The sequence below is a fragment of the Sphingobacterium spiritivorum genome, assembly GCF_016724845.1.
Classification (GTDB): Bacteria; Bacteroidota; Bacteroidia; order Sphingobacteriales; family Sphingobacteriaceae; genus Sphingobacterium; species Sphingobacterium spiritivorum_A.
In genome coordinates this window covers 2,132,638-2,190,308 of record NZ_CP068082.1, presented here as the reverse complement: position 1 = coordinate 2,190,308, position 57,671 = coordinate 2,132,638, and the positions used below count along the sequence as shown (strand labels likewise).

Below are 57,671 nucleotides of genomic sequence, written 5' to 3'. Positions count from 1 at the left end.
TACTGTGAGCAGACTGCCCAGTGAAATTCCCAGTGAACAGAGAAAATGTTTGATCATAAAAAATAATAGGTTACGATTTGCGGCATACAGGGAGATAATCTGATTACTTTTTGACTATAGACACAATAAAAAATTATCCATATCCGTATTTGTGTGCTGCTATATTGGAGTTGAAAGTAGCTAATAGTCTACATTCTGACAACATAAAATGTAAAAACCATGTAATTTATCGTTCAAAAAAGCCTCCAAAAGAAAATTTAACGATTATTTCACATATCACGGCACCGGTTTCGCTTTGAGGAGATTAAACTTTTGCTATTTTTGGCCTTTGAAAATGAGAGCTGTATTTTTCATATTGAATATTTGTTTTCTCCTGATATGGGGACATCACCATGCCTATGCACATACTGCACAGCAGGTGTACGGTATTCAGGGAAATCAAATGCAGCAAACGAAACAGACCTGTCATATACACCATGACGCTCTCGTCATGAAAAACAGTCTGCTGGATGAAGAAGAAAAAAGTATTTTCAGTGTAGAAAATGAAGATACTGATTTTGTTTTCGGACGAAAAGACATGCAGCTATCCAAACAGATCATTGATCTGTCATACGGGTTGCTTTTACCTTTTATACAATACAGACATAAGGACCGTCTTCCTTTTTATTTTCATCTGTATACCCCTTCTTACAAATATATCCTCCAGCGGGTATTAAGAATCTGATAACCTTTCCATACATCATATTTACAGTCGCCGATACGCTTATCGATGGCTAATGGCATATTATTGAATTTTTACTGCTGTTAGACTGCCTGTATCCGGCTATTCCGTGATGTCACAATAGTCCCTGAAGAAATCATCGGTTTCCCAATTTCCATTTGTCCTATATTAATTCATATCATGAAGAGAATTATCATGTTCATGAGCTTGTTTGCATTATTATACCAAACAAGCTGTACTGCTAAAAAAGAGAAAAAAGAAGAAGTAGCAGAGTACACCGTTACCAGTCCGTTAAGAGTAGACACCTCTTTCACGAAGGAATATGTTTCACAGATCCGATCTGTACAAAACATCGAAATCCGAGCTCAAGAGAAGGGTTTTTTAGAAAAAATCTTTGTAGATGAAGGTCAGTATGTCAGTGCCGGCCAGACACTATTCCGTATCATGCCTCAGCTGTATCAGGCAGAATTGCTGAAAGCAAAAGCTGAAGTAGAACAGGCAACAATCGAGTTGGAAAATGCCAGTACACTGGCTTCCAATAACATTGTTTCTAAAAATGAAAAAGCTATGGCTAAGGCTAAGCTGGATGCAGCCAATGCCGAAATGAAGCTGGCCCAGATCCACTTATCCTTTACAGATATCAAAGCTCCGTTTTCGGGTATAATCAACCGTATTCCGCTGAAACAGGGGAGTCTGGTCGATGAAGGTGATCTGATGACATCCCTGTCCAATAACACGGAAATGTACAGTTATTTCAACGTGTCGGAGCCTGAATATCTAAATTACCAGACACATATCAATGACAGAGGCAGTAAGGAAGTGACGCTGATTATGGCTAACGGGGAAGCTTTTCCTAAAAAAGGGCAAATACAGACTATAGAAGGTGAGTTTGATAATGAAACGGGAAATATTGCTTTCCGCGCCAAATTTGCAAACCCCGATAAACTGTTGCGAAACGGAGAAACCGGAAAAATACAAATGGTATTGCCATTGAAAAATGCAATGATCATCCCGCAGAAAGCAACCTACGAGATTCAGGATCAAAAATATGTCTTTGTAATTGATAAAAATGGAATAGCCAAATCCAGAAACATCAAGATCGCCTATGAAATTCCGGATCTCTATGTGATCAGTTCGGGTCTTGCAGACGGTGACCGCTTCTTACTGGAAGGTGTACAGAAAGTAAAAGATGATCAAAAAGTACAAACGAAGTTTCAGGAGCCGGAAAAAGTGATGCAATCGTTGAAATTAAAAGCAGAGTAAGGCTGGCTTAAAATGAAATATTATGTTTAAGAAATTTATTCGCAGACCCGTTCTGTCTATTGTAATCTCACTGATTATATTATTCTTAGGAATACTGTCACTTGCAAAACTTCCGGTGACACAGTTTCCGTCTATCTCTCCGCCCAAAGTAAATATTACGGCCTCGTATCCCGGAGCGAACAACGAACTATTGATCAAATCTGTAGTCATTCCCTTAGAAAGAGGTCTGAACGGCGTACCGGGCATGAAATATATGACTTCGGATGCCGGTAATGACGGCGAAGCATCTATACAGGTTGTATTCGATCTGGGGACAGATCCGAATGTAGCAGCCGTGAATGTACAGAACCGTGTATCTTCTGTAGTCAACAAACTGCCACCCCTAGTTGTCCGTGAAGGAGTAAAAATCACACGTGAAGAGCCCAACATGCTGATGTACATCAACTTGTACAGCGACGACCCTAAAGCTGATCAGAAGTTCCTGTTCAACTATGCGGATATCAACGTAATGTCCGAACTGAGACGGGTAAGTGGTGTGGGCTTTGCAGATATACTGGGTACACGTGAATACGCTATGCGTATCTGGCTGAAGCCGGACAGGCTGACGGCCTATAACATCTCTTCCGATGAGGTGATGGAAGCCTTAAATCAGCAGAGTCTGGAAGCTTCTCCCGGAAAAACTGGAGAGAGTTCAGGCAAGCGTTCCCAATCCTTTGAGTACATTCTGAAATATCCGGGCCGCTTCAATAATGAAACGGACTATGGAAACATTATCCTAAAGGCCAAGTCCGGAGGTGAGTTTGTACGTCTTAAAGATGTAGCTGATGTAGAGTTTGGTTCGTCCATGTACGATATTTACTCTACCCTGAACGGTAAGCCTTCGGCTGCGATCACGGTAAAACAATCCTACGGATCCAATGCCAGTGACGTTATCAAAAATGTAAAAGAACTGATGACGGATCTTCAAAAGAACAACTTCCCCAAAGGTATGCACTATGATATCAGTTATGATGTATCCCGGTTTTTGGATGCCTCTATTGAGAAAGTGGTTCACACCCTGTTTGAGGCATTCATACTGGTAGCGATTGTGGTGTTTCTGTTTCTTGGGGACTGGCGTTCTACGTTGATTCCGGCACTTGCTGTTCCGGTTTCACTGGTAGGTACATTTGCCATCATGTCGGCATTCGGCATTACCTTAAATATGATTTCGCTTTTTGCATTGGTGATGGCCATAGGTGTGGTGGTCGATGATGCCATCGTAGTCATCGAGGCCGTCCACGCCAAGATGGAGGAGAAGAACCTATCTCCGCTGAAGGCTACAGAAGAAGCCATGCACGAGATCAGCGGTGCCATTATAGCCATTACACTGGTCATGGCCTCTGTATTTATTCCGGTAGCCTTTATGTCTGGTCCTGTCGGCGTATTCTACCGACAGTTTTCCATCACAATGGTATCTTCCATTATGCTTTCAGGAGTTGCGGCGCTGACATTAACTCCGGCTTTATGTGCGCTCATACTGAAAAATAATCATGGAAAAGCGAAAAAGAAAACATGGATCAGCAAATTTCTGGACAGCTTCAACAACATGTTTACCAAAGGTGCCGGAAGATATGAGAAGCTGTTGAATAAAACGGTTACTAAGAAAGCTTTTACTCTTCCTTTGTTACTGGCCTTCTGTATATGTACCTTCTTTTTAAGCAATTCTCTCCCTTCCGGATTTATTCCGGGAGAAGATCAGGGAATGATCTATGCCATTATTCAGACGCCTCCGGGATCAACACTGGAAAGAACGAACCAGATTGCAAAAGAACTGTTAAGAGAATCTGAAGATATCGATGGGGTACAATCCGTATCATCACTCGCCGGATATGAGATCCTGACAGAGGGTACGGGATCCAACTCCGGAACCTGTCTGATCAATCTCAAAAGTTGGGAAGAGCGTAAGGAATCTGCCGCAGAAATTATTGAAAAACTGGAAGAAAAAGCCAAAAATATCCCGGGTGCAAACATAGAGTTCTTCCAGCCTCCTTCCATTCCGGGCTACGGAGCTGCCGGAGGTTTTGAACTTCGCCTGCTGGATAAAGCCGGAAGCGGGGACTATCAGAAAATGGAACAGGTAAGTAATGATTTTGTCAAGGAACTGAAAAAACGTCCTGAACTTGGTTCTGCATTTACATTCTACTCCGCAAGTTTTCCGCAATATATGCTGAAAATAGATAATGATCTCGCAGAGCAAAAAGGTGTAACCATAGAAAAAGCTATGGACAACCTGTCTACACTGATCGGATCCAACTATGAAACCAGTTTCATCCGGTTTGACCGACCTTATAAAGTGATCGTACAGGCTGGCCCGCAATACAGGGCTTTACCAACAGATTTATTGAAACTGTATGTAAAAAATGATAAGGACCAGATGGTTCCCTATTCAGATTTTATGCATCTGGAAAAAGTATATGGTCTGTCTGAGATCACAAGACATAATATGTATAACTCTGCAGAGGTGAGCGGGTCTCCGGCTCCAGGCTACAGTAGCGGGCAGGCCATTAAAGCCATTCAGGAGGTTGCAAACAGCAAGCTTCCAAGAGGATTTGGTATCGATTGGGCAGGTATCTCCAAAGATGAGGTAAGCCGTGGAAATGAAGCCATTTATATTTTCCTTATCTGTCTGGGATTTGTGTACCTGATTCTGTCGGCACAATATGAAAGCTTTATCCTTCCCCTTCCGGTCATCCTCTCTTTACCGACAGGTATATTCGGAGCCTTTTTATGCTTAAAATTATTAGGCCTCGAAAATAATATCTATGCACAGGTAGCCATGGTCATGCTGATCGGTCTGCTGGGCAAGAATGCGGTATTGATTGTTGAATTTGCCGTACAGAAAAAGGCTGAAGAAGGAATATCGGTCGTAAAAGCAGCTATCGAAGGCGCTACGATCCGATTCCGTCCGATCCTGATGACCTCATTTGCATTTATTGCAGGTCTGATTCCTTTAGTGATGGCCACAGGCCCGGGTGCTTTAGGAAACCGTACCATCGGTACTGCAGCTGCAGGAGGGATGTTTATCGGAACGATCTTCGGACTGCTTATTATTCCGGGATTATACTACATCTTCGGAACAATAGCGGAAAGATCACGACTGGCAAGATATGAAGAAGAAAATCCATTAACAGAAAAAACTGAACCTTATGAACATGATGGAAAATTCGAAGACTAAGAGCATTATCACAGCGATTGCTTTCGCTCTGATGCTGGCAGGATGTAAAGCCCCGAAGGCGACCATTGTAAAAGATGAGGTAAAAGAAAATATCCCTCTGAATTTTCAAAGTGGCGAACAGCAGGATACAGTACAGAACAGTGGCACAACTCCGTGGAGACAATTTTTCACGGACCCGAACCTGGTCGCACTTATTGAGACTGCTTTAAAAAATAATCAGGAGCTGCTGATTACTCTTCAGGAAATCGAGATAGCAAAAAGTGGTGTACTTTACAAAAACGGTAAATTAAGTCCGACTGTTGCTGCAAAACTCGGCGCAGGAGTAAGTAAAGCCGGCCGCTATACCAGTGAAGGAGCCGGAGATGCCACTACAGAGATAGAACCCGGAAAAGAAATGCCGGATCCACTCGGAAATTTTGAAGGTGGCTTAGTCGCCAACTGGGAAGTGGATATATGGAAAAAGCTACGCACAGAAAAACAGGCGGCTATTGCTCACTATCTGGCCACGGTAGAAGGTAAAAACTTTGTGCTCTCCAACCTGATTGAAGAAGTCGCGGACAATTACTATGAATTGCTGGCGCTGGACAATCAGCTGGATATTGTACAACAATATATCAAATTGCAGGAAAGAGCTTTGGAGATCTCCAAAATTCAGAAAGAAGCTGCGGCAACAACAGAATTAGCAGTTAAAAAATTTGAAGCAGAACTCTCCAAGTCCAAAGCTACGGCCTATACGATTCATCAGGAAATAACCGAAAAGGAGAATCAGATCAACGCTTTACTTGGACGTTATCCGCAGCCTGTTGTCCGGACAAAAGAAAGTTTTATGTCTACAATCGCACAACCGGTGTATACGGGTATTCCTTCACAGTTGCTGGCCAACCGTCCGGATATTAAAGAGGCAGAATTGGAACTAAAAGCGGCAAAACTGGATGTAGAAGCGGCCCGCAAAGAATTCTATCCGTCACTGGAAATTTCTGCTGCGCTGGGACTGGAAGCATTTAAACCTTCTTATCTGGTGAAAATGCCGGAATCAATAGCCTTTGGTCTGGCAGGTGAACTGGCAGGTCCGCTGATCAATAAAAGTGCCATCAAGGCTAATTTCCAGACTGCAGATGCAAGACAGCTGCAGGCACTATACGAATACGACAAAACGATACTGAATGCCTATCTGGATATTGCAAACCTGATGTCTAAAGTGAAAAACATAGATCAGTACTATAAAATGAAGTCCCAGGAAACGCAGGCTTTGGATGAATCTATTGAGATCGCCAATCAGTTGTTCAAAAATTCAAGAGCGGACTATCTGGAGGTTCTCCTGAATCAACGGGATGCTCTGGATGCTAAACTGGAACTTATAGAAGCAAAGCAAAAACAACTAAGTACAGTTGTCGATATCTATAAAGGCCTTGGCGGAGGGTGGAAATAAGAACCTTCAAAGCAAAAAACCCGGTCTCGTTGGGACCGGGTTTTTATTCCTCGAAAAACTTGTTCTGTACAATCGAAGAAGGCAAAGGTTTAATTGCATTTCCTTTATGATCTCATACAAAATGAGAACTTTTGTTCATACAGTTTACTTGCAAGACCAGGAGCAATACCCAAGATGCAACTATTGAGATTCATATAGACAGTATAAGTGTTCAGTTATTAGGTATAGTAAATGTTGCAGTGTATCAAGAAGAAACTGCCAATACCATACATACTGCTGCTCAAAAGGTAACGGGTATTCATAATATCTATCTGGTTGTCAGATCGAAAAAAGATCACGATAAAAGCAAGGACTTATTAAATCTGGAATGGTTTGAAGTTGGTCGTTAGCTCAGTCCTTTTACACTAGGCTTACATTTTTGGCAGATACTTTTGCTGTTTTAGATCAATGAAATATGTTTTATTTCCTTCTTTCACTTCAAAAAGTATGCGTACATTTTTTCGTTCTTCGGCAGATTTATCGTTTACAGAAATACTGCTGGTGTAAGCAATGTTAATAATTTCGTATTTAGATTGAGGTTTGATTACCCAGGTTAAGTTATTAAGGTCCAAAATTCCCGTTTTACTGTAGTCTAGGTTACTGTTAAGGTTGTAATTAAACGCATGATTGTAAAGACTTCCAACCAGTTCGTCTTTTAATTTTACATGTCCGTTAAAACTGATGAGCGAGCCTTTGAAATTTCTGATTGGGGTAGAAAACCAAATATCATCTTCGTTAGACAGGAAGTCGATTTTATCAATTCTGTGATGCTTAAAATTAAACTGAGCTAAAGTATTGCCTGCCGTATCTATAATTCCGTCATAATATTCATCTGGACCAGTTTTTTTTGTAACTATGGCGTAATACTGTCCTTTGTGCAAAAATGGCTGAACATTAAAAAAATGGTGAGACTGAACATGGTATAAATCTGAATAAGCAATTAGCTTCCCGTTTTTATCAACTCTAAACCCTTTGTATCCTGTTTTAGCACTTATCAGTTCAATTTTATCACGGTCTGGCACTTCCATTGCCAGCATATTTTCAAGAGGTATTACATGTTCTATCCTAACGTTGCCGTTTTGGCTAACCGAAAATTTGAATTCACTTCCATACTTTCCAGTCATAATCGGATTAAAAAGCGAAACTTCAGAAATCTTATCGGTTGGTTTAAGAATTACTTTTTTAGTTTTTGCATCAATAAAACCGGTTTTTCCATCAATAATATAAGGAATTACGTTGCTAAGATTTTTCTTATCGGCTTTAGCTAAAAAAACACGAATATGTTTTTCAACTGTTGCGCTATCTTCTGCTTGAGCTAAAATAACTTGCGTAGCAATTAACAGCAACACGGCAAGTGCAATTTTGTTAATCATTTTTAAAAATAATTTAAGACAAAGATAAAAATAATTTACTGGTTATGTCATAAGTATTCCTCCTTAGTTTCTAAGCTACAAAGGGTTTAGAAATTGACAATATTAAAGTATTCTATCAGCTATGACGGAAATAATATTTGTAGTAGTTTCGGTCCATAGTTTCAATAATCTTTTTAGATCATAAAAAACACTTTAAACATTAATCCCCAACTTTTTAATCTGACCCACGTTTTCCTGTTCAGGTTAACCAAATTATTTGCTTAGTCCACAACCTTTGTAGGTGATCCAAAACGTATCGAACCACCCGAATGAATGTAATCGCAAACTATATCTTTCAGCTAAACAGCGGATTAGCTCTAAAAAAGAACAGGACAAACGAAAATATATTTCATTTGTCCTGTTTAGTAGCCCCAAGCAGAATCGAACTGCTATCTAAAGTTTAGGAAACTTCTATTCTATCCGTTGAACTACAGGGCCATTTGTTCTTGAGCGTAGCAAATGTAATATTTCTCTTCTTTCTAAACAATGTCTACGCATAATTTATAACCAAATAAGAATAGCAAAAATCTATACAACCACAATTAAGATATAGATTTCAACAATCGCTTATTGACAATTGTAATACCTTCATGATGGAATAAGTCGTATCTTTGTAGCATAGAAAAAATTAAAAAACAATATATAATCATGAGCTTTACAGGTAAAAATTTCCCAAGTATTGCAGTAGATGCAATCGATTCATTAGGTGACAATTTAAGTATCAACATTTTTGAAAAAGCAACTCAGGAAGGTAAAAAAGTATTATTGTTCTGGTATCCGAAAGATTTCACTTTCGTATGTCCTACTGAACTTCATGCTTTTCAGGATGCTTTACCAGAATTTGAAAAACGCAACACTATCGTAATCGGTGCTTCATGTGATTCTAACGAAGTACATTTTGCTTGGTTAAATACAGCAAAAGATAATGGTGGTATCGAAGGCGTTACTTACCCTATCCTGGCTGATACAAACCGTAACTTATCCAGCATTCTGGGTATTCTGGAAATCAAAGAAGTAGAGCACCCTGAATACGGTACTCTTGCTGAAGGATCTGCAGTATCTTACCGTGCTACTTACCTGATTGATGAAACAGGTAAAGTATTCCACGAGTCAGTAAACGATATGCCTTTAGGTCGTAACGTTAAAGAATATATCCGTCTGATCGATGCGTACACACACGTACAACAACATGGTGAAGTATGCCCGGCAAACTGGGAAGAAGGTAAAGAAGCTATGCACGCAACTCGTACAGGTGTAGCTGAATACTTGTCAAACCTTAACTAAGTCTGGCTAGCTTTAGCGAAGACTAAAAACAAAAAACAGGGGAAGTATCTGTATTTCTCCTGTTCTTAACCGCTTAAATAAAAAAATCATGTTACAGGAATTAGAAAACGATACGCTACAAGAAATTGTGGACAATAATGATATTGTAATGGTACAATACTCAGCTTCATGGTGTGGAAACTGCCGTATCATGAAACCAAAGTTCAAAAAGTTAGCCGGTGAGAATGAAAATGTTTCATTTATCATTGTTGACGCAGAGAAGTTTCCGGAGTCAAGAAAATTAGCAAACGTTAACAATCTTCCGACTTTTGCTGCATTCAAAAACGGCAAACTGATCAATCAGGTTCAAACTAATAAATTCGAAGGATTAATAGACTTATTCAATGAAACTACCAGTAATTAAGCATTTAACGGAATTTATCGAGCAAAATGATGTGGACTACGTACTGGAGACCATAGAGACACTGGAAGCACTGACAGAAGTTCCTTCCTTAAAAGATGAAGAACTGGATGTTATCGGAGAATTAATCTCTAATATGTACGGAGCTGTTGAAGTCGACAAATTGATAAAAGAAGGAACTCCTAAAAAAGAAGCACTAAATGTGTTTATGAAAAGAGTCCTTGGTTCTATAGATAAATAATCTGCTAAGCATTGATCTAAAAGTAAGTAGATGATAATGGAGAAGCCCTTTTGCAACAACATATGTGCATAACTTCTTTTTTGTGGAAAATTTATTTTTACAGGTGTTCTGTCAATAGAAATAAAAAACACTACATTTACTATAATAAAGGTTACAATACTTAAAGTTGCAAACAACGGAAACCTGTTTAAAACTCAATTATTCGTCGCTAATTGGAGCTTTAGGTCAAAAAAAGATTTTTTAATTGTTGTTAAAAGGGATCTGTAAATTTTACAGATCCCTTTTACTTTTCTGCTATACGGCGTTACAAAATTATTTATCTTTAGTCCTATGATTATAAGGAATATCACTATTGCTCTTTGCATGATCGCAAACACTCATCTATTATACGCTCAACCTGCACTACCGACACCTTCATCCGAAATCAAGCTCAAACTGGAGAAACTAAGCTCACTGGGATCTGTACTCTATTTTGCCGCACATCCGGACGATGAAAATACAAGACTTATTGCCTGGCTTGCGCAGGAAAAAAAATACAGAACGGCTTATCTGTCCCTTACACGTGGTGATGGCGGACAGAATCTGATCGGGACAGAAATTGGCAAAGAACTGGGACTGATCCGTACCCAAGAACTTTTAAAAGCCAGGTCTATTGACAAAGGAGAACAGTTTTTCAGCACGGCATATGATTTTGGTTTTTCCAAGACCTACGCAGAGACCTTTGATTTTTGGGAGAAAGATGAAGTACTGAAAGAAGCGGTGTGGATTATCCGTAAGTTTCAGCCGGATGTTATCATTACCCGTTTCCCACCGGATGAAAGGGGAGGACACGGTCACCATCAGGCATCAGCTATACTGGCTATAGAAGCTTTTAAAATTGCCGGTGACCCTAAAGTATACCCCGAACAGCTGAAATATGTAAAACCCTGGGCAGCCAAAAGATTACTGTGGAACACCTTTAATTTTGGAGATATAAAGACTACAGCCGACAATCAGTTTAATCTCGAGATTGGAGATTATAATCCACTCATAGGGAAATCATATGGGGAGATCGCATCAGAGAGTCGCTCTTCACACAAAAGCCAGGGCTTTGGTGCTTCCAGACAAAGAGGAAATACCAGAGAATACTTTGAACTTCTGGGAGGGGAAGCTCCTGAAACAGACTTAATGGATGGTGTAGAAACATCATGGAAAAGAGTAACAAATAACCCTGCTATACAACAAAAGATTACGCAGCTTAATCAGAACTTTAATATCAGTCATCCTGAAGCTTCTGTAACCGGATTGACCGAGCTCTTGCAACTGGTGCAAAAAGTAGATGATGCTCACTGGAAAACGCAAAAGACCAAAGAAATAAAAGAACTGATACTGGACTGTGCCGGGATATGGATAGAAAGTTATACCGATCAGCCGAAATTTGTCTTAGGCACAACAATTTCTGTTGCTAACGATGCTATTGTCAGAAGACCAGACGTTAAAGTCGAACTCTCGGCAATAAACAATACCGCTGTTAATAAGTCGCTTAGCTATAACAGCATCTTAACTGAAAAAAACAACCAAACAGCGACACCTGTTTCACAACCTTACTGGCTTGATAAAGAAGGTACACTGGGAAAATTCAATGTGGATGATTTAACACTTGTCGGCAATCCTGAAAATCCCGATGCCCTGCATAATACTTTTACCCTCAAAATAAACGGGGTGCCCGTCACATTTGATCGTCCGGTATTATTCAAATACACGCACCCCGTAAGAGGAGAGGTATATGAGCCGTTGATCATTAGCCCTGCTGTAACGGCTAATATACTGAGCAGTGCTGTTGTCGCACGCCTCGGCGAACCGAAAACCGTAGAAATCTTATTTCAGGCACATACAGATCAACCTCAGACAACTGAAGTGTCATTCGATGTACCAAAGAACTGGACTGTATCTCCGCAAAAACTATCCTTAGATTTTAAAAATAAGGAGACAGAAATCTCCCAAAAGATAATATTGACACCTTTATCAAAAGATGTCCGTTTAGATTCTTTACAGATCAGTATAGACAATAAGGCAGCCCTTTCTTATCATTCCATAGCATACGATCATATTCCCAAGATCACCTGGTTTCCGCCGGCAAAAGTCCGTCTTACCGGACTGGATATTAATATTCCTCAGAAAAAAGTCGGCTATATTGAAGGTGCCGGAGACCTGGTAGCTTCCAGCCTAAAAGATATCGGTATCTCGGTTACTCCACTTCGGGAGTCCGAGATCGTAAATGACCAGTTGCAGGACTATGATGCGATAATAGTCGGTATAAGGGCTTTCAACGTGAATAACAGAATGTCTGCGCTGATGCCACATCTTTTAAAATATGTAAGATCAGGAGGAACGCTGGTGGAGCAATATAATGTGAATAATGGCCTGAAATCCAAAACCTTTGGCCCTTACCCGTTTCAGATCACGCGGGATCGTGTGACTGATGAAAATGCAACGGTACAGTTTGACAAAGAAAGTCCGGTATTACAGACTCCAAATAAGATCACAGCCGCAGACTTCGACGGATGGATTCAGGAACGGGGATTATACTTTGCGTCACAGATAGATAGCAAATATGCGACTCCACTGGTGATGAATGATAAAAATGAATCCCCGAATAACGGATCTCTTTTGGTTGTTAATGAAGGAAAAGGTAAATTTGTGTATACATCCTTGTCTTTTTTTAGACAATTGCCTGCCGGAGTACCGGGAGCTTACAGATTATTTGTAAATTTGCTATCAAAACAATCACAATAAATTAAAAATGGAAAACCACATCGAAAATACAGAAGAAACTGCCTTGAATGTTCCTGGATTGATTATTCTAATTGGGGTAATTTTTGGCGCACTGACTGTTCTAGCCTGGAATCTATCCATTCTTGGTGCGATCGGTGGAGCAATCGGAGGCTTTATTTTTGCAGTCATTTTTATCAGTTTTCTTCTAAAAGGAAAACCACATGACAGATAGGGGTTTACCCCCTTTTGTGCGTAGCTGGAGGCAGTTTTATATTTTAGTTGTTCTCTGGCTAGCGCTTTTTATTCTGTTTCTTTACGGATTTACACTGTATTTCTCATGAGTGCGATCGACTGGACCGTACTCTTTCTAACCCTTCTGCTTATTATCTGCTACGGCATATACAAAAGCAGAGGCATACGCAATATAGACGGCTACCTGCTGGGAAACCGCTCTATGCCATGGTATAACGTGGGGCTATCTGTAATGGCGACTCAAGCCAGCGCGATCACTTTCCTTTCAGCTCCGGGCTTAGCTTACTCCTCCGGAATGAGCTTTGTACAGTTCTACTTTGGGTTACCACTCGCAATGATTGTGCTCTGTATTACATTTGTCCCGATCTTTCATCGTTTACGTGTATTTACAGCATACGAATTTCTGGAGAAAAGATTTGACATCAAGACACGTGCCCTTACAGCCATTCTATTTTTGATACAACGTGGTATATCTACGGGTATTACCATCTTTGCGCCTTCTATTATATTATCGACTATCCTTCATGTAGATGTTACCTATACTACACTGTTTATCGGTAGTCTGGTCGTACTTTATACAGTATATGGCGGAACCAAAGCTGTCTCATATACGCAGGCACTGCAAATGAGTATCATATTTGGCGGACTTCTGGTAGCCGGTTTTATGGTTGTGCATTTATTACCTGAAGATATCGGCTTTAGTAAAGCGCTTCACATTGCCGGAAAATCCGGAAAAACAAATGCCATTGATTTTACATTTGACCCCAACAATCAATATACAGTATGGACAGGGCTGATCGGTGGTTTTTTTCTTCAGTTGTCTTATTTCGGGACAGATCAAAGTCAGGTGGGGCGTTATCTCACCAGCTCATCTATCCGGGATAGCCGGTTGGGACTTTTGATGAACGGATTACTGAAAGTTCCGATGCAGTTTGCCATTCTATTGATCGGCGTACTTGTATTTGCCTACTATCAATATCATACTCCTCCGGTATTTTTCAATCAGCAAGAAATTCAGAAGTTACAGAGCAGTACATATAAAGATGAATACAATGCTCTTGAACAACAACACGTACAACTGTACACGGAGAAACAGGCGGTCATCAATGAGTTGACAACAGCACTGGACAAAAATAATGATAAAGCAATAGAAGATGCCCGCCTGAAGCTTGAACAATCAAATAAACAGGTACAGGGCGTCAGGGATAATGTGATTGCGCTGATCAAAAAGAATGACGGTAAAGCGGAAGTGAATGATAACAACTATGTGTTTTTATCCTTTATAACTACCACATTCCCTAAAGGTCTTATCGGATTGCTGGTGGCGATTATATTCCTAGCGTCTATGGGCGCAACAGCCAGTGCGATTAACTCTCTGGCATCTACGACTATCGTGGATATCTATAAGCGATTTATGAACAAAGACGCCTCTGATCAGGGTTATCTCAATGCATCCAGACTGATCACATTTGCCTGGGGCATATTTACCATACTCATCGCGCTCTACGCCAGTCAGCTTGGCAATTTACTGGAAGCAGTCAATATACTCGGATCCCTGTTCTATGGAACAATATTAGGTATTTTTATAGTGGCTTTCTACGTAAAAAGGATAGGAGGAAGGGCGGTCTTCTGGGCAGCAGTGATATCGGAAATCATTATTGTAGCGATATGGAAAATGGATGTTGTCGCTTTCCTTTGGCTCAATCTTATCGGCTGCGCACTTGTGGTCATCATAGGACTTATCCTGCAGCAAATATTACCCCGAAAAACGGAGAATTTAGCCGGCGGAAAACTGTAATAGGGTTACTCAACGATCTGTAAAGTCTCCAACAATAAGAAAATCCTGTAAATCTACAGCCGAATTATAAATCTATTACACATCGGCCTTCTGAAGAGGATGATGCTTTCGACCTGGCTTAATATTTAAGGTATAGATTATACAACACACTCTTGTCATACAGGGTAAGCTCCGGTCTGAGGTCATTCACAATAAACTTTCGTTTGAATGCTACGATAGCTGCAGATAAATTACGGGTATCGTATCCGATTATTTTAAGCGCATCTACAGGGTTGAAATATTCAGGAGGGGTCATGAGTGTGCGTTCATCATACCAGAGTCCAAATCCCCGCTCAGCAAGCTTCTTCCACGGAAAAAATATACTTGGATCATTTTTGCGGGTAGGAGCAATATCTCCATGACCGATAAAGTTGGCGGTAGGTATATCGTAATTTGTCTTTAGTGTATCCAGTAAGGTTAGCAAGGCATTGATCTGTACATCGGAAAATGGTTCTCTGCCATTATTATCCAGTTCGATTCCCAGAGAAACCGAATTCATATCAGTAACTGATCCCCATTTGCTTGCTCCTGCATGCCATCCTCTTAGATAATCATTGAGCAACTGGTAAACCTCACCTTTCTTTCCGATCAGATAATGTGCACTCACTTTCGTATGCTCGAGTGTAAATGTGCGGAGCGTCTGTTTGAGGCTGTCCTGAGCAGTATGATGGATAATTACATAATTGGGTTTACGGATGTCAAAATGAATTGCTCCTACCCAATCCAGATCCTTACGCATTCCTTTTTGCTGCAGATCGGCCACTTTATCCACAGCTTTTACTTCGGGAATAGCGCTGTCTGCCGTTTCTTTTGCGCCGCTTGGTTGCGGAAGCTCAGCAGTCAGTGTAGAGGCAATCTCTTTTACCTGATTATGATACTGCTTATTCGTCCTGGCATATTGATTCGTTTTACAAGCTGAAAACCCTATCACCACTACTAAAACTCCAAATACGGCCTGTATGCCTGCTTTCATTACCTCGGCAAATTAAATGTAAGACCTAAAGCCAGAGATTCGGAGAACTGCAATTTCGCTTTCGGATTTTCAGGAGTAACATCATCGCTGTCATACAGCATTATCCCGTTTAAATTAACATTCACTAATCGTGTGATCTTAGCTGTCAGCCATACATCTAAACGATGACTGGGATCACCTATTTTTTCATAATTCGCAAACAGGTTGTAACGACTCTTCAGATTAAGATTCTTCGACAGATTCTTATCCAGGTTCGCTGTTACCTGAAAGGCGAGATCATTTTTAAAGGTTTTTCCGGCCTTAACACCATATTTCTCCTGATCCTTAGTGATTGTTTGTCCGGGATACTTAATGGCGTATTGTTCTATTGTCAGCGGTTTGATACGATCGTCCAAAACAAAAGTCTGACGGGCAGTACCTGTACCAAATCGTACGGAAAATGTATTGTCAGGCTTATACTCCAAACCGAAAGATTCGGTAACATAACCCGGAGCCATAAATGCTGAAACGGTTTCTTTTATCCGCTCTACTCCATCTTTGGTTTCATACGTATAACCGACGTCAAATTGTGATTCAAAAGTTAAGGAAGTAAAGAGTGACCAGCTTTTCGATAATTTATAAGACAGTTTGTTATCCCAGAAAATACGGTCATTATTCTTTTTGGCCATTTGATCCTTATTCTTCACTTTACCATACCGCAGATCTACCTCCGTAATAAAGTTAAAATCATCCTTATTAAATTCGGATTTATGCCAGGCGTTTAGCCCCAGAGCTAATGAATTGACCCCCCCGCCTTTCCAGCTATCACTGAATGAAGCCTGATTCGCGTTAACCCCAAACCGGCTCCAATGTTTCCAATAATCTACTTCCAGTGCTAGTTTAGGAATAGGAACATTGATTGGTTTTATATTCAACTTTTGCTTATCCTGATTATTTGTAATAGAGTCCGGTTTTGCCCGAAGATCTTTTAAATCAACCTGAGCATGGGCTGTTTTGAAAAGCAGGCCCATCAATAGAAGAAAAGCGTAGTTTTTTATTTTCATAATAGCTGTTTTGTTAAACAATTATTTATAGGGTTTTATATCTAATGTTATGTCCGGCAGCAAAGGTAAGCGTTTTAATGCAGGATTGCTTATATACTGTTCATAACTTGACTGAATATAGGTTGTCATCTGATATTCTGTTGCCGAAATTACAAAAAAATATGATGGCCGGTACTGTATCATAAAATCCTTCAACCGTTCATCCTTAAGACCTGTAACCTTTACAACCAATGCTTCTGTAAATTTGTAATCGATCATATTCTCTTTATAATCGTTTTCAATGAGGCGTGTCAACCGCTTTGCATTCTTTACTTCTCTGCTGAAAAGGCTGTAAATCGCATTGATACTTACACCCGCTCCGGTAGGTCCTACTGAAAATACACTGCCCGGATCAGCCAGGCGATACGCCTTATTATAATTTTCCCGCTCCTGTTGCAGAATCTCTTCAGGTGTCTTCCTGCCTTTGACAGTGACCTCCTGCAGATAAATTGTGGCCCGCTTCAGATAGAACAGGATTACCGGACTGTCTTCTACTTTTACAGTATCTCCGTGAAACCCTTTAGAGGACGCTATAAGTACATCTCCCTTTTTGGCTTTGATCTGAAACTCTCCTTTGGAATTATTAAAAACCTCGCCACCGCTGGATACATTCCTGATATTCACCTTCGCAATCCTTTGCTTGGTGTCCATATCAAAAACTATTCCTTCTATTTGTTTTTGCGCAAAAAGAGGGTTGATTTTCCCGAGAAATAAAATAAAAAAAAGAATATAAAGGCGCGTTCTCACATGGTAAAACTACATTATCGAACGCTAATTGTGAAATATTTAACAACTTTTCACTGTTTGTGAATTATTTTGAAATCACAAGCAATTGTCCTATAGAAACATCATCTGCAGTCAATCCATTGAGTTGTTTTATCTGTTCTATAGAAACATTATACATTTTACTGAGTGCATATAATGTCTCCTTGGCTTTGACTTCATGAATGCGCATAGCCACCGGACTTTTTATCTGTTCAGGTACCACAGCAGCGGGCTCCTGTACAATACGTTGTTCTATTACTTTGTCTACCACTTCCTCCCGTTTTTCTTTTTCTACATAAGTTTCCGAACGGTCGTAGCGATACAGTTCATACCTTTCGATCATATCGATCAGGAGTTCGGCATAACGAGGATTGGTGGCATAACCGGCAGATTTCAGCCCTCTTGCCCAACCTTTATAGTCGTCCTTATCGAGCAGGAAAAGTTTCTCGTAGCGTTTTCTTAATAAAAATTGAGAGTGGTCTTTAAAAGACTGATCCGGATTGTCATATACACGGAAACAGTCATTTTCGTTATCATCCGGACGGTTGACACTTCTTCCGTTCCATACGCCGCCACACTTGATACCGAAATGGTTATTCGCTTCTCTGGCAAGATAGCTGTTGCCGCTTCCGGATTCGAGTAATGCCTGCGCCAATTTTATACTGGCCGGAATGCCGTATTTATTCATTTCAGAAATAGCGACACTTTTATAACGTTCAATATAGCTCAATCCGGACATACTGGTGGCTCCTTTGCCGGAGGAAGTCTGGCTGCCCTGATTTCCTTTTGAAACAGAGGTTCCATTTTTGCCCTGTAAAACGGTGTGCCTTTTACTTGAACACGATGATGCGACCAGCATAACCATGATGGACAAATAGAAAATCTTTTTCATTGAATACTATAGAGTTTTACCTTGTTATAAAATGCAATAATACTGAAAAAAAAGCTTATCTCAATTTTGAGGATGTTCCTTGTGAAACATCAGCATCTAATCTGTTGGCAATACGGGATTTATTATCTGAAACCGGAGTGTCCAGTTCGTCCAATCCATATCTTTTGATCATACCCAATACCTGAGATTTCCAGCTTTTACTATGTGAATATCCTGATCTTGCGATTCCGTTTATCCATTGCTGATAATCGTCTGAGTCGTATTTGTCAAAAAGTTTTTGAGTGGAAGTCCTTCGTTTCAATAAGGCAACGAAGTCATGATATGAATCTAAAATTGAAGAATAGCCTTTGTAGGATGACCGGATGGTCTTGCTATTGTTCTTGCCTTTAATTCCGAAATGGTTATTCAGGTTTTTGGCCACTTTGCTATTTCCATTTGCACTTTCATGCATAGCAATAGCTAAAATAACGGAGGCGGGAACACCCTGTTCGCGGCTCAGACGTTGTGCGATCTGCTTGTGCTCTTCGACATAAGATGTCGGAGAAAATTTCTGTGCAAAAGTAGTTATACTTAAAAAACACAAAAACAACACAAGAAGAACCTTCTTAAAGTTTTTTTCTTGCATAATAAATCATTTAGTCCACAAATCACTTTTTGCGTAACACAAAAAGCCCATCCCGAATAGGTAGAATTAATTTGTCTACCCGTTGATCCTTTGCTAACTGCTCGTTCAACCCGAGAATTTGTTTCGTTTGATTGTCCGGATCCTCCTGCAACACTTTTCCCTTCCATAAAACATTGTCGATCATAATAAGTCCTCCGGACGGAACCCGATCAACCAGTAATTCATAATACTGAAGATTTCTCTTTTTGTCAGCATCTATAAATATCAGGTCAAAATCTCCTGATATCTCTTTTATCACTTCCAGTGCATCCCCGATATGATACCGGATCTGCTCCTTATATGATGATTCATCAAAATATCCCTGCACACGTTCTTCCTGCTCTGCATTGATATCAATCGTATGGATTTCACCATCTTTGCCAAGCCCTTCGGCCAGACAGAGAGTCGCATACCCTGTAAATGTACCAATCTCCAAAATGCGTCCCGGTCTTGCCATTTTACTCAAAAAAGAGAGTACTCTTCCCTGATAATGACCGGACAACATATGAGGCATAGTCTCCCGTAAATAGGTCTCTCTGTTGATCCTTTTTAGTAACGCTGATTCAGCGTCACAAGTATGTTCTAAGTACGTATTTAACAGTTCTTCTGACTGATACATGGATGCAAATGTAAATAAGGCTTTTGTAAATACAAAAACAAAAAATCATATTTCGCTAAAAGTCAAGACATTACATTATTTTGTTCGTCACAAAGTAAAGTAATGTCCGGATTTAGGAATTCTTAATAAAAGCGGGGATTTCTTAGATTAAACCAGACTGGCGGTAATTAATCTCAAAAATTCGGACCGTGTCACATCGTTTTGAAATGCACCGGTAAATGCAGATGTCGTGGTAACAGAATTTTGTTTCTGTACACCGCGCATCGCCATACACATATGTTTACATTCCATCACTACTGCCACACCTTGTGCACCAAGTGTCTCCTGTATACAATCCCGGATTTCGTTGGTAAGACGTTCCTGTACCTGCAGGCGTCTTGCAAAGATATCCACTACTCTCGGTATTTTACTCAGACCCACTATGTGTCCGTTAGGGATATATGCCACATGTGCCTTTCCAAAGAAAGGAAGCATATGATGCTCACAAAGGGAGTATACCTCTATATCCTTTACTACAACCATCTGACTGTAGTCTTCTTCAAACATAGCACCTTTCAATACAGCTGCCGGATCCAGATCATATCCGTGAGTGAGGTACTTCAATGCTTTTGCAACACGCTCTGGTGTCTTTAACAGTCCCTCGCGTGCAGGGTCTTCGCCTAAAGCCTGCAGGATATCGGTATAATGAGTAGCTATTCTGTCAACATGCAATGGATTATACTTGTCGATTTTAACATAGCCATCCATCTCTTCATGATCTAAACTTGAAGGGTTGCTCATGATCAAATTTTATTTTAAGATTTAATTGCCGAAATATTCGACATAATTGTTTTCTGTTTCTACTAATTTCACACTATGCAGGATCACATTATGCTCCTCAAAAAGAGGATTCAATACATTAAAGATCTCAATAGCCATGTACTCCGTGGAAGCCAGTTTGCCTTTCATAAAGTCTACATCAAGGTTCACATTGCGATGATCCAGTTTTTCGATAATATGGTGCAATATGATTTCCTTCATTTTTTTTAAATCAATCAGAAAACCGGTCTCCGGATTTACCTCTCCCTTGACCGTCACAAACAATTCATAGTTGTGCCCGTGCCAGTTGGGATTGCTGCATTTTCCAAAGACATTTTCATTCTGCTCTGATGACCAGTCCTCTCGGTAAAGTTTGTGCGCAGCACTGAAACGCTCGCGTCGAGTAATAAAAATCATAATGCTGCAAAGATACTGCTTTACGGTTAGATTTGAGTAAATATTAGTATTATTGTAGGACAACGCTCGCTCGTATGAAGACACTTATTGTTGCCGCTACATCCTTTGAAATTCAACCCTTTCTGGAAAAAAAGCTGGATTATACTTCCTGTGAAACCCTAATCACAGGGGTAGGCATGACCAATACGGCCTATCAACTCGGCAAACACCTGGCTAACAATCACTACAACCTGATTATTAATGTCGGAATAGCAGGATCTTTTGACAAAAATCTGATGATAGGAGAGGTGTTGGAGATCACAGAAGATCGTTTTGCAGAGTTAGGCGCTGAAGACGGAGAGACATTTCTTCCCATAGAAGTGCTTGGCTTTGGCCAATCTGTTTATTTTTCTACCACACCTCCCGACTGGAAGCCCCGGCTTGAACCCTATAAAAAATGTACCGCTATTACAGTCAACAAGGTACACGGTCATGAACAGTCGATTGAAAATATCAGGAGGCGGCTCCCTTCAGTCTCATTAGAATCTATGGAAGGTGCGGCTGTATTCATGGCTGCCGCGGAAGAAAACATTCCTGTGATTCAGCTTCGCAGCATTTCAAACTATGTGGAAAGACGCGACAGAGAGAACTGGAATATACCGTTGGCAATCAAAAATTTGAACTTCCAACTTTTAGATCTTTTATCCAGATAGGTTTTATTTCCTGCTAATATTGCCATATCAGTCTCCTTTTTTTATCAAAAATGAGGCAAAGTCATATAATTTTGACAGCCGGAACCTTCAAAATATCAATAAATAATAGTAGTTTTGCGTATTAGAATTTGACACTATTTACAACTGATGAGAGAAATACAATTCAGAGAAGCACTTCGCGAAGCCTTAAGCGAAGAAATGCGTAAAGACGAAAAAATATTTTTAATGGGCGAGGAAGTTGCAGAATACAACGGAGCCTATAAAGTAAGTCAAGGTATGCTTGACGAATTCGGACCAAAACGCGTTATAGATACTCCAATCGCAGAGCTTGGTTTTGCCGGAATCGGTGTTGGAGCAGCAATGAACGGTCTTAAGCCTATTGTTGAATTTATGACATTCAACTTTTCACTGGTAGCAATTGACCAGGTGATCAACGCTGCAGCCAAAATTCGCTCAATGAGTGGTGGCCAGTTTTCCATTCCTATTGTATTCCGTGGCCCGACAGGTAATGCCGGTCAGTTAGGTGCACAGCACTCTCAGAACTTTGAGAACTGGTATGCTAATACACCAGGATTGAAAGTTGTCGTTCCATCTAACCCTTATGATGCAAAAGGTCTTTTGAAATCTGCTATCATTGATCCGGATCCTGTTATTTTCATGGAATCTGAGGTAATGTACGGCGATAAAGGTCCTGTTCCTGAGGAAGAATACTATCTGGAAATCGGCAAAGCGAATGTCGTAAAAGAAGGTACTGATGTAACTGTTGTATCATTCGGTAAAATGATTCCTCGTGTTGTTCTTCCGGCTATCGAAGAATTGACAAAAGAAGGTGTAAATGTCGAATTGATCGACTTACGTTCGGTACGTCCTATTGACTATGCAACCATCGTTGAATCTGTTAAGAAAACAAACCGTTTGGTTATTGTTGAAGAAGCATGGCCTCTGGCATCTATCTCTTCAGAGATAACATACAAAGTACAACGTGATGCTTTCGATTACTTAGACGCTCCTGTAACTCGTGTTACAGCGGCAGATGTACCTCTTCCATATGCGCCTACATTAGTAGAAGCAGCTTTACCAAGTGTAGCTAAAGTGGTAAAAGCAGTAAAGGAAGTAGCTTACTTAAAGAAATAAGTTATCTTATTATAAATTCAGGAAAGCCTCTCAGTGATGAGGGGCTTTCTTTTTGACCACTTACTTAAATTCCTTTTATGAAAAAACACGCATTAAGCCTCCTTATCTTATTAGGCCTGGCATTGACCACTCAGGCACAACAAGCCGTTACTTTAAAAATCAAACCATCCCTTAATAAACCATCAGTGGTCAAAATGGAAGTCAAGACAGATGTGGACGGACCACAAAGTGTATTAATGAATATGTCCATGAAAATGGAAATGACCCCTAAGAGTATAGAAGGGGAGAAGATTACTATCGAAACACTTACCAAATCCATAAAAGCTGAAATCAATGCAGATATGATGACGCTTAATTATGATTCTGAAAAAGAATCTACAGACGAAATGGGAAAAATGCTGAGTGAACAGTTTGCACCTATACTTGGCAAAACAATCACGACAGTAATGACAAATTCAGGAAAAGTCCTGGATGTATCTTTTCCGACAGAACTGGGACAAGGAATAGATAAAAACTCTTTTAATAATATGGCAACAGCTTTGCCGGATCATCCTGTAAAGCCCGGAGATACATGGGATAGTGAAATAGAAAAAGGAGAGCTCGTTCCGAAGATCACGACGAAATCCACATTCAAAGAAATATCGGATAGCGGCTACGTTATCGATATCGCAGGAAATGTATTCGGAGATGATGACTCGCAGATTGGAACGATTACCGGGAACTATATCTTAGATAAAACAACTAATCTGACCAAAAGCTATGTCCTGACAACAAGACTTGAAGTTCAGGGAACAAAAGTGACTACGGAAGTCACGATGAATACCTTATAAAAAACAGAGGGCTCACCGCATGGTGAGCCCTCTGTTTTTTATAAGCAAATGCCTTACGCATTGATTTCTTCTTTATATTGATCTGCAGACAATAACGCATCTACATCAGCAGGATTGCTCAATTTGACACGAATAATCCAACCTTCACCATATGCATCTGAGTTAACCAATTCAGGAGAAGCATCAATCGCTTCATTTACTGCTAACACAGTTGCAGTAACAGGCATAAACAAATCTGAAACTGTTTTTACAGCCTCTACTGTACCGAAAACTTCATTTGCAGGTACTTCCTCGCCTACTGTGTTGATATCTACAAATACGATATCGCCTAATTCGCGTTGTGCAAAGTCTGTAATACCAATTACGGCTTCATCTCCTTCAACACGAACCCATTCGTGATCTTTCGTGTATTTTAATTCTGCTGGAAAATTCATAATCTTAATTTTTTCTCAAAAATAGAATTATAACATGACATTACAAAATATTAAAGATGCCCTTTAATATATGATTAAAGTTGTATTTTTAGAATATGAATGCACAGATTGCAAAGTTATATGATCTTGCTCAAAAGCAGGAACGGATGATTATAGGCTTAATGTCGGGAACATCACTGGACGGATTGGATATCGCGCTATGTAAGATCTCCGGATCAGGGAACAATACGCGTCTGGAACTTGTAGCTTTTGAGACTATGGATTATGAACCTCAATTCCGGACGTATGTAAGGGAAGTGTTTTCAAAGCGTACAATTGATCTGCAAACCTTATCTGGTGTGAATGCATATGTCGGTATCGTGCACGCCAAGCTTATCAATCAGGCCCTGCAGCAATGGCAGATAGATGCCTCTCAGGTGGATATTATTGCCAGTCACGGGCAAACCGTATATCACGCGCCACAAAGTCTGACTCATGACACGCACCTTCCGAATAGCACACTGCAGGTAGGCGACGGGGATCATATTGCTGTAATAACCGGTATTATTACACTTTCTGATTTCAGACAAAAGCATATTGCAGCAGGGGGAGAAGGTGCTCCTTTGGCTGCCTACGGAGATTTCCTGCTGTTCACAGATAAGATTGAAAACAGAATATTACTTAACATCGGAGGCATTTCGAATTTCACCTTTCTACCTCATACAGACAGTCCGTATGAAGCGTATGCTACGGATCTGGGGCCGGGAAATACCATGATGAATCAATATATGAAGGAACACTTTGATGAAGAAATGGATAGAGATGCACATGTTGCCCGCTCCGGAAAACCTGATCAGAAGTTATTGGCAGAATTAAGTAAAGAACCTTTTCTCCTGCTGGATTTCCCCAAAACAACAGGACCGGAACTTTTTAATCTTCAGTACTTACAACATTTGCAGGAATTTTCCGGCACTTCAGCCCTCTCTCACGAGGATGTGATGGCGACGCTATGTCATTTTTCTGCCGACACGATTGTCGCAGCGATTCTAAAACAGTGCAAGGATCTTCAGAATGTTGCAGTATATATCAGCGGGGGCGGGCTGCATAACCCCTTACTCGTAGAATTGATAAAAGCCGGATTGCCCGGTTATAAAATAACATCTTTTGAAGAGCTGGGTCTTAATCCGGATGCAAAAGAAGCGTGTCTGTTTGCGTTGCTGGCAAACGAGACACTTGTTGGAAAACCTGATCATGTCAATCAGATCAAAGATTCACCAGCTGTTTGCATGGGTAAAATAAGCCTTCCGGCTTAATCGTTGTCTATGGCCTGATGTATATAGGCTTTAAAAGCAAACATGCTGTGTGCGGCTTCAATTACCTTGTCCAGCGCATCCGAAGCCATCAGCTCTTTATCTGTAAACTTACGATAGAGAATAAAGCTCTTTAATTTAAGGATTTCTATCTCCGGATGCGAAGCATCATATCCCGCAGGAGGTCTTACCAGCTTATCTTCTGCGGACAGATCTGATGCCTTCCACTGATGATCTTGCAGTGCTTTATAGAACCCTTCCGCATTATAATCGATTTCCTGACGGATAGCATCCAGATGTTCTTTATTTGGTCTCCAGTACCCCACTCCCAAAAAAGACTTACCCGGCTCTATATGTAAATAATATTCCGGGCCGTCCAGTTTACGTCCGTCAACAGATATGCCGGCACTGAACCAGGTCTTGTAAGGTGTCTTATCATTCGAAAAACGGGTGTCCCGATAGATTCTGAATAAACATTTGCTCTCTGAAATATCGGTGTGAATATGAGGATCAAAAGCAGATAATGCATCAATAATACCACGGATAAAAGCTTTTACATTAGCCAGAGAAGCCTCATACAGCCCTCTGTTCTCCTGAAACCATTCCCGGTTATTATTTGGTCGAAGTGCTTCCAAAAAAGAAAAGGTTTGTTTTTCAATCTTAGTCATAACGAAAATAGAATTTATACTAATAACAAAAATATATAGACTAACGGCGCTGCGATAAGCACACCGTCAAACCGATCCAGAAAACCACCATGTCCGGGCATGATCTTACCCGAATCTTTTACGTCCAGACTTCTCTTAAGCATAGATTCTACCAGATCTCCCAATGTGCCGAAAACACCAATTGTCAACGCCACAACGACCCATTGCCATTTATCAATGGACCCGAAATACTGTTCCAGATTGAGCGCAACCACTACCGCCAGAAGAACTCCTCCGATAAATCCTTCCCAGGTCTTGTTCGGAGAAATCCGTTCGAAAAGTTTTCGCTTTCCAAAACTTCTTCCCGCCAAATAAGCTCCGGTATCATTAGACCATTGAAGAATCAGATATCCTAAGGGGATGTAAAAGTTGAATTTCCCGTGTACAAAAGCCAGACCTATCAATGTCAGAAACGGAACAACCGTGTATACAATTCCGGTGATAGTATAGGATATATCATGAAACGGAAATTTGCGGTTTTGATATAAAGCCGCAATATAGATCCATAACAGAAAGGGAACCACCAACAGAATAAACCGGAAGGACCAAAATTCCAGATAAGCACCTCCGCCTGTAACCATCAGAACCAGCCCCGTCAGCAATCCGACAGTCTTATCAGGTCTGATATCATCAGAAGTTACCAGCTTATAAAATTCATGAAGGCTTGCTACACCCAGTAATGCAAAGAAAGCCACAAATACCTCTTTACCTAACAGATGAGAACCTACAAGGATAATAATAAAGAAAACACCTGTAATAGCTCTTGTCTTCATGATTAGTTTTCTTCCGGATTAAGTTCATCGATCAATGCATTTGCCTTCTCTACATCATTCGCATTGACATAAAGCTCTATCTTACCAAACAGATAAGAAGAGTCCTGCTTATTGAGTACAACAGCATTAACCTCATTTTCTAAAAGCATCTGCTTTACAATTTCACTCTGGATCGCATTTGTATACGTCTTGATCTTTACCCAGTCTTTTTCCATCGTTAACCTTTCTTGAATAGTTGTAAAATATAAATAACAATACCATTGTTGCCGCTATACTCCCGATATATATATACCATGGATAAGTTTCAGCAGTACTCATCTCCTCAAAAGTTTTCCCTTCTCTGGAATAGTAAAAGCCAAAAATGGTAGCCGTAGCATTGTTGATAAAATGTCCGAATATTGGAATCCAGATATTTTTACTCCAGATCAGGAGATATCCGAAAAATGCTCCCAAAAGCATTCTTGGAAAAAATCCGTAAAACTGAACGTGTATGGCGCTAAAAATTATGGCCGTTACCCAGATCGCAAGATGCTGATTTTTGAAAAGACGAAAAAAACTCGTTTGGATTACCCCCCTGAAAAACAACTCTTCACAGATTCCCGGCAATACCGCCAGAATGATAAGATTGATAATCAATCCCCACCACGATGTTTTCATAACGATGCCGGACATCATGGAGGCCGCACTATCTTCCTGTTCGCGCATCCAGGATTCGATGCCTTTCAGACTGTCCGGCAGCACCATCTTTGCATTCCATTCTGCAATTTGACCCATCAAAGGGATAAAAGCAATCATCGTGAACAATACCAGCAAAAAGTAGGTCGGCTGTCCGGGCTTTTGCACAGGAAAATAGTTTATCTGCCGTTGTTCGGCTTGTAAAAGAAGATAAGCCGGTAATCCGAATGTAGCAATACTGCTTACAGCTAATAACAAATTGCTAAAAACCGGATTGCTCATGATGGACGAGCCTGATTTAAGTACGTCAAAACTTCCGGAATAAACAGCAAATATAAACATGACTATTCCCTGCAGTGTCAGACTGCAAGCCAGGCTAATAATAATCAATAATAGCATAGATACGACCGGCGTATGAATAGGCTTTGTAAATAGCATTTGTTATTGTAAAAATAATAATGATACTGTATTCTCTTAATCTCAAAAATTTGTTAAAGATAGGCAATATCAGTAGTTTGCACGTTCAATTTTACAAATACTGCGGATTTTTCCCGCAAACACCTAATTCTTATGGAAAATAGAAGAGATTTTATTAAAAAGGCCGCATTATTAACGGGTTCCTTTGGTCTTTTCAATAGCCTGCCGGGATCTATTCAGGCAGCACTAGCTATTGAGCCGGCCCCCGGATCAACATTCTATGACGCTGAGCATATTGTACTACTGATGCAGGAAAACAGATCTTTTGATCACAGCTTTGGCACATTAAAAGGTGTGCGTGGATTTAATGATCCAAGAGCAATCCAATTACCCAATAAAAACCTGGTCTGGTTACAGCAAAACAAAGAAGGTAAAACTTATGCTCCGTTTAGGTTAGATCTGCAAAATTCGAATGCTGCCTGGACAAGAGATCTTCCACATTCCTGGGAAAACCAATCTGCAGCTCGTAATAAAGGAAAACACGATAACTGGCTGGAGGCCAAACGCTCGGGAATAAAGGAACAAAGGGATATTCCTCTGACGCTGGGATACTATTCCAGAGCAGATATTCCGTTTTACTATGCCTTTGCAGATGCATTTACGATTTGCGATCAGCATTTCTGTTCTTCTATAACCGGAACGACTACTAACCGCCACTTCTTCTGGACCGGAAAATGTGTGCCTGAAAAGGGAAAAAAGCCTCTTGTACGTAATTCAGACATCTATTTTAATCAACTTGCACACTGGAAAACTTTTCCTGAACGACTGGAGGAAAATAATATCAGCTGGAGAGTCTATCAAAATGAGGTCAGTATACAAAATGCCCTTGAAGGAGAACGCGAACCCTGGTTAGGTAATTTTACAGACAATAATCTGGAGTGGTTCGCGCAGTACAATATCCGGTTCAAGAAAAGCCATACCGATTTTTTAAAAGTGCGTGTAACACAGTTACCTGCAGAAATTGCGGATTTGGAAACTCAGATAAAAAACACAAAACCTGCTGATAGCCAAAAATTGCAGAAAAACTTAAAGAACAAAATTCAACAACTGGAAAGCTATCAGTCTGCATTAAAAACATACAGTGCCGAAAACTTCGCTGCGTTAAGCAATTTTGATAAAGCACTTGTAACCAAAGCCTTCCAGACAAACGAAGGAGATCCGAACTATCATGAAATCGAAACGGTCTCTATGGATGACCAGGGAACATCAAAGGATATTACGGTTCCCAAAGGTGATGTGTTATATCAGTTTAGAGAAGATGTCAAATCCGGAAAGCTGCCGACTGTTTCCTGGCTGGTTGCCCCACAAAACTTTTCAGATCATCCGAGCGCACCGATGTACGGTGCATGGTATGTTTCAGAAGTGCTGAATATATTGACTCAAAATCCTGAAATCTGGAAAAAAACTATTTTTATCCTTAATTACGATGAAAATGATGGATATTTTGACCATATCCCTCCATTTGTTGCTCCTAATCCAAATGATCCGGCCTCAGGTCGAACCTCTCCTGATCTGGACTACAGTGATGAATATGTAACACGCGCACAGGAGATTGCAGCAGGTGTATCCGAGCAGAGTGCAACAGAAGGGCCTGTAGGGTTGGGGTATCGTGTTCCGCTTGTCATTGCTTCACCATGGTCTAAGGGAGGCTGGGTAAATTCCGAAGTATGCGATATCACCTCTACCATTCAGTTTATGGAAACATTCCTGAATAAAAAGTACAATAAGCAAATCTTCGAAAGTAATATAAGCTCCTGGAGAAGAGGGATTACCGGTGATCTGACCTCCGCCTTCCGTCCTCAAACTAACAAGATTACGTCTTCACCGGATTTCCTTGACCGTAATGAACAAATACTGAGAATAGATAAAAGTAAATCGCTGGACTATCCGAAAAACCACCATGAACTGTCTTCTTCCGAAATAGAAACTGCAAACAGCTCTCCGGCTACAAGTCCGTTTCTACCTAAACAAGAATCCGGTATAAAAGAATCCTCAGCATTAGCATATGAGTTGTACGTAGATGCTGAGATGACTGCCTCTAAAATAAAACTCCGTTTTAATGCCGGAAAAAACATATTCAGAGACAAAGCATTAGGTGCACCTTTCAATGTGTATTCCGGATCTTCCTATAAAGACGGTGTAAGCTACTGGCCTTTTGCCACTTCAGCAGGAAATCAGGTAGATTTTGAATGGAATCTGGGAGACTTCAAAGACCACTATGACTTACGGGTATATGGTCCTAACGGATTTCTACGAACCTTCAAAGGCGATCAAAGCTCAACAGCATTAACAGTAACCTGTGAATATGAATTAGATAGGAAGGGTATTCCGACCGGTAACATTAACCTCAGGATTAAAAATACGGATCCAAATAAAACACAACCTGTAATCGTATCTGCACAGATCTATCAACACCTTCAGGAGAAAATAAGCCTGAAGCCCAATCAGGAAAAAATTATTTCTATCAATGGGAAAAAGTCGTTTAACTGGTATGAAGTTAAGGTTTTATTAGCTGATGATCCGAATTTTGAACGTGGTTTTGCCGGAAGAGTCGAGACAGGGACTTCCTCGATGACAGACCCTCAGATGGGACGTGTTATTTAATTAAAAGGGGGCTGAAGATTAATCTTCAGCCCCCTTTCACTATTCTATTAATTTACTCTGACCGGATCTGCCGGTTTACGCATCTGCTGATACGGATATGTTTTCATCTCTTCCAACAAGATCTGTATAGTTTTCTCCAGTTGCGGATCACGTCCCTGTAGTACTTCTTTTGGTGTCTGCTCAACAAAAACGTCCGGAGCAACACCTTCATTTTCGATAATATAATTCCCTTTCAGATCAAATATTCCAAAGTTAGGAGAAGTTACTCTTCCGCCATCCAATAAAATAGGGTAACCGCTGATACCGACCAATATGCCCATAGTCGTACGACCAACCAGTTTCCCTAAACCTTTGTGGCGAAACATATAAGGCATCATATCCCCTCCTGAACCTGCATTTTCATTAATAATCATAGCTTTTGGCCCGTATATCCCATTTCCGGGTGTAGTAAAGCTCTTTCCGTCACGGATGCCCCAACCGGCGATCAGATCACGGGACAGCAAATCGATGACATAATCAGCTACCGATCCTCCGCCATTATTACGCTCATCCAGTAACAGTGCTTTCTTATCCATTTGAGCGAAATAGTATCTGTTGAATGAGGTATATCCCTCTGAACCGGTATTCGGCATATACACATATGCTATCTGGCCTTTACTCAGCTCGTCTGTGCGTTTTCTATTGCGCTCTACCCATTCCGTCTGACGTAAGTTTACTTCATCACTGAAAGGAATTGGTTTTACGACCACCTCCTTTGCGCCCACCAGGGATGGTTTACTATTCACCATAATGACAGTTTGCTTTCCGGCTGTCTGATTGAATAAACTGTAAATATTCATATCGGCAGTCAGCTCCACTCCGTTTACAGATACGATAAACATACCTTCCGAAACCTCTATACCCGGCTCAGCTAATGGTGCCTGCAGATCAGGATTCCACTCCATACGTGTATAGATCTTGCTTATCTGATAACGATTGTCTGTTATTTTATAATCCGCACCCAGCATTCCTACATTTACAGACGGAGTTCTTGGCTGGTCTCCCGGATAGATGTAACTGTGGCCTACAACCATTTCACCCATCATTTCATTCAAAAGATAAGACAGATCCGAGCGATGGTTTACGTAAGGCAGAAACTTTTCATATTTACGCTTTACGGCATTCCAATCTGCACCATGCATATTCTCTACATAGAAATATTCCTTTTCCATTGCCCACACTTCATTGAACACCTGCTTCCACTCAGCAGCAGGATCTACGAGCTGTTTGACATTATCTATCTTTAGCTTACCGTTATCAGGAATAGGCTTCTGGTTAGAATTCACAATAAAATATGATCCTCCTAAACTGTACATCAGTTTTTTACCATCTGCACTAACTTCAAATCCGCCCGCACCCTCAACAAATACTTTATCTTCCAGCTTCTTCAAATCATATCCTCCGATAGTACGTCCTCGCTGGTATAGCAACATATCTTCCACTCTTCCATCCAGTTTATAATAGCCTGCTGGTAATGGTAAAGCAACAATACGATTAGAAATCTGATCAAATTCAACCTTGATATTTTTGACCTTCGGTTCTTCCTTCTTATCCTCTTTTTCTTCTTTTTTCTTCTCTTCTTCCTTTTCTTTATCCTTACCAACAGCTTCTTCATCACTTTCCAGTTTAAACGGAGAAGGCGTGTCCTTAGCTAAAATAAAGGCATAAATCGTATAATTAGGAGAGCGCTCATAGGCGGACATATGTAAGCCCGAATTTGTCAGTCCGGTATTCGTACTGGCCGTAAAGAACAGATACTTTCCGTCTCTGCTGAAGGTCGGCTGATGCGTTTCAGACATGCCGTCCGTGATTTGCTGACTTTGCTTTGTATCCAGATTATACATAAATACTGCCGATACCGTATTTGGTAATGTTTTGATGTAAGAAATCCATTTAGAATCCGGAGACCATGACGGTTCAAAATAATTGCCGGTTCTGTTTGTATGCGATCCCAGAACATCATCATCAACTTTTGTTACCTTCTTCGTGTCAATATCTACATAATACAAGTTGAGATGAGCATCATTAAAGAATAGCTTTTTGCTGTCCGGAGACCAGATCGGATCAAAATAGAAGTAATAATCTCCCAGTGATATATAAATAGGGTCATTTTTGGCCATCTGATCTCTCAGCACCAATTCATATTTCCCTCTTGCATCTGACAGATAAGATATCCATTTTCCGTTAGGTGACCAATTCGGAAAACGCTCATGAGAGCCTGGTGAAGAGGATATATTTCTTGCATCACCTTTTTCTTTAGGTACAGTGAATATTTCACCTCTTGCTTCAAAAATTGCCCGCTGACCCGTAGGAGAGACATTCCAATTGCGGATACCTTCGGATATATTGGAATAATGCGGACGCTTATACGTGTTATCTGCAAATATCTGAACCGGAATATGAGCGGTCTTTTTGCTTTTAATATTGAAGGTATAGATCTTACCTTCAGCCTCATATATAAGATCATCACCAAAGCCGTTTAACGTCCGGATGTCATATTCCTTGCTATTCGTTAGTTTCTCTGTTTTCTTGGTTTTTGTATCGTAGCTGAAGATATTCACGATTTTATCTCTATCTGACAAGAAGTAAATTTTGTCCCCCAGCCATATGGGTTTAACATTATTACTTTTTTCACCCGGTATGATTTCGATATCATTTGTTTTATTATTGAAAATCCAGATCGAAGGCATACCTCCGCCTCTGTATCTTTTAAAAGCAACTACTTCGCGCTCTGTAGGATCTGAATTTTTTAAATAAGCCCAATAATTTCCGTCCGGAGAAGGGGAACCCTCAAAAGCTGTAGGCATAGGAAGAGCTTCATCTTTTCCTTTGTTTATATTGATCTTATAGAGTCTGGAACCCAATGAGTACTGAAATTCCTGTGTACTTGTAAAGTAGAGTTCCTGATTATTAATCCATCCTCTCATTACATCTGCTGCAGGATGATACGTAATTCGCTTAGGTTCACCTCCTGCGACAGAAATAGTATAAACATCTACATTACCATCATAATTACCTGTAAAAGCAATCTGCTTTCCGTCCGGTGAAAACATTGGATTTCTTTCTACATCGGGGTTGACGGTAAGTCTTTTGGGATTACTGCCGTCTCTCCCCGCGATCCAGATATCGCCTCCATATACAAAAGAGATGTGATTTTGACTGATGCTGGGATTTCTCAATAAGAGAGTTTCCTGTTGCTGTCCCTGAGCAGCTGTAGCTGAAAATACAGTGAGAATGATACTACTGAAATAGAATCTTAGCTTTTTATTCATAAAGTAGGAAATATGCTATTAAAATTTTGTTGTAAAACAGCATGAAGATACAGGTATGAAATCTGATTTACAAAAAAAGCGCTGACAATATCAGCGCTTTAACATTTTTTATCGTAAATGGAAATTACACCATTTCGCCTTCTACTTCCAGTAGGATTCCTTCGTCAACGATTACACGTCCGCAATGTTCACAAATAATGATTTTTTTGCGTTGGCGAATCTCAGATTGCATCTGCGCAGGGATCTTGTTGTGACATCCTGAACAGCTGTCGCGGTCAATAGAAACTACAGCCAAACCATTTTTGAATGAATTACGAAGTCTGTTGTAGACATTCATCAAACGCTCTTCAATGTTTTTCTCTGCTGCTTCAGCATTCTTCAATAACGTATCTTCCTCTTTTTGAGTTTCTGCCGTAATTGTATCCAGCTCTTTTCTTTTCCCTTCAAGCTCTGTTTTGTTGTAACCTAAGGTCTTTTCTGTGCTTTCGTATTGCTCAGTCTTGTTACGAATTTCGAACTCATATTCTTTGATTCGTTTTTCACACACCTGAATTTCTAAGCCCTGAATTTCGATCTCCTTAGTGATAGCATCATATTCACGATTGTTTTTAACTTCGTTCAGCTGACCTTCATATTTCTTGATGGCCCCCTGAGCGTCCTTAATCATGTTTTTGCGCTTTACGATAGAATCTTCCAATTCATCCAGGTCCGTTCTGATTTTCTCAATACGGGTTTCTAATCCTGCGATTTCATCTTCAAGATCAGCTACTTCGATAGGCAATTCACCTCTGATTTGACGAATTTTATCGACTTTAGTATGTATGGTTTGCAAAGACCATAATGCTTTCAATTTTTGTTCTACAGTTTGTTCCATTAACAGTAGTATTTTATTGGATTTGTGTCTGTTTCCGTTATTAGGACTGCAAAGTTAGCAAATTTATTCCGAATAATCTCTAACAATAATTCTTGCGTAAATTGTTCACTTTCAAAATGTCCCGTATCTGCAATGACGATCTGACCTTCAGCATCGAAAAACTCGTGATACTTATAATCAGCCGTCACAAAAAAATCTGCTCCTGATCTTTTTGCATCAGCAAGTAAAAAGCCGCCTGCACCTCCACATACCGCCACTCGAGACACTTCCTTTCCTCTCAATTCTGTATGACGAATAACTGTTAGATTGAGCTTTTCCTTCAAATACCGCAGAAAATCTATTTCACTCATTGGTTCGGATAAATTTCCTATCACTCCCGATCCTATTATCTGATAATTGTTTTGCAATGTAACAATATTATACGCAACCTCTTCATATGGATGGCTCGCATACATCGCTACAAGGATTTCACGCTCTTTTATTTGCGGATAAATGACCTCTATTTTAGTCTCTTCTACTCTTTCCTGCTGACCGATTTCACCAATAGCCGGATCAGCTCCTTCCAACGGTCTGAAAGTTCCGTATCCGGCACTGTTATAGCTGCACTGGTCGTAGTTACCAATATTCCCTGCACCTGCTTCAAAAAGAGCATCCCGGACAATCTCCACATGTGTCCGCGGAACATATACAACCAGCTTATTTAAAAGATTTTTCTTTTGCTTCAGTATAGCTGTATTCTCCAGATGGAGTTTCTCGGCAATTTTTGAACTGACTCCGCCAAAGATATTATCCAGATTGGTATGAATAGCATAAATAGCAATATTATTGCGGATGGCCTTGATAATCACACGCTCTACATAGTTGGATCCGGTAAACTTTTTCAAGCCCCCGAAGACAATAGGGTGGTGCGAGATAATGATATCACATCCTTCAGCAATAGCTTCATCTACGACTGCTTCGGTACAATCTAATGAAATTAATGCACGGTGAATCTCATCCCCCGGATTACCCACTAACAGACCGGAATTATCATAAGACTCCTGATAAGCCAAAGGAGCAATACTCTCTAAATAATTCGTTAATTCAAATATTTTCATTCGACTCTTATTTGCTTTACTTTATCAAAGAAAAGGAGCAATCCTTTATCCTTCATTAACCTCTTTTTCTACAAACTTATTGTGCTCTTTCAATAAAACTCTGTATTGATTGATTTTAACCCAATATGTAATGAAATAAATCAGGTTCATAATACCTGCAATAACAAGTATAAAGGGTGGAAAAGGAATATTAATGGAAAGAAATGTCCATGCATAGATCTGTCCTTCTTTACGTGTAGGATTTTCTTCAACCGGAATTTTACGGTCATAAAACTCGTTATTCAGGGAGTCGCATAGTCTGCGAGCCACCTCAAAGTGCCAGTAAATATTGAACAGTGGGACCGCTACAAACCAGGCCTGCGAAGGCAGGATATTCCTGTTTTCAGGAGCGATCAGATTTAATGTTTTCCGAATGGTATTGGCAAATAAAATCCAGCAAATCAGACGAACTGCAGAAGCTGCCAAAATAATGTACAGCATTTCCATCGTCATCTTATCAGGTGTAAACTCTAGCATTCTTAGTTTTGAATTTCTTCTTTAAATATAGGCTGAATTATTCAAAACTTGATATTTATGAATAATATTTAGCACACATCTGACAATTTAAAAACCTGTAAAAGGTTCTTTAGTTTTATTTTTATTATAAAAATCAGCTTAAAAGAGCATATTACAAACACATTTATCTATTTTCCATTCTTCAAAAATAAAGAAGGAAAATAGCGGGTTTTTTGTGAAAATCATCTTTTCTTTTCTTCCATTGATCTACTGTAAGTGTGAGAACAAATTCATCCTGTGCTGTAAGGTTACAAGCCACACATATTTTGGTTTGGGGCTTGCATACCTTTAGTAATTCTGCAAATAATGTATTGTTGCGGAAAGGCGTTTCTATAAAAATCTGCGTCTGCTTGTCTCTATAGGCCTGTGCTTCCAGATCTTTTATTTTACGGTTTCGATCCGATTTATCGATGGGAAGATATCCCTGAAATGCAAACTTCTGTCCGCTGAAACCTGAGGCCATTAACGCTAAAAGAATAGAACTTGGACCCACCAAAGGAACAACTTTTATACCTTTACTATGTGCTTCTGCAACAATATCTGCGCCCGGATCTGCTACTCCCGGACAACCTGCTTCAGACATTAATCCCACATTTTTGCCGGACATCAGCCCTCTAAAAAACTCTTGTTTGTTCCCCTGATCGCGGTTATGTTTTCCATAATCATGGATGATTAACTGTTGTTGCGGAATACTAAGTCCGGCCTGCTTCAAAAATTTGCGGGCAGTCTTTTCGTTTTCTACAATATATTCATCTAACGTATTGATGGTCTCTTGCAAATAGGGGGTATAGGAAGCCATTGCAGCATCGTCGCTCAATGGGACAGGAAGAAGATACAATATACCTTTTGACATATGCAAACCTAGTCATTTATGACGAATATGATCAGGTGAATATCAAATTTATCTTGCCCGTTATTATACCTTTACAGGCCGCAATTACCATTTAACAAACATTAACACGCTCTGCTTCAGGATTTTTTCATTTTTACGTAATTTTATCACATTCAGGGAGTTGTTCTTTGATAATTTATAAATTATATTAATATTTGCATTAATGGTATCTCAAATAACAGAAGGTGTAAAGATTTCGGTAGAGAGTATTTATCAACCGGAATATTCTAATCCTGAAAAGGAACATTTCATGTTTGCTTATCGTATTTCTATTGAAAATGTAGGGGATTATACAGTTCAGCTATTGCGTCGCCATTGGCAGATATTTGATGCTATAGGAGAACACAGAGAAGTAGAAGGAGATGGTGTCGTTGGAGAACAGCCAGTTATACAACCGGGAGAATCGCATCAATATGTCTCAGGTTGTAATCTTAAAAGCGAGATGGGCTATATGGAAGGTACATATCAGATGTCCCGTCAGTTAGACGGAGAGATTTTTTATGTAGAAATTCCCCGCTTTAATCTTATTGCTAATCATCGCTTAAATTAGACCGTATTATATACACTGTCATAAAGAAGTACAATTCTTAGCTTTCCTATAAATATTACTCACCTCAAACCCGTTTAATTCTGTATTTTTGTACCTTATTATGGATAAGACTGGCTATACCGCACTTGTTTTGGGCTCCACAGGCCTGATTGGCAGCTTTTTGGTTGATATGCTTTTGGATAATACACAGTATTCAACGGTATATGCTGTATCAAGAAGCCCGCTGCAGTTGCAACACCCCGGATTTATCAATATTGTAGCAGATGCGGATTCAATAGCTCATCACTTGGAAAATATAGCTGTTGATCACCTCTATTGCTGCCTGGGAAGTACCAAAAGTAAAACTCCTGATTTGTCCGCATATTATAAGATAGATCATGATTATCCCTTATCGGTAGCTCAGCAATTAAAAGATAAGGGGCTTTCTGCTGTATGTTTGGTATCGAGTATGGGGGCTAATGTATTATCCAATAATTTCTACCTCAAAATGAAAGGAGAGGTAGAACGGGATATAAAATCGCTTTCCATTGAAAGGACATTCATATTAAGACCCTCTTTATTATTGGGCAAACGTAAAGAAAACAGATTACTGGAGAAGATATCTTCAGCGGCTATGAGTATTATAAATTATTTCCTAATAGGAAAATTAAAAGATTACAAAAGTATAAAAGCAGCAGACGTTGCCAGCTCAATGATGCATGTATGTTTATCTGATATAACGGGGACACATATCTTCAAGACGGCAAAAATTAAAGAATTAGCGTGAGTATATTATCTACAGAACAGGTTAGTCATTCCTTCAATGACAGATGGCTATTCAAGGACATCCATTTTGGACTACAAAAGGGTGATCGCATAGCTCTTGTCGGAATCAACGGTACCGGCAAATCTACACTTCTCTCTATTTTAGCAGAAAAGGTAATTCCGACTTCCGGAAAGGTAGTAAAGGAAAAAGGAATTAAAATTGGTTTTCTTGCTCAGGACCCTGACTTTTCAGGATTACATTCTATCAATGATTTCATTTATAGTGCAGATAACGAACAGCAAACTTTAATCCGTCAGTATGAAGAACTGTTAAGCACAGATGAACCTGATCAGCAAAAACTGGAAGATCTTACTGAAAAATTATCCCTGCTCAATGCGTGGGAATATGAATACAATATCAAGACTATTTTAAACCGTCTTAATATTATTGATTTCACTCAACAGATAGATAATCTGTCAGGAGGTCAGAGAAAAAGACTGGCACTTGCAAAATTACTCATAGACGAACCTGATGTCTATATTTTAGATGAGCCTACGAATCATCTGGATATCGAGACTATTGAATGGTTAGAAAAGTTATTGACTACAGGAAATAAAACGGTACTGTTAGTGACACACGACCGTTACTTTCTGGATGGAGTTTGTACAGAAATCCGTGAACTTGACAGAGGAAACCTCCTTACATTCAAAGGCAACTACAGTTACTATCTGGAGAAAAAAGCAGAGCGCGAAGCCAATGATTCTTTACTGGTTGAAAAGAGTAGAAATCTGTTGCGTAAAGAATTAGAATGGATGCGCAGGCAACCTCAGGCACGGGGTACTAAATCCAAATCCAGAATTGAAGCCTACTATGATCTTGAAGAGAAATCTAAAGCAGCAAAGAAAAACGATATTGTACAACTGAGTGTAAAAGTAAGTCGCCAGGGATCCAAAATTCTGGAAATAGAAAATGCTTCTAAAAGTTTCGGTACAAAATGTATCATTGAAAATTTCAGCTATACTTTCAAAAAAGGAGATCGTATTGGTTTATCAGGTCGCAATGGTTCAGGAAAATCTACCTTCCTGAATTTAATCACCGGCATCGAAAAACCAACATCCGGAACAATCAGTGTAGGAGAGACCACAGTATACGGTTACTATAAACAAGGTGGTCTGGAATTCCAAAATAATGAACGGGTAATAGACGTAGTAAAGAATGTTGCTGAATATATTGAAATGGCCAAAGGTGAAGTAATCACCGCTTCACAATTATTGACACATTTCTTATTCCCTCCGGAGAAACAATTCGGCATGGTTGAAAAACTGAGTGGGGGAGAACGCAAGCGTTTACAACTTATGCGTGTACTCATGCGTAATCCAAATTTCCTGATTCTGGATGAGCCATCAAATGATCTTGACATAGATACGTTGAACGTATTAGAAGATTTCCTTGAAAAATATACCGGTGTGCTTCTTCTTGTTTCACACGATCGTTATCTGGTAGACAAACTAACTGATCAGCTTTTTATATTTGACGGAACAGGAAAGATCAACATCTATAACGGAAACTATGCAGACTTCAAAGCTGAACAAGACCTTTTGAACAAGCAACTCAAAGCGGGGAAAACAAATGTAAAACCTGTAGAAGTAAAAGAACAGCCAGGCAAGAAAAAACTAAGCTACAAAGAGCAAAAGGAATATGAAGATCTCGAAAAGGAAGTCACTTCTTTAGAACAGCAGATCGCAGAAAAGACAGAAGTGTTATCATCAACAACCGACCATATACAACTCGTAGAAATTGCTGAAGCTATAAAAACACTTGAATCAAAACTGGAAGAAAAAACGGAACGATGGTTATTATTAGCAGAACTTGCAGAATAATAAATAAGCGTTCCACGTGAAACTATAGATAAAATAATCGTGAAGCAGTGATTGTTCCACGTGAAACTAAAATAAAATGTTTAAGAAATATAACGTAATTGTAGTAGGTGCCGGTCATGCCGGATGTGAAGCAGCAGCAGCAGCAGCTAACCTGGGGTCGTCTGTATTATTGATTACCATGAATATGGGTGTCATCGCTCAGATGAGCTGTAATCCCGCTATAGGAGGTGTTGCAAAGGGGCAGATCGTAAGAGAGATCGATGCTATGGGCGGATACACGGGTATCATAGCAGATAAATCTACACTACAATTCAGAATGCTCAATCTGTCTAAAGGTCCTGCTATGTGGAGTCCGCGATCACAAAATGACAGAATGCGCTTTGCAGAAGAATGGAGAATGCAACTGGAAGCAATCCCGAATCTGGATATGTGGCAGGACACCGTAAAAGAAGTTATTGTAGAAGGCGATAAAGCAGCAGGAGTAATTACATCACTAGGGATACGAATAGAAGCTGATGCAGTAGTTCTGACAAACGGAACTTTCCTGAACGGGGTAATACATATAGGAGAAAAGAAATTCGGCGGAGGGCGCACAGGAGAGAAAGCAGCTACAGGTCTTACCGAACAACTGGTAAGTCTGGGTTTTGAATCCGGTAGAATGAAGACCGGAACGCCTCCTCGTATAGACGGCAGATCGCTCAATTATGAGCTAATGGAAGAGCAATGGGGAGATGAGAATAAAGGAAGATTTTCCTATACGGATGTACCTATTCCTACAGCACAAAGATGCTGCTGGATAACCTACACAAATGACAAAGTTCATGAAATGCTGAAAACAGGATTCGAAAGATCTCCAATGTTTACAGGAAGAATAAAAGGATTAGGTCCCCGATACTGCCCTTCCATAGAAGACAAAATAAACAGATTTGCGGAACGCGAAAGACATCAGATATTTGTAGAACCGGAAGGATTCAATACTGTAGAAATATACGTTAATGGGTTTTCAACTTCTCTTCCTGAAGATGTTCAGCAAAAAGCTTTGCAGCTGATACCCGGATTTGAAAATGCTAGAATGTACAGACCGGGATATGCAATTGAATATGATTTCTTTCCGCCCATGCAACTGGATCTGACACTTGAAACACTGCGTGTAAAACACCTGTTTTTTGCGGGTCAAATTAATGGAACAACAGGGTACGAAGAAGCAGGAGCACAGGGATTCATAGCAGGTATTAATGCTCACCAAAGAATAAATGATCTTCATGAGCTGACGCTAAAACGTTCAGAATCTTATATAGGTGTTCTGATAGATGACCTCGTCACAAAAGGTACTGAAGAACCTTACAGAATGTTTACATCCAGAGCAGAGCACCGCTTACTGTTACGTCAGGATAATGCAGATATTCGTCTTACACCTATGGCTTATAAACTGGGTCTTGTAGGAGAGGAGAGACTCAATAAAGTGAATGAAAAAATCAAAAATTCAGATGCTATTGTAGAGTACTTAAGACAAAACAGTGTGACAGCTGATCACATTAATCCGGTACTGGAAGAACTTAACTCTTCCCCGGTTTCACAAAAAACCAGAATGTTTAATATATTAAGCAGACCGCAGATTAATATTTATGATATCAAAAAAGCAGACAGCGATTTTGAAAGCTATCTTAACCAGTTTGACACAGAAACAATAGAGCAGGCAGAAATAAAAGTAAAATACGATAGCTACTTTGAAAAAGAAATGGAGATAGTCAACCGTATGAAAAAAATGGAAGATAAAGAGATCAATCCGAATTTTGATTACAATTCTCTAACTTCACTTTCAATAGAAGCAAGACAAAAATTATTAAAGGTCAAACCAAGAACACTGGGACAGGCTTCCCGTATTTCAGGTGTTTCACCAGCTGATATTAGTGTTTTAATGGTACATATGAGCTAAACTGTTGTAATTCAACACATTAGAAATAAAAAAATAAACTTAAAATAAAAGGATATAAGAAGATATTTTTAATTTTATGATACAAACATCCAAAAAAGATAAAAGTCGCTCAGAATCGATAAAAACCACTTTATTTCAAAAAGTGGTAATTTTCTCGTTTTTTTGTCTTCTTATTTTAAGTACTATCCAGTGCGCCAACATGCAACATCCTACAGGCGGACCAAAAGATTCACTTCCACCGAAAATATTAAGTGAACTTCCAAAAAATTATACCCGAAATTTCAAAGCCAAAAAAATCGTTTTGGAATTTGATGAGTATGTCAAACTCAACAGTCAGTTTAAAGAATTCAGTATATCTCCGGATGTAGATACTCAACCTGAATATAAAATCAAGAAAAAGAATCTTGAAATCACATTGCCCGATTCATTAGAGGAAAATACTACTTATACGATCCATTTTGGAAAAGGACTCGTCGACTATAATGAAGGTAATCCGCTTCCCAACTATTCGTATGTATTTGCTACAGGTAATGAGCTAGATTCTCTGTCCATATCCGGATCAGTTCTTAACGGTTATACAAAAAGTCTGGATATGAAGAATCAGGATAAAGATGTTATGGTAATTCTGATTCCTACACGCCAGGATAGCATATTCGGAAAGCGAAAAGCGAATATATTTACAGCTGTAGATACAGCCGGTAATTTCAAATTCAATAACCTGAGAGAAGATACATACCGAATATATGCATTGAAAGAGAAAAGCAGTAATCGCATATATGAAAGTACGGATGACTGGATAGGTTTTCTCAATGACAGCATCGTATTAAGGAAAGATACCAGTAATATTAAGTTGGAATTTACTAAACCCTATCCTGATAAATTCAGAACAGGTGAAAAGAAACTGGAAAAGGATGGGGGAATACAGTTAGTTTTTAACCGGCCATTACTTGACCCGGCTGTGAAAATATTATCTCCGCAGGAACTGGATGCATCCAAGTATATACGCTATGGTGTAAATAAAGATAGTGCCTTAATATACACTCAAAATACTGATTTTGATTCTCTTAAACTAGAGATACGTAATTATAATACAGTCATGGACACGGTATTGATAAAAAAAGGTGTAAATGTGAAGTTCGAAAAAGAAATTCTGCCGGTTCTAAATATCAGCAATAAAGTAGATAAGATTACCCACATCACTGTTACTTCTAAAATGCCTTTAGCGTCTATAGATAAGTCTAAAGTCAAACTAACGGAAGATAGCATTGCCAGGACTAATTTCCAATTACAAAAGGATACACTTAATGATCAGCTTTACCACATACGTTTCAACTGGAAGCCGAAGAGAAATTATACATTAGTATTAGAAGAAAAAGCCCTTACCGGATTATTCGGGGATCATAATAAGGAGTTCAAAACCAACTTTACACTGGATGAAAGCGAAAATTATGGAGATATAAACTTCAATTTTACCAATACAGACAGTACTATGCAATATGTGGTAGAACTTATTGATGACAAGAAAGAAAAAGTATTTAACAGGCAGATATTAGGGCCTAATAATACCATATCCTACAAGAAATTTCCGGGAGGCAAATATTCGTTACGTGTAATATTTGATGCCAACAGGAATGGAGTATGGGATCCTGCAGATGTAAAGACCAGAAAGCAGGCAGAGAACATATGGTATCTTAACAAGACATTTACGATACGTGCTAACTGGGAACAAAATGAAACAGTCAATATAAATTAACTGTTTTCAAACCAGGAACTATATAAAACATAATTATGCGGTAACTGATGCAACATTTCTCTTTGTTCATCAGTTATCGCTTTTATTTTTTTAGCAGGTACACCTGCATACAGATAGCCTGATTCACAAATGGTATTTTCGAGTACTACGGCTCCTGCCGCAATAATAACTTCACTCTCTACTACTGACTTATCCATAACAATGGCACCCATACCGATCAATACATAATCTTTGACTGTACAACCATGTACCATTGCCTGATGACCAATATTGACATAATTACCTATATCCGTTCCGTTTTTTTGGTACGTACAATGAATCACGGCACCATCTTGGATATTGGTATATGCTCCGATACGAATATAGTTTACGTCACCTCTGATCACAGCATTAAACCATACCGAACACTTATCCCCCATAACTACATCGCCTACAATGGTAGCATTAGGCGCTATAAAGCAATCTTCCGAATACCGGGGGTATTTATCCTTAACAGGTAATATAACAGCCATATACGTTCTAAAATATAGTGTCCATAAGTACATCAGCATGATAAGGATAATCCGTTGAATAATGCAATCCCCTGCTTTCTTTGCGATCCTGAGCTGACTTAATAACCAAAAATGCAACCTGAATCACATTTCTCAGTTCACAAAGCGGTACAGATAATTTGGTATGCTTATAAAACTCTTCCGTCTCATCGTATAAAAATCCCAGTCTTCTGAATGCACGATCCAACCTGAAGTCAGAACGCACTATCCCCACATAATCAGACATTACTTTTTGTGTCTCCCGAAGATTGTGAGAAACCAGGATATCCTCATTGGACAGACTGGTATTGGAATCATCCCAATCGGGTACATTATCTTGAAAATCAATATCTTCCAATTTCTCTGCAGCATCCAGCCAAATCCGGTGCGCATATACAGCCGCTTCCAGTAATGAATTGGAAGCCAATCTGTTAGCTCCATGAAGACCGGTAGAAGAACATTCTCCGCATGCATACAGATTATTAATAGTACTACGTCCGTATGAATCTACTAGGATCCCTCCGCACAGATAATGTGCCGCTGGAGAAACAGGAATATAATCCTTAGTCATATCCAACCCTATGGATAAACATTTCTCATAGATATTTGGAAAATGCGCTAAGATATCCTCCTTACTACGCATCGTAATATCAAGGTATACATAATCGATACCTGATCTTTTCATCTCAGCATCTATTGCTCTTGCCACGATATCACGCGGTGCCAACGAACCGCGTTCATCATACTCCTCCATAAAGGACTCACCTGAAACACGTCGCAGGATCCCGCCAAAACCCCGTACAGCCTCTGATACGAGAAATGCCGGATATTGACTCGGGTTATAAAGTGCTGTAGGATGAAACTGGATAAACTCCATATTACGTACTTTACCTTTCGCACGGTAGACCATAGCTATACCATCGCCTGTCGCTATAGTAGGATTAGTCGTACTGGAGTACACATGTCCCGCACCTCCGGAAGCCATTAAGGTAATCCGGCTCAAAATCTTTTCGATACGGTGATTCTTTGTATTCAGCGCATAGATACCAAAACATCTAATATCCTCGGATTTTTTATCCACAAATTCACCTAAATGGTGCTGTGTAATTAAATCTACTGCAAAATAATGCGTAAGTATCTCAATATTAGGATCCTGATGAACTTTAGCAAGCAAAGCACGTTCAATTTCATACCCTGTTATATCTTTATAGTGTAAAATACGGTGCTTGGAATGGCCACCTTCTTTTGCCAGATCATAACTGTTATCATCCACCTTATCGAAGTTAGTTCCGTATGCAATAAGCTCTGCAATACGTTCTGGTCCTTCCCTAACAACGTTTTCCACAATTTCTACATGGCATAATCCATCCCCAGCTATCTGAGTATCAAGTATATGCTTATCAAAGCTATCAGACTTATCCACAACGGCAGCTACCCCGCCCTGTGCATATTTGGTATTAGACTCATCTTCATTAGACTTAGTGACTATCAATACTTTACCTTTTTTTGCAGCCTTCAAAGCAAAGCTCAAACCAGCAATTCCGGAACCAATAATCAAAAAATCAACCTTGCGATCTCCCATAAATACTAATGCGTATTAAAAATCAAGTTTTTCAGATAACAAATTAACAAAATATGTGGATAACGTGTAGATAAATGGTGAATTAAAAATGAAAACTATTTTTTATTCCACATTTCCACAAAAAATCGAGCCATTGTGAACAAATTATAACCACAACTTTACCCCATTATTAACAAAATGTAAACAACAAACAATTCACACTGAAATATGGAAAACCAAAACAGACAATTTTCATATATCTGAAAATCAGCTCTATTTATAAACTTTAGATGTGAATAAATGTGGATAACTATGTCAAAAGTAACAATCGCAAATATAAATTCTCAAAACTTTCCCCATTTTCCACACACTAATAAACAATAAGTCTCCTTTTTATAAAAAGAGTTATTAATTATTGAAAAAAAGGAATGTGGATTTCGTTTCAAATTCTTTCGCTACTTTTGTGAAGTGATACCGTCTGAATCGTTGACTTAAATTTTATCAACACGGAAATGAATATTACTTATGAAAGAGATCTGGAAGCAAAAGGATACATAGATGTTGCTATTGATCCGACAATTGATCTCGTAGAAGAAATTAATCGCCTCAAAAAGGAAAAGAATGCTGTTATTCTGGCTCATTATTACCAAGAGTCTGAAATTCAGGATATTGCGGATTATATAGGCGATAGTTTGGGACTTTCTCAACAGGCTGCTAAGACAGATGCAGATGTGATTGTGTTTGCTGGTGTGCACTTTATGGCCGAAACGGCTAAGATATTATCTCCTTCAAAAAAGGTATTATTACCCGATCTGAAGGCAGGATGTTCATTATCAGATAGTTGTCCTCCTCATTTGTTTGCTAAGTTTAAAGAGAAATATCCTGATCACCTGGTGATAACGTATGTAAATTGTACAGCTGAGCTTAAAGCGCTATCAGACATCGTATGTACTTCCAGTAATGCGGTGCAGATCGTAGAAAGCCTTCCTGTGGATCAAAAAATAATTTTTGGTCCGGATCGCAATCTGGGTGCTTATGTTAAAAAGAAGACGGGCAGAGATCTGGTCTTGTGGAACGGTGCGTGTATGGTACATGAGATTTTTTCGCAGGATAAAATTGATGCTTTGCGCAGTGAATATCCGGATGCTAAATTTATTGCACATCCGGAGTGTGAAGATCATATTTTAGCAGGTGCCGATTATGTAGGATCTACTTCGGGTATGCTCAAATTTACAATGAATGATCCGTCGCAGGTTTATATCGTTGCTACTGAATCCGGTATTATTCATCAGATGCAAAAAGCGAGTCCCGAAAAGACTTTTATTCCGGCTCCTCCGAATAATGCATGTGCGTGCAACGATTGCCCGCATATGAAACTTAATACTTTAGAAAAACTTTACAACTGTCTCAAGTTTGAATCTCCTGAAATTACACTTCCGGAGGACGTCATTATACGGGCTCAAAAGCCAATTGAACGTATGCTGGAGATTTCGGAAAGATTAGGCTTGTAAGTCTAACTGATATATTTTTTAATTTAACATTATATAATGTTTGAAAATACAGAAAGAACAAATCTGGATCAGATGGGTGAATTTGGTTTAATTGAACACTTAACCAAACATGTGGAACTGAACGAAAAGTCTACAATAAAAGGAATAGGGGATGATGCAGCTGTATTGGATTTTTCGAATAAGAAAACACTTATTTCTACCGACTTATTGTTAGAAGGAATTCATTTTGATCTGCGTTATGTTCCGCTTAAACACCTGGGGTATAAAGCTGTACAGGTAAATCTGAGTGATATATATGCGATGAATGGTATAGCCTCTCAGATCACTTTTTCAATAGGATTATCATCTAAATTTCCTTTAGAAGCAGTTGAAGAGATCTATGAAGGAGCATTAATTGCCTGTAAAAAATTCAATGTAGATCTTGTAGGCGGAGATACTTCAGCTTCTGCTCAGGGATTAATTATCTCTGTAACGAGTATAGGATACGCAGATGAAGACAGAATAGCTTATCGTTCGGGTGCTCAGGAAGGTGATCTTCTGTGTGTGTCGGGAGATCTTGGAGCTGCCTATGTAGGATTACAGATTTTGGAGCGTGAAAAACAGGTCTTTTTAGATAATCCCAATATTCAGCCGGATCTGGAGGGTAAAGATTATATCATCGAACGTCAGCTGAAGCCGGAGGCCCGTAGGGATATTGTTCAATTATTAGACAGTCTGGATATCAAACCCAATGCTATGATAGACATATCCGATGGTCTGGCTTCTGAGATTATACATATCTGTAAACAGTCTGATAAAGGATGTAAATTATATGAAGACAAAATTCCGTTGGATCAGATGACATATGATACTGCCCGTGAATTTGGTTTAGATCCTACAGTTTGTGCACTAAACGGAGGCGAAGATTATGAATTGTTGTTTACAGTTCCGCAGTCTTCATATGATAAACTTAGAAATCTGCCTGATATAACAGTTATCGGATACATTACAGAGCCAAATGCTGGGTATGAAATGATTTCCAAATCCGGAAATGTATATCCTTTAACAGCTCAGGGTTGGAATGCTTTTAAAAAGTAAAGTATTGATTACTATAGAAAAAAAGCAGCTGTTTCACATGAAACAGCTGCTTTTTTAATTCTCTTCCATTTCCAGTACTACCGGATCAGGTAAATTCGGATCTTTTTTTTCGACCCAAAAATTATTGTATCCAAATCCTACCTCAATCTCTAATAAGCGTTGCTGCAGCATTTCGAGAATGGCTAAAAAATTATAGACGAAATGAACCTTGTTTTCTGAACTCTTTCGGATACTGTTAAAATCCAGTTTCTCATTCATTTCTATTAATTCTTTAATTACTCTTTTTTGTTGTTCTATGGTATACGGATATTTAACAACAGTATGTTTGACTTCCTGTACCCGATTAGAATAATGGTACATCATACGTTCATATACCATCATCAGTTTATAAAGATCGAATGAGGATAATTCTTCTCCTTCCTGTACCGGTCGGTTAGTGTTTTTCAGATCATAACCTATATTTCCTCTTAAATGGTACCTGACACGGTTTTCTTCAAGTCCTTTTAAATCTTCACAAATATTTTTGAACTGTTTATAGAGTATCAGTTTCTGTACCAGTTCCTTTTTAAGATCTATTTCATTTTCATTTTCATCCAGATCAGGACGAGGTAAAAGCATTTTAGCTTTGATACGCATGAGGGTAGAAGCTACAAATATAAACTCACTGGCGAGTTCTATATTCAAAGCCTGCATCTTTTGGATATAATCCAGAAAATCATCTGTAATTTTAGAGATAGCTATATCATGGATATTCAATTCATCACGCTCAATAAAAAACAACAGCAGATCAAACGGACCTTCAAACTGGTCTAACTTAATTTCGTAACCCTCACTTGCAATCATAGTTTCAAAAATACATAATTATAAAAAATTATTAATAAATTAGTTTATTATAGAACCTATGTAAACCATAACAATTACGAATTGTTATATGATTTATGTAAATAAAAAATTGTTACTTTGTATCTTATTTTGAAATCGTAAAAACTATGCAGGTAGAGGCTGGAGAACTATTGCAAAAAATAAACTTTCCTTCAGATCTTAAGAAATTAAAGGAAGAAGATTTATTGCAGGTATGTAAAGAGCTTAGACAATATATAATTGATATTGTCTCCGAGAACGGAGGGCATTTTGCAGCAAGTTTAGGGGTGGTAGAATTAACTGTTGCCCTTCATTACGTGTTAAATACACCTTATGATCAATTGATATGGGATGTGGGCCATCAGGCCTATGGTCATAAGATATTGACGGGCAGAAGAGATGTCTTTGATACAAACCGGTTACTAAATGGTATTTCGGGTTTTCCAAACCGAAATGAAAGTGAGTATGATACATTTGGTGTAGGTCACTCTTCTACATCTATATCAGCAGCTCTTGGTATGGCTGTAGCTTCTCATTATAAAGGAGAAGAAGACAGACAGCATGTAGCTGTAATAGGAGATGGAGCACTGACTGCCGGATTAGCCTTTGAAGCGCTGAATCATGCCGGAATAGAGAAATCTAATTTACTGGTTATTCTAAATGATAATTGCATGTCCATCGATCCGAATGTAGGAGCGATGAAGGAATATCTGACCAGTATAACGACGTCTAAACGTTACAACAGATTCAGAGATGATCTGGCTGCTGTACTTTCCAAAATATCAGAGGTTGGACCGGATGCACTGGGTATAGCTAAGAAGCTTGAACGGGGAATCAAGGGATCTCTGCTGAAGAATGCAAACCTTTTTGAATCTTTAAATTTCAGATATTTTGGTCCTGTAGATGGTCATGATGTCAAGAAACTGGCCAAAACACTGGAAGATCTTAAACATATTCCGGGACCAAAACTGTTACATTGTGTTACAGTAAAAGGAAAAGGCTACGCTTTGGCTGAGAAAGATCAGACACTGTGGCATGCACCGGGCCTTTTTGATAAGATCACAGGGGAGATTAAGAAATCTGTTTCTGATAAACCTGTTGCGCCCAAATATCAGGATGTATTCGGACATACATTAGTGGAACTGGCTGAAAATAATAAAAAAATAATGGGAATTACTCCCGCTATGCCGTCAGGATCTTCTATGAATATCATGATGAAAGCCATGCCTACCCGTGCCTTTGATGTGGGAATAGCTGAACAGCATGCTGTTACATTCAGTGCAGGACTGGCTACACAGGGATTACTTCCTTTTTGTAATATCTACTCTTCATTTATGCAACGGGCGTATGACCAGGTTATTCATGATGTGGCCTTACAAAACCTGAATGTAGTATTCTGTCTGGATCGCGCAGGTGTAGCAGGTGCAGATGGTCCTACACATCATGGAGCATACGATCTAGCTTATATGCGTTGTATACCTAATATGACTGTGTCTGCTCCTATGAATGAAGAAGAACTTCGTAATCTGATGTATACGGCACAATTGGAGAATAAAGGACCATTTGTGATCCGTTATCCTCGCGGTGCAGGGGTAATGCCGGATTGGAAAAGACCATTTAAAGAAATAGAAATAGGAAAAGGCCGTAAAGTATCGGACGGAGAAGAGGTTGCTATATTAAGCATTGGCAGTATAGGTAATGAAGCGGTAAAAGCCATTCGTGTATTGAATGAAGAAGGTATTTATCCGGCACATTACGATTTACGATTTGTCAAGCCTTTGGATAAAGAATTGTTACACGAGGTCTTCCGTAAATATAAAAAAGTGATCACTGTAGAAGATGGTTGTTTGCAGGGAGGAATGGGGTCTGCAGTACTCGAATTTATGGTAGATAATGGTTATCAATCTCATGTTGTTCGTCTTGGTATTCCGGATCAGATTGTAGAGCACGGTGAGCAAAAAGAGCTTTGGAATTTGTGTCATTATGATGCGGAAGCCATTGCAGAGCAGTGCCGAAAATTATCCACTATACGTAAAACAGATTCTCTTGTCGGATAGATAGACTATATTGTATTAAAATTTAAAAAAGGAGTTGAAATTTTCAACTCCTTTTTTATGCTTTATCCCTATAAAACTATCAGAAAATTTGCCACGATTTTAAAACATAGTTTTCCACATTGATTTTTTAAATTCAATAAAAGTTACTAAATTGGGGGTATCGAGTCCATCGTAATAGCAGATGTTGAAAACTAAAATTTTGCCTGTGAATTTTAGTAAAAAACGTATAAAAAATGACTTAAGTAATTGTTTATTAATACGTTGTGTATTTTTTTACTTTTTAATTTTTTAGCTGAATTTTTTTTGCCATCTTCGTTTTAAGAGAAAGTTATGAACAATTTTTTGGTCAGATATTGTAAATCAAGTTATTAACAATTTTAGAATGGAAAAAACGTACACAAGTGTTTGGAATAGTTGTCTTCAGATTATCAAAGACAATATACCTGCGCAAAGTTTCAAGACTTGGTTTGAACCGGTGAAAGCGGTGAAACTTGATGAGAACGTTTTAACTATTCAGGTGCCGAGCTTATTTTTTTACGAGTGGCTTGAGGAACATTATGTAGGTATCTTACGTAAAACGGTCAAAAAATTTTTGGGAGAACAGGGAAGGTTGGAATATAATATTGTGGTGGAGAAATCTTCAACCAATATTCCATATACAACCAATATTCCATCCAATGGAAACGGTGCAGAAGGGAAGCGTCAATCGATCCCGGTGCCGGTCAATTTGAATAAGAATATTAAGAATCCGTTTGTTATTCCGGGATTGAAGAAATTACAGGTCGATCCGCAGTTGAATCAGCATTATACTTTTGATAATTTTATCGAAGGAGAGTGTAACAGACTGGCAAGATCTGCAGGGTTTGCAGTAGCAAATAAACCCGGAGGAACCTCTTTTAATCCTTTGATGTTATACGGAGATGTAGGGTTAGGTAAAACCCATTTATCCCAGGCCATCGGAAATGAGATCAAGCGTAATCTGCCGGATAAGTTGGTTATCTATGTATCCTGTGAAAAATTCTGTCAGCAGTTTGTAGATTCATTAAAGAACAATACAATCAATGACTTTGTGAATTTTTATCAGGCAATGGATGTCATCATCATGGATGATGTACACAATTTTGCCGGTAAGGAGAAGACCCAGGACATTTTCTTCCATATCTTTAATCATCTTCATCAGTCGGGTAAACAGATTATTCTGACTTCTGATAAGGCGCCTAAAGATCTGGCAGGATTGGAAGAACGATTATTAAGTCGTTTTAAATGGGGATTGTCCGCGGATATACAAGTTCCGGATCTGGAGACAAGGATGGCAATCCTGAAGAAAAAAATGTATTCTGATGGTATTGAATTGCCAGAGAATGTAGTAGAGTATGTGGCGCATCAGATTGATAACAGTGTCCGTGAATTAGAAGGAGCTATGGTTTCATTATTGGCGCAATCTACCCTTAACAAAAAGGAGATTGACCTGAACCTGGCTAAGTCTATGCTGAAAAACTTTGTGAAGAACACCAGTAAGGAAATTTCAATGGAATACATACAGAAACTGGTATGTGAGTATTTTGAAGTTCCGGTAGAAATGGTGAAATCAAAAGTTAGGAAACGTGAAATCGTACAAGCGCGTCAGATCTCTATGTATCTTGCAAAGAATCATACTAAATCTTCTTTGAAATCTATCGGTAACTTCTTTGGCGGACGGGATCACTCTACAGTGATATATGCCTGCCAGACAGTAGAAGATCTGATAGAAACAGACAAGAAGTTTAAAACGTATGTACAGGATATCCTGAAGAAGTTAAAAGCATCGTAACAATCAAAATTTTGAACGTAAAAAGGGAAGCAACATAATTGCTTCCCTTTTTTGTTTATGACCTCTTTATTCATATAAACATTTAGTCATGGGTATTCTGTTACCATATTCTTTGATTACATTATAAGTGTGGATATAATTGATATAGTAAGTTTTATGCTTAATAGAACGTTTACTATAAAAAGAAAGGAGCCTTGTTTTTCAACAAGACCCCTTAATTGCTAATTTATGAAACCTATTATTGCTTTCCTAATTATTGTGCCGGCTGAGCAGGTTGCTCAGTTGGTTGTTCAGTCGGCTGAGTTTGTTCTACTGGTTGTGCTGGCTCAACCGGCTCAGTAGTGGATGGCTCAGTTGCAGGTACTTCTACAGGAGCTGATTCAGGAATTGTTACCGGAGCTCTCTCGGCTACAATTTTTTCAAAAAGTGGCTTTTGCTCATCTGTCAATACCTCAATGATTTTGGCATCAGTCTGTGCCTGAAGTTTTGCGATCTGCTCTGCTTTAGATTCTTTAGATGCTGTGTTATCTGCTAATAATGCTTGTTCTGCTTTTGCATATTCCAGAGTTGCATTATATACAGTTGGTTGCTGCTCTTCTGTCAATGTAAGTTGTTGAGTCAATACAGTAACAACTTGTTTTGCATTATCTTCTGGTGACTGGGTTTGTTGCGCTTGCGCAAATGTTAATCCTAATGCTAAGAAAAATCCGATACCTGTTAAAATTAATTTTTTCATCTTGTTAAAATTTATACGTTTAAAACTCAATTATTAAATTCTTTACATTAATAACTGCTTTTTGACAGAGCTTAGTATATGATTGTATCAGGTTTGTTACTTTTTAACATTACTTAACATTTTCATTATTTGTAAATATTTGATAATCAATATTTTAAATTGTAATTATTGTGTTACAATAAAACGCTGTATTTAGGGGTAATCTGAACCAGATTACACTGTATTTAGGGACAAAACCTTCTCAAATGCCTTATTTTACTCAAAAAAGCAGAAAACCATAGTGGATTAGCCATGGGAAAACAAGATATAAGAAGTGGATAAGACTGCATATAAGGACATGCTGAGATAAAAGCTTAGCAACAGATGTGGGTGTCAGACGGGAATATAAAGGAAAGTATAGGCCTGTCAGAGACCTAAATGATCAGAAATGCTTCTTTCTATGTTTTGATAATCGGATGTATCGAATGCTATCTGAATGGGGATATAATAAAACGGGAAACGATGCAGACGTGTTCCATACAGGCGCTGGAAGTCTTTTTCTGTAGTCAAAATAAGTTTATTTGATCCGGTGATAGCTTTGTACATTTCTTCTATCTTACTGATATCGGTTTCTGAAAAAGCATGATGGTCGGGATAGGACATATGAATCAATCTGTTCACATTCGGTTGTAAATGATTGATCAGCGGATTTGGGTTTGCTATGCCTGTAATAAGCAGTACATCGGTTTCTTTTAAATTGGTATAGCACCCTGAACCATTCTTATCCATCCATTTATCATATTTGATTTTACTGAAGTATATGGATGCTGTGGAATTATGACGTGAAATTTTCCTAATGATCTTATTTTTATCTTCTTCAGTTGCGTCTTCAGGGGTTTTGGTTACGATGATGATATTGGCTCTGTGGCTTTCCATCATCATATCTCGGAAATTGCCGGTAGGAAGTAAAATAGCTTGTCCTGACAGTGAAGTATATTCAAACAGGAGGATGGAATATGTGGGTTTTAATTTTCTATGCTGAAAAGCATCGTCCAAAATGATCAGATCATGCTGATCTTTTAATTGTTCTACACCATAGCATCGATCTTCGCACACAGCTATGGTTATCTCCGGAAACTTACGCTTGAACTGTAAAGGCTCATCTCCGGCCTCTGCTGATGTGGACTGAGTAGAAACGAATCTAAATCCCTTTGTCTTACGGCCATATCCTCTGCTGAGGGTAGCCAGCTTAATTTTGTCTTTCAAAAGACGTATCAAAAACTCTGTCATCGGGCTTTTACCCGTTCCGCCTATGGCCAGATTTCCGATTACAATGAGGGGAATATTATAGGTTTTGCTTTTCAATAGCTGATAATCGTACAGACGATTTCTAAGCCATATAATGCTGGTGTAGATAATGGTAATTGGAAATAGAAACCATCTTAACAGTAGCATAGCCAAATTACTTTTGATTACGTTGGATCAGGTATCTGCGGTATCGTTGTAGCAAGAATAAAATAATTACTATCGGAAAAATATAGGTTTTGAAGGGATGTTTTTCATCCATTACAAAGAATGAAACAGCACAAATAACAACTAAGAAAAGATAGATATAACTAAAATTAGGATGGACTAAAATCTGGTTAAATTTATTCATAGTTATCTCTTTACAATTTTTATTCCCACATCATTGATATCTTTCAATGGGTTTTCACGCATATTTTGTTCTATAGCAAAAGTGTAAATACCTGTATCTGGAAAGCTGTAATTTTCATGTATCAATGCCTGATGTGCATATAAGCTCCCTGCACTGTTACCCGTCCATCTGCCATCTAATTCGGCCAGTTTAAGTTCTCTTCTTTCCTTTTTACTGACACCTTTGGGATTTGTTTCATGAATACGGACAAAAATATTAGCGTATCTGTAATCTCCGTTATGACGCAGATTAAGGTATACATCATACTTAGCATTTTTGTCCGTAATATGTGCTTTTACTTTTGGAATAACATTATATGGCCAGCTTTTGTCTGTAATGATTGTATTCTCATCCACTACGGTATTGGCATCACATCCGGCCAATCCCAGTACATTTAAAAGAATAAAAGCGTAAAATAATCTTTTCATCTTGTTAACCCCTATTCAGCAGGCTGAGAACCATTATTATTGTTTTTCCCCTTGTTACGATTTCTGTTATTGAATCTCTTTTTAGGTTTCGGAGCATCCGTATTTTGAGGCTCTTTCGCTGATTTGAATTCCGTATTATCTTCCTTTTTCGCTTGTTGAACTTTCGCTTGCTGAGGCTTATTATTCTGTTTATTTACAGGTTTTTTGTCCTCTGCTACTCCATCCGCTTTCTGTACCGTTTGTTTGTTTTTATTACGGTTTTTGCTTTTGGATTTTTTCTTTCTGCGTTCATCAAGTCTGGTCAGACTATCCTGACCTACTACATTTTCATAATCGTAGACAACAGGTTTTTCCACTTCTTCCTGAATGTTAGGATTAACCAGTTCTTCCGGTTTTCTTCCTTCACGATTCATTTCGATGAATTCTTTTACCTTATCTACAGACAGCGGTATCCAGTTTTCCGCTTTCGGATAAGCATACCACATTGTCTTTTTGAAAATATCTGTTTTTTGAAGATATGCGGTACCTATAATTGTCTCGATACGGTCTACATTATTCGGAATATCCTTTAATGCATCCATATAGCTGTCCAGCTCATAGTTGAGACAACACTTCAGTTTGCCGCATTGTCCCGCTAATTTAAGCGTGTTAAGAGAAAGATTTTGATAGCGTGCAGCTGAAGTAGATACGGTTTTGAAGTCTGTGAGCCACGTGGAACAACAAAGTTCCCGTCCACAGGATCCGATTCCGCCCAGACGACTTGCTTCCTGACGCATACCGATCTGTCTCATCTCAATACGTATCCGAAAGGATTCAGCCATTTTTTTGATGAGTTCCCGGAAGTCCACACGACCCTCTGCTGTATAGTAGAAGGTAGCTTTGGTCTTGTCTCCCTGATAATCAACATCGGATATCTTCATGGAAAGCCCAAGATCCAAAGCAAGTTTTCTCGCTTTGTGCATCGTTTCCCATTCCAGATCTTTTGCTGCTTCAAATTTCTTTACGTCCGCCTCGTTTGCTTTTCTGTAAATCTTTTTTGTAACAGCATCTATAGATACATTATTTTTTTTCAACTGCAGCCTGACCAGCTCACCTGTCAGAGATACATGGCCAATATCGTAGCCACCTGTAGAAGGTTCCACGACGACCATTTCTCCCATT

Annotated in this window: 52 protein-coding genes and 1 tRNA gene (2 of these 53 only partly in view); 25 read left to right on the top strand and 28 right to left on the bottom strand. The window is 39.1% G+C overall.

Annotated features, from left to right (window positions below; genetic code table 11):
• Nucleotides 1–57: the beginning of a S41 family peptidase gene (locus I6J03_RS09240; RefSeq protein ID WP_003009792.1), read on the bottom strand. 3,114 nt of this gene lie to the left of the window's left edge; 57 of the gene's 3,171 nt are visible here — the first part of the coding sequence; its start codon is at nucleotides 55–57; its stop codon lies off the left edge, out of view.
• Nucleotides 58–334: 277 nt separating this feature from the next.
• On the opposite strand from I6J03_RS09240, the gene I6J03_RS09235 reads away from it, so the two are divergent.
• The 5 genes from I6J03_RS09235 (at nucleotide 335) to I6J03_RS09215 (ending at nucleotide 7,016) form a co-directional block, all read left to right on the top strand.
• Nucleotides 335–724 (top strand): hypothetical protein, encoded by a 390-nt coding sequence (locus I6J03_RS09235; protein WP_003009789.1) that lies wholly within the window; start codon nucleotides 335–337, stop codon nucleotides 722–724.
• 177 nt (nucleotides 725–901) lie between these two features.
• Entirely contained in the window at nucleotides 902–1,984 is a 1,083-nt protein-coding gene (locus I6J03_RS09230; protein WP_003009784.1) for an efflux RND transporter periplasmic adaptor subunit, read from the top strand.
• Nucleotides 1,985–2,006: 22 nt separating this feature from the next.
• Nucleotides 2,007–5,198, top strand: coding sequence for an efflux RND transporter permease subunit (locus I6J03_RS09225; RefSeq protein ID WP_003009781.1), 3,192 nt, complete (start codon nucleotides 2,007–2,009; stop codon nucleotides 5,196–5,198).
• Nucleotides 5,170–6,627 carry a TolC family protein gene (locus I6J03_RS09220; RefSeq protein WP_201681002.1) on the top strand — a complete coding sequence of 486 codons (1,458 nt, stop codon included), beginning with the start codon at nucleotides 5,170–5,172 and terminating at the stop codon, nucleotides 6,625–6,627. Before I6J03_RS09225 ends, I6J03_RS09220 begins: the two co-directional genes overlap by 29 nt.
• A gap of 131 nt (nucleotides 6,628–6,758) precedes the next feature.
• The gene (locus I6J03_RS09215; protein ID WP_003009774.1) at nucleotides 6,759–7,016 is read left to right on the top strand and encodes a carbohydrate-binding protein; all 258 of its coding nucleotides are present in this window, start codon (nucleotides 6,759–6,761) and stop codon (nucleotides 7,014–7,016) included.
• Between the two features lie 21 nt (nucleotides 7,017–7,037).
• On the opposite strand, the gene I6J03_RS09210 is transcribed toward I6J03_RS09215, so the two are convergent.
• Nucleotides 7,038–8,039, bottom strand: a complete 1,002-nt coding sequence (locus tag I6J03_RS09210) for a hypothetical protein (protein ID WP_003009771.1) — start codon at nucleotides 8,037–8,039, stop codon at nucleotides 7,038–7,040.
• Nucleotides 8,040–8,444: 405 nt separating this feature from the next.
• A tRNA-Arg gene (locus I6J03_RS09205) sits at nucleotides 8,445–8,516 on the bottom strand.
• A 210-nt stretch (nucleotides 8,517–8,726) separates the two neighbouring features.
• Here I6J03_RS09205 and I6J03_RS09200 point away from each other — a divergent pair.
• From I6J03_RS09200 to I6J03_RS09175, 6 genes are all read left to right on the top strand, one after another.
• Entirely contained in the window at nucleotides 8,727–9,362 is a 636-nt protein-coding gene (locus tag I6J03_RS09200) for a peroxiredoxin (RefSeq protein WP_002998573.1), read from the top strand.
• An 88-nt stretch (nucleotides 9,363–9,450) separates the two neighbouring features.
• On the top strand, nucleotides 9,451–9,765 hold the full coding sequence (locus I6J03_RS09195; protein WP_002998571.1) for a thioredoxin family protein: 315 nt from the start codon (nucleotides 9,451–9,453) through the stop codon (nucleotides 9,763–9,765).
• Entirely contained in the window at nucleotides 9,746–10,003 is a 258-nt protein-coding gene (locus I6J03_RS09190) for a DUF6952 family protein (protein WP_002998569.1), read from the top strand. The genes I6J03_RS09195 and I6J03_RS09190 overlap by 20 nt, the downstream gene beginning before the upstream one ends.
• Nucleotides 10,004–10,333: 330 nt before the next feature.
• Nucleotides 10,334–12,778, top strand: coding sequence for a PIG-L family deacetylase (locus I6J03_RS09185; RefSeq protein ID WP_039990178.1), 2,445 nt, complete (start codon nucleotides 10,334–10,336; stop codon nucleotides 12,776–12,778).
• 7 nt (nucleotides 12,779–12,785) lie between these two features.
• The gene (locus I6J03_RS09180) at nucleotides 12,786–12,989 is read left to right on the top strand and encodes a hypothetical protein (protein WP_002998565.1); all 204 of its coding nucleotides are present in this window, start codon (nucleotides 12,786–12,788) and stop codon (nucleotides 12,987–12,989) included.
• A 105-nt stretch (nucleotides 12,990–13,094) separates the two neighbouring features.
• Nucleotides 13,095–14,807, top strand: coding sequence for a sodium:solute symporter (locus I6J03_RS09175; RefSeq protein WP_003009761.1), 1,713 nt, complete (start codon nucleotides 13,095–13,097; stop codon nucleotides 14,805–14,807).
• A gap of 118 nt (nucleotides 14,808–14,925) precedes the next feature.
• Here the strand turns inward: I6J03_RS09175 and I6J03_RS09170 are convergent, their stop codons facing one another.
• From I6J03_RS09170 to I6J03_RS09135, 8 genes are all read right to left on the bottom strand, one after another.
• A complete protein-coding gene (locus I6J03_RS09170; RefSeq protein ID WP_003009758.1) occupies nucleotides 14,926–15,819 on the bottom strand; it encodes an N-acetylmuramoyl-L-alanine amidase in 894 nt (297 codons plus the stop codon).
• Entirely contained in the window at nucleotides 15,819–16,862 is a 1,044-nt protein-coding gene (locus tag I6J03_RS09165; RefSeq protein ID WP_232279779.1) for a DUF3078 domain-containing protein, read from the bottom strand. The genes I6J03_RS09170 and I6J03_RS09165 overlap by 1 nt, the downstream gene beginning before the upstream one ends.
• A 21-nt stretch (nucleotides 16,863–16,883) precedes the next feature.
• Entirely contained in the window at nucleotides 16,884–17,552 is a 669-nt protein-coding gene (locus tag I6J03_RS09160; RefSeq protein ID WP_232279778.1) for a hypothetical protein, read from the bottom strand.
• A gap of 160 nt (nucleotides 17,553–17,712) precedes the next feature.
• On the bottom strand, nucleotides 17,713–18,558 hold the full coding sequence (locus tag I6J03_RS09155) for a glucosaminidase domain-containing protein (RefSeq protein WP_003009750.1): 846 nt from the start codon (nucleotides 18,556–18,558) through the stop codon (nucleotides 17,713–17,715).
• Nucleotides 18,559–18,613: 55 nt separating this feature from the next.
• Nucleotides 18,614–19,183 carry a glucosaminidase domain-containing protein gene (locus I6J03_RS09150; RefSeq protein ID WP_003009747.1) on the bottom strand — a complete coding sequence of 190 codons (570 nt, stop codon included), beginning with the start codon at nucleotides 19,181–19,183 and terminating at the stop codon, nucleotides 18,614–18,616.
• 22 nt (nucleotides 19,184–19,205) lie between these two features.
• Nucleotides 19,206–19,841: an O-methyltransferase gene (locus tag I6J03_RS09145; RefSeq protein WP_003009743.1), complete on the bottom strand. Its 636-nt coding sequence runs from the start codon at nucleotides 19,839–19,841 to the stop codon at nucleotides 19,206–19,208.
• 147 nt (nucleotides 19,842–19,988) lie between these two features.
• The gene (gene folE, locus I6J03_RS09140; protein ID WP_003009740.1) at nucleotides 19,989–20,621 is read right to left on the bottom strand and encodes a GTP cyclohydrolase I FolE; all 633 of its coding nucleotides are present in this window, start codon (nucleotides 20,619–20,621) and stop codon (nucleotides 19,989–19,991) included.
• Between the two features lie 21 nt (nucleotides 20,622–20,642).
• Nucleotides 20,643–21,056: a 6-pyruvoyl trahydropterin synthase family protein gene (locus tag I6J03_RS09135; RefSeq protein ID WP_002998549.1), complete on the bottom strand. Its 414-nt coding sequence runs from the start codon at nucleotides 21,054–21,056 to the stop codon at nucleotides 20,643–20,645.
• A 74-nt stretch (nucleotides 21,057–21,130) separates the two neighbouring features.
• On the opposite strand from I6J03_RS09135, the gene mqnB reads away from it, so the two are divergent.
• The 3 genes from mqnB to I6J03_RS09120 all read left to right on the top strand — a co-directional run bounded on the left by mqnB (nucleotide 21,131) and on the right by I6J03_RS09120 (nucleotide 23,712).
• The gene (gene mqnB, locus I6J03_RS09130) at nucleotides 21,131–21,748 is read left to right on the top strand and encodes a futalosine hydrolase (protein WP_003009737.1); all 618 of its coding nucleotides are present in this window, start codon (nucleotides 21,131–21,133) and stop codon (nucleotides 21,746–21,748) included.
• 147 nt (nucleotides 21,749–21,895) lie between these two features.
• Nucleotides 21,896–22,882 carry a pyruvate dehydrogenase complex E1 component subunit beta gene (locus I6J03_RS09125; protein WP_003009731.1) on the top strand — a complete coding sequence of 329 codons (987 nt, stop codon included), beginning with the start codon at nucleotides 21,896–21,898 and terminating at the stop codon, nucleotides 22,880–22,882.
• A 77-nt stretch (nucleotides 22,883–22,959) separates the two neighbouring features.
• Nucleotides 22,960–23,712: a DUF6263 family protein gene (locus I6J03_RS09120; RefSeq protein WP_003009726.1), complete on the top strand. Its 753-nt coding sequence runs from the start codon at nucleotides 22,960–22,962 to the stop codon at nucleotides 23,710–23,712.
• 53 nt (nucleotides 23,713–23,765) lie between these two features.
• Here the strand turns inward: I6J03_RS09120 and gcvH are convergent, their stop codons facing one another.
• Entirely contained in the window at nucleotides 23,766–24,146 is a 381-nt protein-coding gene (gene gcvH / locus I6J03_RS09115; protein ID WP_002998541.1) for a glycine cleavage system protein GcvH, read from the bottom strand.
• A 95-nt stretch (nucleotides 24,147–24,241) separates the two neighbouring features.
• On the opposite strand from gcvH, the gene I6J03_RS09110 reads away from it, so the two are divergent.
• On the top strand, nucleotides 24,242–25,438 hold the full coding sequence (locus tag I6J03_RS09110; protein ID WP_003009723.1) for an anhydro-N-acetylmuramic acid kinase: 1,197 nt from the start codon (nucleotides 24,242–24,244) through the stop codon (nucleotides 25,436–25,438).
• Here the strand turns inward: I6J03_RS09110 and I6J03_RS09105 are convergent.
• The 4 genes from I6J03_RS09105 to I6J03_RS09090 are packed head-to-tail and all read right to left on the bottom strand — an operon-like array spanning nucleotide 25,435 to nucleotide 28,028.
• Entirely contained in the window at nucleotides 25,435–26,103 is a 669-nt protein-coding gene (locus tag I6J03_RS09105; RefSeq protein WP_003009719.1) for a DUF2461 domain-containing protein, read from the bottom strand. The two genes, I6J03_RS09110 and I6J03_RS09105, sit on opposite strands and share 4 nt — an antisense overlap.
• A gap of 14 nt (nucleotides 26,104–26,117) precedes the next feature.
• Nucleotides 26,118–26,915, bottom strand: coding sequence for a phosphatidate cytidylyltransferase (locus I6J03_RS09100; protein WP_003009716.1), 798 nt, complete (start codon nucleotides 26,913–26,915; stop codon nucleotides 26,118–26,120).
• Between the two features lie 2 nt (nucleotides 26,916–26,917).
• Nucleotides 26,918–27,130, bottom strand: a complete 213-nt coding sequence (locus I6J03_RS09095) for a putative signal transducing protein (protein ID WP_232279777.1) — start codon at nucleotides 27,128–27,130, stop codon at nucleotides 26,918–26,920.
• Nucleotides 27,078–28,028 carry a CPBP family intramembrane glutamic endopeptidase gene (locus I6J03_RS09090; protein ID WP_003009710.1) on the bottom strand — a complete coding sequence of 317 codons (951 nt, stop codon included), beginning with the start codon at nucleotides 28,026–28,028 and terminating at the stop codon, nucleotides 27,078–27,080. Before I6J03_RS09090 ends, I6J03_RS09095 begins: the two co-directional genes overlap by 53 nt.
• A 132-nt stretch (nucleotides 28,029–28,160) precedes the next feature.
• Between I6J03_RS09090 and I6J03_RS09085 the strand changes: the two genes are divergently transcribed.
• Nucleotides 28,161–30,671: a phosphocholine-specific phospholipase C gene (locus tag I6J03_RS09085; protein WP_003009705.1), complete on the top strand. Its 2,511-nt coding sequence runs from the start codon at nucleotides 28,161–28,163 to the stop codon at nucleotides 30,669–30,671.
• 47 nt (nucleotides 30,672–30,718) lie between these two features.
• Here the strand turns inward: I6J03_RS09085 and I6J03_RS09080 are convergent, their stop codons facing one another.
• The 5 genes from I6J03_RS09080 to I6J03_RS09060 form a co-directional block, all read right to left on the bottom strand.
• Nucleotides 30,719–33,982 (bottom strand): S41 family peptidase, encoded by a 3,264-nt coding sequence (locus I6J03_RS09080; RefSeq protein WP_003009703.1) that lies wholly within the window; start codon nucleotides 33,980–33,982, stop codon nucleotides 30,719–30,721.
• A 124-nt stretch (nucleotides 33,983–34,106) separates the two neighbouring features.
• The gene (locus I6J03_RS09075) at nucleotides 34,107–34,856 is read right to left on the bottom strand and encodes a zinc ribbon domain-containing protein (RefSeq protein WP_003009700.1); all 750 of its coding nucleotides are present in this window, start codon (nucleotides 34,854–34,856) and stop codon (nucleotides 34,107–34,109) included.
• Nucleotides 34,856–35,953, bottom strand: a complete 1,098-nt coding sequence (locus tag I6J03_RS09070; RefSeq protein WP_003009698.1) for a Nif3-like dinuclear metal center hexameric protein — start codon at nucleotides 35,951–35,953, stop codon at nucleotides 34,856–34,858. Before I6J03_RS09070 ends, I6J03_RS09075 begins: the two co-directional genes overlap by 1 nt.
• Nucleotides 35,954–35,998: 45 nt before the next feature.
• Nucleotides 35,999–36,469: a hypothetical protein gene (locus I6J03_RS09065; protein WP_003009696.1), complete on the bottom strand. Its 471-nt coding sequence runs from the start codon at nucleotides 36,467–36,469 to the stop codon at nucleotides 35,999–36,001.
• A 181-nt stretch (nucleotides 36,470–36,650) separates the two neighbouring features.
• A complete protein-coding gene (locus I6J03_RS09060) occupies nucleotides 36,651–37,361 on the bottom strand; it encodes an SAM-dependent methyltransferase (RefSeq protein WP_003009693.1) in 711 nt (236 codons plus the stop codon).
• A gap of 202 nt (nucleotides 37,362–37,563) precedes the next feature.
• Between I6J03_RS09060 and apaG the strand changes: the two genes are divergently transcribed.
• From apaG to I6J03_RS09035, 5 genes are all read left to right on the top strand, one after another.
• Nucleotides 37,564–37,950 carry a Co2+/Mg2+ efflux protein ApaG gene (apaG, locus tag I6J03_RS09055; RefSeq protein WP_003009688.1) on the top strand — a complete coding sequence of 129 codons (387 nt, stop codon included), beginning with the start codon at nucleotides 37,564–37,566 and terminating at the stop codon, nucleotides 37,948–37,950.
• Nucleotides 37,951–38,050: 100 nt separating this feature from the next.
• Nucleotides 38,051–38,716, top strand: a complete 666-nt coding sequence (locus I6J03_RS09050; RefSeq protein WP_003009685.1) for an NAD(P)H-binding protein — start codon at nucleotides 38,051–38,053, stop codon at nucleotides 38,714–38,716.
• Nucleotides 38,713–40,575, top strand: coding sequence for an ABC-F family ATP-binding cassette domain-containing protein (locus I6J03_RS09045; protein ID WP_003009682.1), 1,863 nt, complete (start codon nucleotides 38,713–38,715; stop codon nucleotides 40,573–40,575). Before I6J03_RS09050 ends, I6J03_RS09045 begins: the two co-directional genes overlap by 4 nt.
• A gap of 76 nt (nucleotides 40,576–40,651) precedes the next feature.
• Nucleotides 40,652–42,511, top strand: coding sequence for a tRNA uridine-5-carboxymethylaminomethyl(34) synthesis enzyme MnmG (mnmG, locus tag I6J03_RS09040; protein WP_003009678.1), 1,860 nt, complete (start codon nucleotides 40,652–40,654; stop codon nucleotides 42,509–42,511).
• A gap of 199 nt (nucleotides 42,512–42,710) precedes the next feature.
• Nucleotides 42,711–44,264, top strand: coding sequence for an Ig-like domain-containing protein (locus I6J03_RS09035; RefSeq protein WP_232279776.1), 1,554 nt, complete (start codon nucleotides 42,711–42,713; stop codon nucleotides 44,262–44,264).
• On the opposite strand, the gene I6J03_RS09030 is transcribed toward I6J03_RS09035, so the two are convergent.
• Together I6J03_RS09030 and nadB are read right to left on the bottom strand one after the other, a co-directional pair.
• Entirely contained in the window at nucleotides 44,261–44,776 is a 516-nt protein-coding gene (locus I6J03_RS09030; protein ID WP_039990175.1) for a gamma carbonic anhydrase family protein, read from the bottom strand. The genes I6J03_RS09035 and I6J03_RS09030 overlap by 4 nt on opposite strands.
• A gap of 7 nt (nucleotides 44,777–44,783) precedes the next feature.
• The gene (gene nadB / locus I6J03_RS09025) at nucleotides 44,784–46,376 is read right to left on the bottom strand and encodes an L-aspartate oxidase (RefSeq protein ID WP_003009670.1); all 1,593 of its coding nucleotides are present in this window, start codon (nucleotides 46,374–46,376) and stop codon (nucleotides 44,784–44,786) included.
• Nucleotides 46,377–46,867: 491 nt separating this feature from the next.
• Between nadB and nadA the strand changes: the two genes are divergently transcribed.
• Together nadA and thiL are read left to right on the top strand one after the other, a co-directional pair.
• On the top strand, nucleotides 46,868–47,866 hold the full coding sequence (gene nadA, locus I6J03_RS09020) for a quinolinate synthase NadA (protein ID WP_003009667.1): 999 nt from the start codon (nucleotides 46,868–46,870) through the stop codon (nucleotides 47,864–47,866).
• A 36-nt stretch (nucleotides 47,867–47,902) separates the two neighbouring features.
• Entirely contained in the window at nucleotides 47,903–48,943 is a 1,041-nt protein-coding gene (gene thiL, locus I6J03_RS09015) for a thiamine-phosphate kinase (protein ID WP_003009664.1), read from the top strand.
• A gap of 54 nt (nucleotides 48,944–48,997) precedes the next feature.
• Here the strand turns inward: thiL and I6J03_RS09010 are convergent, their stop codons facing one another.
• Complete coding sequence (locus I6J03_RS09010; RefSeq protein ID WP_003009661.1) at nucleotides 48,998–49,786, bottom strand: segregation and condensation protein A; 789 nt, start codon at nucleotides 49,784–49,786, stop codon at nucleotides 48,998–49,000.
• A 146-nt stretch (nucleotides 49,787–49,932) separates the two neighbouring features.
• On the opposite strand from I6J03_RS09010, the gene dxs reads away from it, so the two are divergent.
• Nucleotides 49,933–51,861, top strand: coding sequence for a 1-deoxy-D-xylulose-5-phosphate synthase (dxs, locus tag I6J03_RS09005; RefSeq protein ID WP_003009658.1), 1,929 nt, complete (start codon nucleotides 49,933–49,935; stop codon nucleotides 51,859–51,861).
• A gap of 382 nt (nucleotides 51,862–52,243) precedes the next feature.
• Nucleotides 52,244–53,671 (top strand): chromosomal replication initiator protein DnaA, encoded by a 1,428-nt coding sequence (dnaA, locus tag I6J03_RS09000; RefSeq protein WP_002998498.1) that lies wholly within the window; start codon nucleotides 52,244–52,246, stop codon nucleotides 53,669–53,671.
• Between the two features lie 253 nt (nucleotides 53,672–53,924).
• Here the strand turns inward: dnaA and I6J03_RS08995 are convergent, their stop codons facing one another.
• The 4 genes from I6J03_RS08995 to I6J03_RS08980 all read right to left on the bottom strand — a co-directional run.
• Nucleotides 53,925–54,407 (bottom strand): ribonuclease E domain-containing protein, encoded by a 483-nt coding sequence (locus tag I6J03_RS08995; RefSeq protein WP_201694325.1) that lies wholly within the window; start codon nucleotides 54,405–54,407, stop codon nucleotides 53,925–53,927.
• Between the two features lie 405 nt (nucleotides 54,408–54,812).
• Nucleotides 54,813–55,841: a tetraacyldisaccharide 4'-kinase gene (gene lpxK / locus I6J03_RS08990; protein ID WP_003009652.1), complete on the bottom strand. Its 1,029-nt coding sequence runs from the start codon at nucleotides 55,839–55,841 to the stop codon at nucleotides 54,813–54,815.
• A 204-nt stretch (nucleotides 55,842–56,045) separates the two neighbouring features.
• A complete protein-coding gene (locus I6J03_RS08985; RefSeq protein WP_003009645.1) occupies nucleotides 56,046–56,510 on the bottom strand; it encodes a gliding motility lipoprotein GldH in 465 nt (154 codons plus the stop codon).
• 11 nt (nucleotides 56,511–56,521) lie between these two features.
• Nucleotides 56,522–57,671: the 3' portion of a PSP1 domain-containing protein gene (locus I6J03_RS08980; protein ID WP_003009643.1), read on the bottom strand. Its footprint extends 149 nt past the window's final position; 1,150 of the gene's 1,299 nt are visible here — the last part of the coding sequence; its start codon lies off the right edge, out of view — the gene reads right to left on this strand; its stop codon occupies nucleotides 56,522–56,524.

What these genes read in the sequence shown, in the direction of transcription:
- I6J03_RS09230 (WP_003009784.1), top strand. Translation starts at nt 902, where the DNA reads ATGAAGAGAATTATCATGTTCATGAGCTTGTTTGCATTATTATACCAA.
- I6J03_RS09235 (WP_003009789.1), top strand. Translation starts at nt 335, where the DNA reads ATGAGAGCTGTATTTTTCATATTGAATATTTGTTTTCTCCTGATATGG.
- I6J03_RS09100 (WP_003009716.1), bottom strand. Translation starts at nt 26,915, where the DNA reads ATGAAGACAAGAGCTATTACAGGTGTTTTCTTTATTATTATCCTTGTA.
- I6J03_RS09030 (WP_039990175.1), bottom strand. Translation starts at nt 44,776, where the DNA reads ATGGCTGTTATATTACCTGTTAAGGATAAATACCCCCGGTATTCGGAA.
- I6J03_RS09080 (WP_003009703.1), bottom strand. Translation starts at nt 33,982, where the DNA reads ATGAATAAAAAGCTAAGATTCTATTTCAGTAGTATCATTCTCACTGTA.
- I6J03_RS09160 (WP_232279778.1), bottom strand. Translation starts at nt 17,552, where the DNA reads ATGGACACCAAGCAAAGGATTGCGAAGGTGAATATCAGGAATGTATCC.
- I6J03_RS09150 (WP_003009747.1), bottom strand. Translation starts at nt 19,183, where the DNA reads ATGCAAGAAAAAAACTTTAAGAAGGTTCTTCTTGTGTTGTTTTTGTGT.
- I6J03_RS09145 (WP_003009743.1), bottom strand. Translation starts at nt 19,841, where the DNA reads ATGTATCAGTCAGAAGAACTGTTAAATACGTACTTAGAACATACTTGT.
- I6J03_RS09070 (WP_003009698.1), bottom strand. Translation starts at nt 35,953, where the DNA reads ATGAAAATATTTGAATTAACGAATTATTTAGAGAGTATTGCTCCTTTG.
- I6J03_RS09010 (WP_003009661.1), bottom strand. Translation starts at nt 49,786, where the DNA reads ATGATTGCAAGTGAGGGTTACGAAATTAAGTTAGACCAGTTTGAAGGT.
- I6J03_RS09180 (WP_002998565.1), top strand. Translation starts at nt 12,786, where the DNA reads ATGGAAAACCACATCGAAAATACAGAAGAAACTGCCTTGAATGTTCCT.
- I6J03_RS09165 (WP_232279779.1), bottom strand. Translation starts at nt 16,862, where the DNA reads ATGAAAATAAAAAACTACGCTTTTCTTCTATTGATGGGCCTGCTTTTC.
- gcvH (WP_002998541.1), bottom strand. Translation starts at nt 24,146, where the DNA reads ATGAATTTTCCAGCAGAATTAAAATACACGAAAGATCACGAATGGGTT.
- apaG (WP_003009688.1), top strand. Translation starts at nt 37,564, where the DNA reads ATGGTATCTCAAATAACAGAAGGTGTAAAGATTTCGGTAGAGAGTATT.
- I6J03_RS09095 (WP_232279777.1), bottom strand. Translation starts at nt 27,130, where the DNA reads ATGGAAAAAGACTGGGTAAAGATCAAGACGTATACAAATGCGATCCAG.
- I6J03_RS09090 (WP_003009710.1), bottom strand. Translation starts at nt 28,028, where the DNA reads ATGCTATTTACAAAGCCTATTCATACGCCGGTCGTATCTATGCTATTA.
- I6J03_RS09190 (WP_002998569.1), top strand. Translation starts at nt 9,746, where the DNA reads ATGAAACTACCAGTAATTAAGCATTTAACGGAATTTATCGAGCAAAAT.
- mnmG (WP_003009678.1), top strand. Translation starts at nt 40,652, where the DNA reads ATGTTTAAGAAATATAACGTAATTGTAGTAGGTGCCGGTCATGCCGGA.
- I6J03_RS09225 (WP_003009781.1), top strand. Translation starts at nt 2,007, where the DNA reads ATGTTTAAGAAATTTATTCGCAGACCCGTTCTGTCTATTGTAATCTCA.
- I6J03_RS09085 (WP_003009705.1), top strand. Translation starts at nt 28,161, where the DNA reads ATGGAAAATAGAAGAGATTTTATTAAAAAGGCCGCATTATTAACGGGT.
- I6J03_RS09195 (WP_002998571.1), top strand. Translation starts at nt 9,451, where the DNA reads ATGTTACAGGAATTAGAAAACGATACGCTACAAGAAATTGTGGACAAT.
- dnaA (WP_002998498.1), top strand. Translation starts at nt 52,244, where the DNA reads ATGGAAAAAACGTACACAAGTGTTTGGAATAGTTGTCTTCAGATTATC.
- I6J03_RS09060 (WP_003009693.1), bottom strand. Translation starts at nt 37,361, where the DNA reads ATGTCAAAAGGTATATTGTATCTTCTTCCTGTCCCATTGAGCGACGAT.
- I6J03_RS09065 (WP_003009696.1), bottom strand. Translation starts at nt 36,469, where the DNA reads ATGCTAGAGTTTACACCTGATAAGATGACGATGGAAATGCTGTACATT.
- I6J03_RS09200 (WP_002998573.1), top strand. Translation starts at nt 8,727, where the DNA reads ATGAGCTTTACAGGTAAAAATTTCCCAAGTATTGCAGTAGATGCAATC.
- I6J03_RS09075 (WP_003009700.1), bottom strand. Translation starts at nt 34,856, where the DNA reads ATGGAACAAACTGTAGAACAAAAATTGAAAGCATTATGGTCTTTGCAA.
- nadB (WP_003009670.1), bottom strand. Translation starts at nt 46,376, where the DNA reads ATGGGAGATCGCAAGGTTGATTTTTTGATTATTGGTTCCGGAATTGCT.
- I6J03_RS09110 (WP_003009723.1), top strand. Translation starts at nt 24,242, where the DNA reads ATGAATGCACAGATTGCAAAGTTATATGATCTTGCTCAAAAGCAGGAA.
- folE (WP_003009740.1), bottom strand. Translation starts at nt 20,621, where the DNA reads ATGAGCAACCCTTCAAGTTTAGATCATGAAGAGATGGATGGCTATGTT.
- I6J03_RS09155 (WP_003009750.1), bottom strand. Translation starts at nt 18,558, where the DNA reads ATGAAAAAGATTTTCTATTTGTCCATCATGGTTATGCTGGTCGCATCA.
- I6J03_RS09035 (WP_232279776.1), top strand. Translation starts at nt 42,711, where the DNA reads ATGCAACATCCTACAGGCGGACCAAAAGATTCACTTCCACCGAAAATA.
- I6J03_RS09220 (WP_201681002.1), top strand. Translation starts at nt 5,170, where the DNA reads ATGAACATGATGGAAAATTCGAAGACTAAGAGCATTATCACAGCGATT.
- mqnB (WP_003009737.1), top strand. Translation starts at nt 21,131, where the DNA reads ATGAAGACACTTATTGTTGCCGCTACATCCTTTGAAATTCAACCCTTT.
- lpxK (WP_003009652.1), bottom strand. Translation starts at nt 55,841, where the DNA reads ATGCTACTGTTAAGATGGTTTCTATTTCCAATTACCATTATCTACACC.
- I6J03_RS08985 (WP_003009645.1), bottom strand. Translation starts at nt 56,510, where the DNA reads ATGAAAAGATTATTTTACGCTTTTATTCTTTTAAATGTACTGGGATTG.
- I6J03_RS08995 (WP_201694325.1), bottom strand. Translation starts at nt 54,407, where the DNA reads ATGAAAAAATTAATTTTAACAGGTATCGGATTTTTCTTAGCATTAGGA.
- I6J03_RS09120 (WP_003009726.1), top strand. Translation starts at nt 22,960, where the DNA reads ATGAAAAAACACGCATTAAGCCTCCTTATCTTATTAGGCCTGGCATTG.
- I6J03_RS09105 (WP_003009719.1), bottom strand. Translation starts at nt 26,103, where the DNA reads ATGACTAAGATTGAAAAACAAACCTTTTCTTTTTTGGAAGCACTTCGA.
- dxs (WP_003009658.1), top strand. Translation starts at nt 49,933, where the DNA reads ATGCAGGTAGAGGCTGGAGAACTATTGCAAAAAATAAACTTTCCTTCA.
- I6J03_RS09050 (WP_003009685.1), top strand. Translation starts at nt 38,051, where the DNA reads ATGGATAAGACTGGCTATACCGCACTTGTTTTGGGCTCCACAGGCCTG.
- I6J03_RS09175 (WP_003009761.1), top strand. Translation starts at nt 13,095, where the DNA reads ATGAGTGCGATCGACTGGACCGTACTCTTTCTAACCCTTCTGCTTATT.
- thiL (WP_003009664.1), top strand. Translation starts at nt 47,903, where the DNA reads ATGTTTGAAAATACAGAAAGAACAAATCTGGATCAGATGGGTGAATTT.
- nadA (WP_003009667.1), top strand. Translation starts at nt 46,868, where the DNA reads ATGAATATTACTTATGAAAGAGATCTGGAAGCAAAAGGATACATAGAT.
- I6J03_RS09170 (WP_003009758.1), bottom strand. Translation starts at nt 15,819, where the DNA reads ATGAAAGCAGGCATACAGGCCGTATTTGGAGTTTTAGTAGTGGTGATA.
- I6J03_RS09185 (WP_039990178.1), top strand. Translation starts at nt 10,334, where the DNA reads ATGATTATAAGGAATATCACTATTGCTCTTTGCATGATCGCAAACACT.
- I6J03_RS09210 (WP_003009771.1), bottom strand. Translation starts at nt 8,039, where the DNA reads ATGATTAACAAAATTGCACTTGCCGTGTTGCTGTTAATTGCTACGCAA.
- I6J03_RS09135 (WP_002998549.1), bottom strand. Translation starts at nt 21,056, where the DNA reads ATGATTTTTATTACTCGACGCGAGCGTTTCAGTGCTGCGCACAAACTT.
- I6J03_RS09125 (WP_003009731.1), top strand. Translation starts at nt 21,896, where the DNA reads ATGAGAGAAATACAATTCAGAGAAGCACTTCGCGAAGCCTTAAGCGAA.